At 59.5% G+C, this 57,671-nt stretch carries 51 protein-coding genes and 3 pseudogenes (2 of these 54 cut by a window edge); 29 read left to right on the top strand and 25 right to left on the bottom strand.

Annotated features, from left to right (window positions below):
- From BW921_RS04890 to BW921_RS04920, 7 genes are all read left to right on the top strand, one after another.
- Positions 1-183, top strand: the 3' portion of a protein-coding gene (locus BW921_RS04890) for a DUF2124 family protein (RefSeq protein ID WP_168168763.1). The gene continues 276 nt to the left of window position 1, outside the view; 183 of the gene's 459 nt are visible here — the last part of the coding sequence; its start codon lies beyond the left edge, outside the window; it ends in the stop codon at positions 181-183.
- Entirely contained in the window at positions 180-857 is a 678-nt protein-coding gene (locus BW921_RS04895; RefSeq protein WP_168168764.1) for an FkbM family methyltransferase, read from the top strand. Before BW921_RS04890 ends, BW921_RS04895 begins: the two co-directional genes overlap by 4 nt.
- Complete coding sequence (locus BW921_RS04900; protein WP_236953803.1) at positions 857-1,363, top strand: DUF367 family protein; 507 nt, start codon at positions 857-859, stop codon at positions 1,361-1,363. Before BW921_RS04895 ends, BW921_RS04900 begins: the two co-directional genes overlap by 1 nt.
- A gap of 582 nt (positions 1,364-1,945) precedes the next feature.
- Positions 1,946-2,095: a 50S ribosomal protein L40e gene (locus BW921_RS04905; protein ID WP_011019011.1), complete on the top strand. Its 150-nt coding sequence runs from the start codon at positions 1,946-1,948 to the stop codon at positions 2,093-2,095.
- 3 nt (positions 2,096-2,098) lie between these two features.
- A complete protein-coding gene (locus tag BW921_RS04910; protein WP_148688807.1) occupies positions 2,099-2,821 on the top strand; it encodes a geranylgeranylglyceryl/heptaprenylglyceryl phosphate synthase in 723 nt (240 codons plus the stop codon).
- 1,443 nt (positions 2,822-4,264) lie between these two features.
- The gene (locus tag BW921_RS04915; RefSeq protein WP_168168765.1) at positions 4,265-4,942 is read left to right on the top strand and encodes a diphthine--ammonia ligase; all 678 of its coding nucleotides are present in this window, start codon (positions 4,265-4,267) and stop codon (positions 4,940-4,942) included.
- A gap of 173 nt (positions 4,943-5,115) precedes the next feature.
- Complete coding sequence (locus tag BW921_RS04920; protein WP_148688809.1) at positions 5,116-6,225, top strand: hypothetical protein; 1,110 nt, start codon at positions 5,116-5,118, stop codon at positions 6,223-6,225.
- A gap of 323 nt (positions 6,226-6,548) precedes the next feature.
- Here BW921_RS04920 and BW921_RS04925 read toward each other — a convergent pair whose 3' ends face one another.
- Complete coding sequence (locus tag BW921_RS04925) at positions 6,549-6,770, bottom strand: hypothetical protein (protein WP_088335794.1); 222 nt, start codon at positions 6,768-6,770, stop codon at positions 6,549-6,551.
- Positions 6,771-7,183: 413 nt separating this feature from the next.
- Here BW921_RS04925 and BW921_RS04930 point away from each other — a divergent pair, with 413 nt between their 5' ends.
- Positions 7,184-7,882: a DUF1678 family protein gene (locus BW921_RS04930; protein ID WP_148688810.1), complete on the top strand. Its 699-nt coding sequence runs from the start codon at positions 7,184-7,186 to the stop codon at positions 7,880-7,882.
- Positions 7,883-7,916: 34 nt separating this feature from the next.
- Here BW921_RS04930 and hypF read toward each other — a convergent pair whose 3' ends face one another.
- From hypF to mmp10, 3 genes and pseudogenes are all read right to left on the bottom strand, one after another.
- Positions 7,917-10,202: a carbamoyltransferase HypF gene (gene hypF, locus BW921_RS04935; RefSeq protein ID WP_148688811.1), complete on the bottom strand. Its 2,286-nt coding sequence runs from the start codon at positions 10,200-10,202 to the stop codon at positions 7,917-7,919.
- Positions 10,199-11,323, bottom strand: coding sequence for a hypothetical protein (locus BW921_RS04940; RefSeq protein WP_148688812.1), 1,125 nt, complete (start codon positions 11,321-11,323; stop codon positions 10,199-10,201). Before BW921_RS04940 ends, hypF begins: the two co-directional genes overlap by 4 nt.
- A gap of 3 nt (positions 11,324-11,326) precedes the next feature.
- A pseudogene (gene mmp10 / locus BW921_RS04945) lies at positions 11,327-12,532 on the bottom strand (methyl coenzyme M reductase-arginine methyltransferase Mmp10); the annotation flags it as partial.
- A gap of 185 nt (positions 12,533-12,717) precedes the next feature.
- Here mmp10 and mcrB point away from each other — a divergent pair.
- The 12 genes from mcrB to mtrH all read left to right on the top strand — a co-directional run bounded on the left by mcrB (position 12,718) and on the right by mtrH (position 22,958).
- The gene (mcrB, locus tag BW921_RS04950) at positions 12,718-14,052 is read left to right on the top strand and encodes a coenzyme-B sulfoethylthiotransferase subunit beta (protein ID WP_148688814.1); all 1,335 of its coding nucleotides are present in this window, start codon (positions 12,718-12,720) and stop codon (positions 14,050-14,052) included.
- Positions 14,053-14,122: 70 nt separating this feature from the next.
- Positions 14,123-14,668: a methyl-coenzyme M reductase operon protein D gene (mcrD, locus tag BW921_RS04955; protein WP_232452846.1), complete on the top strand. Its 546-nt coding sequence runs from the start codon at positions 14,123-14,125 to the stop codon at positions 14,666-14,668.
- A gap of 8 nt (positions 14,669-14,676) precedes the next feature.
- The gene (mcrC, locus tag BW921_RS04960) at positions 14,677-15,285 is read left to right on the top strand and encodes a methyl-coenzyme M reductase I operon protein C (protein WP_148688815.1); all 609 of its coding nucleotides are present in this window, start codon (positions 14,677-14,679) and stop codon (positions 15,283-15,285) included.
- A gap of 142 nt (positions 15,286-15,427) precedes the next feature.
- Complete coding sequence (mcrG, locus tag BW921_RS04965) at positions 15,428-16,201, top strand: coenzyme-B sulfoethylthiotransferase subunit gamma (RefSeq protein WP_148689316.1); 774 nt, start codon at positions 15,428-15,430, stop codon at positions 16,199-16,201.
- Positions 16,202-16,296: 95 nt separating this feature from the next.
- Positions 16,297-17,958 carry a coenzyme-B sulfoethylthiotransferase subunit alpha gene (gene mcrA, locus BW921_RS04970; protein WP_148688816.1) on the top strand — a complete coding sequence of 554 codons (1,662 nt, stop codon included), beginning with the start codon at positions 16,297-16,299 and terminating at the stop codon, positions 17,956-17,958.
- A 124-nt stretch (positions 17,959-18,082) separates the two neighbouring features.
- Positions 18,083-18,979, top strand: coding sequence for a tetrahydromethanopterin S-methyltransferase subunit E (gene mtrE, locus BW921_RS04975; RefSeq protein ID WP_148688817.1), 897 nt, complete (start codon positions 18,083-18,085; stop codon positions 18,977-18,979).
- Between the two features lie 115 nt (positions 18,980-19,094).
- Positions 19,095-19,772 (top strand): tetrahydromethanopterin S-methyltransferase subunit D, encoded by a 678-nt coding sequence (mtrD, locus tag BW921_RS04980; protein WP_198324676.1) that lies wholly within the window; start codon positions 19,095-19,097, stop codon positions 19,770-19,772.
- A 19-nt stretch (positions 19,773-19,791) separates the two neighbouring features.
- Positions 19,792-20,604 carry a tetrahydromethanopterin S-methyltransferase subunit MtrC gene (gene mtrC / locus BW921_RS04985; RefSeq protein ID WP_148688818.1) on the top strand — a complete coding sequence of 271 codons (813 nt, stop codon included), beginning with the start codon at positions 19,792-19,794 and terminating at the stop codon, positions 20,602-20,604.
- Positions 20,605-20,626: 22 nt separating this feature from the next.
- On the top strand, positions 20,627-20,956 hold the full coding sequence (locus BW921_RS04990; protein ID WP_236953805.1) for a tetrahydromethanopterin S-methyltransferase subunit B: 330 nt from the start codon (positions 20,627-20,629) through the stop codon (positions 20,954-20,956).
- A 23-nt stretch (positions 20,957-20,979) separates the two neighbouring features.
- The gene (gene mtrA / locus BW921_RS04995) at positions 20,980-21,729 is read left to right on the top strand and encodes a tetrahydromethanopterin S-methyltransferase subunit A (RefSeq protein ID WP_088335805.1); all 750 of its coding nucleotides are present in this window, start codon (positions 20,980-20,982) and stop codon (positions 21,727-21,729) included.
- 10 nt (positions 21,730-21,739) lie between these two features.
- On the top strand, positions 21,740-21,967 hold the full coding sequence (gene mtrG / locus BW921_RS05000) for a tetrahydromethanopterin S-methyltransferase subunit MtrG (RefSeq protein ID WP_236953723.1): 228 nt from the start codon (positions 21,740-21,742) through the stop codon (positions 21,965-21,967).
- A gap of 22 nt (positions 21,968-21,989) precedes the next feature.
- Positions 21,990-22,958, top strand: coding sequence for a tetrahydromethanopterin S-methyltransferase subunit H (gene mtrH / locus BW921_RS05005; RefSeq protein WP_148688821.1), 969 nt, complete (start codon positions 21,990-21,992; stop codon positions 22,956-22,958).
- Here the strand turns inward: mtrH and BW921_RS07945 are convergent.
- Positions 22,955-24,228, bottom strand: a pseudogene (locus tag BW921_RS07945) (cobaltochelatase subunit CobN). The gene mtrH and the pseudogene BW921_RS07945 sit on opposite strands and share 4 nt — an antisense overlap.
- Before the next feature lie 45 nt (positions 24,229-24,273).
- On the opposite strand from BW921_RS07945, the gene BW921_RS05020 reads away from it, so the two are divergent.
- The 5 genes from BW921_RS05020 to BW921_RS05040 all read left to right on the top strand — a co-directional run bounded on the left by BW921_RS05020 (position 24,274) and on the right by BW921_RS05040 (position 29,755).
- Complete coding sequence (locus BW921_RS05020) at positions 24,274-26,292, top strand: cobaltochelatase subunit CobN (RefSeq protein ID WP_148688824.1); 2,019 nt, start codon at positions 24,274-24,276, stop codon at positions 26,290-26,292.
- A gap of 97 nt (positions 26,293-26,389) precedes the next feature.
- Positions 26,390-27,817, top strand: coding sequence for a methanogenesis marker 14 protein (locus tag BW921_RS05025; protein WP_148688825.1), 1,428 nt, complete (start codon positions 26,390-26,392; stop codon positions 27,815-27,817).
- Positions 27,818-27,872: 55 nt separating this feature from the next.
- Positions 27,873-28,373, top strand: coding sequence for a DUF2115 family protein (locus BW921_RS05030; protein ID WP_168168767.1), 501 nt, complete (start codon positions 27,873-27,875; stop codon positions 28,371-28,373).
- On the top strand, positions 28,370-29,284 hold the full coding sequence (locus BW921_RS05035) for a methionine synthase (protein WP_168168768.1): 915 nt from the start codon (positions 28,370-28,372) through the stop codon (positions 29,282-29,284). Before BW921_RS05030 ends, BW921_RS05035 begins: the two co-directional genes overlap by 4 nt.
- Positions 29,285-29,359: 75 nt before the next feature.
- Positions 29,360-29,755, top strand: coding sequence for a hypothetical protein (locus tag BW921_RS05040; RefSeq protein WP_148688828.1), 396 nt, complete (start codon positions 29,360-29,362; stop codon positions 29,753-29,755).
- A gap of 55 nt (positions 29,756-29,810) precedes the next feature.
- Here the strand turns inward: BW921_RS05040 and BW921_RS05045 are convergent, their stop codons facing one another.
- From BW921_RS05045 to spcS, 4 genes are read right to left on the bottom strand one after another with little or no spacing between them, the layout of a single operon-like run.
- Complete coding sequence (locus BW921_RS05045) at positions 29,811-30,359, bottom strand: hypothetical protein (RefSeq protein ID WP_148688829.1); 549 nt, start codon at positions 30,357-30,359, stop codon at positions 29,811-29,813.
- A 34-nt stretch (positions 30,360-30,393) separates the two neighbouring features.
- Entirely contained in the window at positions 30,394-30,807 is a 414-nt protein-coding gene (locus BW921_RS05050; protein WP_148688830.1) for an EamA family transporter, read from the bottom strand.
- On the bottom strand, positions 30,804-31,049 hold the full coding sequence (locus BW921_RS05055; protein WP_148688831.1) for a hypothetical protein: 246 nt from the start codon (positions 31,047-31,049) through the stop codon (positions 30,804-30,806). The genes BW921_RS05050 and BW921_RS05055 overlap by 4 nt, the downstream gene beginning before the upstream one ends.
- Entirely contained in the window at positions 31,050-32,345 is a 1,296-nt protein-coding gene (gene spcS, locus BW921_RS05060) for an O-phosphoseryl-tRNA(Sec) selenium transferase (protein WP_148689317.1), read from the bottom strand.
- Positions 32,346-33,627: 1,282 nt separating this feature from the next.
- On the opposite strand from spcS, the gene BW921_RS05065 reads away from it, so the two are divergent.
- From BW921_RS05065 to truD, 3 genes are read left to right on the top strand one after another with little or no spacing between them, the layout of a single operon-like run.
- On the top strand, positions 33,628-34,734 hold the full coding sequence (locus tag BW921_RS05065; protein WP_148688832.1) for a serine/threonine-protein kinase RIO2: 1,107 nt from the start codon (positions 33,628-33,630) through the stop codon (positions 34,732-34,734).
- Positions 34,661-35,359 (top strand): nickel pincer cofactor biosynthesis protein LarB, encoded by a 699-nt coding sequence (larB, locus tag BW921_RS05070; RefSeq protein ID WP_148688833.1) that lies wholly within the window; start codon positions 34,661-34,663, stop codon positions 35,357-35,359. The genes BW921_RS05065 and larB overlap by 74 nt, the downstream gene beginning before the upstream one ends.
- Positions 35,317-36,663, top strand: coding sequence for a tRNA pseudouridine(13) synthase TruD (truD, locus tag BW921_RS05075; RefSeq protein ID WP_148688834.1), 1,347 nt, complete (start codon positions 35,317-35,319; stop codon positions 36,661-36,663). The genes larB and truD overlap by 43 nt, the downstream gene beginning before the upstream one ends.
- Here the strand turns inward: truD and BW921_RS07790 are convergent.
- A complete protein-coding gene (locus BW921_RS07790; protein WP_011019047.1) occupies positions 36,660-36,824 on the bottom strand; it encodes a hypothetical protein in 165 nt (54 codons plus the stop codon). The genes truD and BW921_RS07790 overlap by 4 nt on opposite strands.
- Positions 36,825-36,916: 92 nt before the next feature.
- Between BW921_RS07790 and trpD the strand changes: the two genes are divergently transcribed.
- A complete protein-coding gene (trpD, locus tag BW921_RS05080; RefSeq protein ID WP_168168769.1) occupies positions 36,917-37,936 on the top strand; it encodes an anthranilate phosphoribosyltransferase in 1,020 nt (339 codons plus the stop codon).
- 61 nt (positions 37,937-37,997) lie between these two features.
- On the opposite strand, the gene BW921_RS05085 is transcribed toward trpD, so the two are convergent.
- The 15 genes and pseudogenes from BW921_RS05085 to BW921_RS05150 form a co-directional block, all read right to left on the bottom strand.
- On the bottom strand, positions 37,998-40,205 hold the full coding sequence (locus BW921_RS05085) for an elongation factor EF-2 (protein WP_148688836.1): 2,208 nt from the start codon (positions 40,203-40,205) through the stop codon (positions 37,998-38,000).
- Positions 40,206-40,219: 14 nt separating this feature from the next.
- Positions 40,220-40,777, bottom strand: a complete 558-nt coding sequence (locus tag BW921_RS05090) for a 30S ribosomal protein S7 (protein WP_088336495.1) — start codon at positions 40,775-40,777, stop codon at positions 40,220-40,222.
- A 136-nt stretch (positions 40,778-40,913) separates the two neighbouring features.
- Positions 40,914-41,357 carry a 30S ribosomal protein S12 gene (locus BW921_RS05095; protein ID WP_088335824.1) on the bottom strand — a complete coding sequence of 148 codons (444 nt, stop codon included), beginning with the start codon at positions 41,355-41,357 and terminating at the stop codon, positions 40,914-40,916.
- 18 nt (positions 41,358-41,375) lie between these two features.
- Positions 41,376-41,804: a NusA-like transcription termination signal-binding factor gene (locus tag BW921_RS05100; RefSeq protein ID WP_088335825.1), complete on the bottom strand. Its 429-nt coding sequence runs from the start codon at positions 41,802-41,804 to the stop codon at positions 41,376-41,378.
- A gap of 15 nt (positions 41,805-41,819) precedes the next feature.
- Entirely contained in the window at positions 41,820-42,149 is a 330-nt protein-coding gene (locus BW921_RS05105) for a 50S ribosomal protein L30e (RefSeq protein ID WP_148689318.1), read from the bottom strand.
- Positions 42,150-42,642: 493 nt separating this feature from the next.
- Positions 42,643-43,929 carry a hypothetical protein gene (locus BW921_RS05110; RefSeq protein ID WP_148688837.1) on the bottom strand — a complete coding sequence of 429 codons (1,287 nt, stop codon included), beginning with the start codon at positions 43,927-43,929 and terminating at the stop codon, positions 42,643-42,645.
- Positions 43,930-43,941: 12 nt separating this feature from the next.
- A complete protein-coding gene (locus tag BW921_RS05115) occupies positions 43,942-46,788 on the bottom strand; it encodes a DNA-directed RNA polymerase subunit A' (protein WP_148688838.1) in 2,847 nt (948 codons plus the stop codon).
- Positions 46,785-48,644, bottom strand: a complete 1,860-nt coding sequence (gene rpoB, locus BW921_RS05120; RefSeq protein ID WP_148689319.1) for a DNA-directed RNA polymerase subunit B — start codon at positions 48,642-48,644, stop codon at positions 46,785-46,787. The genes BW921_RS05115 and rpoB overlap by 4 nt, the downstream gene beginning before the upstream one ends.
- Before the next feature lie 112 nt (positions 48,645-48,756).
- On the bottom strand, positions 48,757-50,355 hold the full coding sequence (locus BW921_RS05125) for a DNA-directed RNA polymerase subunit B'' (RefSeq protein ID WP_148688839.1): 1,599 nt from the start codon (positions 50,353-50,355) through the stop codon (positions 48,757-48,759).
- 10 nt (positions 50,356-50,365) lie between these two features.
- The gene (locus BW921_RS07950) at positions 50,366-50,644 is read right to left on the bottom strand and encodes a DNA-directed RNA polymerase subunit H (protein ID WP_088335829.1); all 279 of its coding nucleotides are present in this window, start codon (positions 50,642-50,644) and stop codon (positions 50,366-50,368) included.
- A 13-nt stretch (positions 50,645-50,657) separates the two neighbouring features.
- Positions 50,658-51,077 (bottom strand): annotated as a pseudogene (locus BW921_RS08060) (4Fe-4S binding protein); the annotation flags it as partial.
- Between the two features lie 82 nt (positions 51,078-51,159).
- Positions 51,160-53,802 (bottom strand): AAA family ATPase, encoded by a 2,643-nt coding sequence (locus tag BW921_RS05135; RefSeq protein ID WP_168168770.1) that lies wholly within the window; start codon positions 53,800-53,802, stop codon positions 51,160-51,162.
- Positions 53,803-53,810: 8 nt separating this feature from the next.
- A complete protein-coding gene (locus BW921_RS05140; RefSeq protein ID WP_236953807.1) occupies positions 53,811-55,166 on the bottom strand; it encodes a DNA repair exonuclease in 1,356 nt (451 codons plus the stop codon).
- Between the two features lie 8 nt (positions 55,167-55,174).
- On the bottom strand, positions 55,175-56,752 hold the full coding sequence (locus tag BW921_RS05145; protein ID WP_148688843.1) for an ATP-binding protein: 1,578 nt from the start codon (positions 56,750-56,752) through the stop codon (positions 55,175-55,177).
- On the bottom strand, positions 56,739-57,671 hold the 3' portion of the coding sequence (locus BW921_RS05150) for a DNA double-strand break repair nuclease NurA (protein ID WP_148688844.1). Its footprint extends 237 nt past the window's final position; only the last 933 of its 1,170 coding nucleotides appear in the window; its start codon lies off the right edge, out of view; the stop codon is at positions 56,739-56,741. The genes BW921_RS05145 and BW921_RS05150 overlap by 14 nt, the downstream gene beginning before the upstream one ends.

The raw sequence follows: 57,671 nt of genomic DNA on the forward strand, positions 1-57,671 counted from the left end.
GGCGGCCTCGCTATGCCGATATCCGATGCCACACCTAACGACGCTCGGGAGTTCATCGAGGAGCTCGGGAACCCCCCCGTCGTCGGCGTGTGCTTCATGAACATGTTCGAGCGCGCCGGCTGGACCGACGAGCTCGACTTCCACACGATCATCGACGGATACCTGGAGGTCGCGGTCAAGTGATCGGGAAGGAACCGGTACCCCTTGGGGTAGGCGACTACCTCCTGTACTTCCGCCCCTGGGCCCTCGGCGATGCGGACGCCGTCTCGGACGTATTGTACAGGGAACTGTATCCCCACGAGTGGCTCGAGGGATCCCGCGAGGTAGTCGACGTGGGCGCTCACGTTGGTGCTTTCACGGTCCTCGCGGCCGCTCACGGTGCCAGTGAGATCCTCGCGATCGAACCCCACCCCGACAACGCAGAGCTCCTCCGACGTAACGTAGAGGAGAACGACCTCAACGTCGAAGTCGTCGAGGCCGCCGCTTACGACCGTGAGGACGTCGTCAAGATGTACCTCAGCCCCTCTACCGTCGCCTACTCCGTCGAGCTCGTCCGCTCCCGGGAGACAATCGACGTCGAGACAGTCGTCATCGACGACTTGGGGGTTTCTCCCGATCTGATCAAGATCGACGCCGAAGGGGCCGAAGAACGCGTCCTCCGCGGGTCCGAGCGGACACTCGAGGAACACGCCCCCGTCCTCCTGATCTCCGCCTACCACTATCCGGGGCAGGAGGAGGACGTCCGACGATGGCTCGAGGACAGGAACTACAGGGTCGAGGTGATCGTCCGGGAGACGAGCCCGTACAGGAGCCCCGCCCTACGCGTACCGGTGATAGTGGGCGAGCCCCGCGCCTGATCGTCCTCCACACCCGCGACTGCGACCCGAAAGCCTGCACGGCCCTACGGGCCCATCGTATGGGTCTCGTCGAGCTCGTGAGACGTCCATCGGACGTGCCCACCGGTGCCGTCGTCCTGGATCCTACCGTGGGGAAGGCCCTCTCCCGCGAGGATCGCGACGCCGTCCTAGGGAGCGGACTCGTTGCCGTGGACTGCTCCTGGGAACACGTCCACAGGTACTTCGGACCGCTCAGACGACGCTGCCGGCGCAGGATCCTCCCCTACCTGATCGCGGCCAACCCCGTCAATTACGGTAAACCCTGCAAGCTGAGCACCGTGGAGGCGCTTGCCGCCGCCCTGTACATCCTAGGGTTCAGGCGGGAGGCCGAGAGGTTCATTTCGCGGTTCAAGTGGGGTCCCGCCTTCCTGGAGCTCAACCGTGAGCGGCTCGAAGCGTACCGACAGGCCGAGACGAGCGCCGAGATCGTGCGCGCTCAGGAAGAGTTTCTTCCGGACGGCCCGTGACGATCTCCCGCGAATCGTTACGTAATCAGTGACGATACGGTGCTGGTATCCCGGAGGTTCTCGAGATCTCGCTGCCCGGTGACCACTTGCGAGGACTTCGGTTCATAGCACTACCGTGCGCGAACTCTGATAGCGAACGATAGTTCCAACGAGCCACCGGCCCCCCGGGCCGCCAGTTACGGCCCCGTACCGGATTGCGAGTGATCGCGTCACTACCCTGGTTGATGGCCGACACTTTAACCCGGATACAATCTCCCGGTGCTCGCTCGGGACGAGTTCCCCCAGACCTCGTACGGTACCTCCTAGGACCCGACAAGTCTCAGCCACGTCGTGATTGGAAGTAAGGTACGGCCGCTTACCCGAAGGATCTCACGTCGGTGGATGCCACGCCAGCCGCGCCGTCGAGTGCTCGCTTTCCGGTACATCCTTCGGATGAAGCAAACCCTCCTCCCCATCACCGACGTTGACGGTCACCTGTGATAACTAAGCACAGTCTTCAAACACGTGAATCGGAGGCGTTCACTCGAGCCAGCGGCGTCACTCAATTAGCCTATGAGTGCAAGGTCGTACGGGGGTGTTCGGATGGCGAAGTTCCCGGAGGCGGAGGCTCGGATCTTCAACAAACTGATCTGTATGAAGTGTAACGCGAGGAACCCACCGGACGCCACGAAGTGCAGGAAGTGCGGGTACAAGGGACTACGACCAAAGGCCAGGGAGCCGAGAGGCGGTTAGACCATGGGCGTGTTCGGATACCTGCGGGAGCGCGCCCCCTGTCACCTTACACTACTCGATCCCGTGGACGTTGGTCCGGAGGATGTCCCAGAGGTTCTGGAGCCGCTGGTGGAGGCGGGCACGGATGCGGTGATGGTCGGCGGTTCGACCGCGCACACATCACAGGTAGAGGCGGTGGTGGAGGCGATCCGGAAGGTCGCGGACGTCCCGGTGATACTGTTTCCGAACGGTCCGGAAGGTCTCGCGCCGAACGCGGACGCGGTGCTGTTCATGAGCCTCCTCAACTCGCGGAGCACGTACTACCTGATCGAGGCGCAGGTGAAGGGCGCGCCGTTGGTGGAACGGTTCGGGCTGGAATCGATCCCGACTGGCTACCTGATCGTGGGCGAGTGGGGAACGACCGTCTCAGTGGTCGGTGACGCTCGAGTGATCCCGTTCGACCGGACCGAAATCATCGTCGCGCACGCACTGGCGGCGAAGCACTTGGGCATGAAGGCGGTGTACCTGGAGGCGGGAAGCGGCGCGCCGGAACCAGTGCCCCCCGAAGTGGTACGGAGAGTCTCGGGAACCGGGGTGTTCACGATCGTGGGCGGTGGTATCCGGAATCCCGAGACTGCCTTAGAGATCGTCGAGGCGGGTGCGGATGCTGTCGTCACCGGGACCGCCGTAGAACGTGACCCGGATCTGGCCTCTGAGATCGTCGAGGCGGTTAAACGAGGTGCCTGAACGTCGAGGATCCCGATTCCCATTTTAGCTTTTAGTCTTGCATAAAATATAACATGCATTGAGCCGCGATCATCGCATTGGGGGTCATCCGGACGTCGGTCCGGTCAAATGGCCCGTCCTGGCCTGCGTAGCCTTTCTCGCTGCTGTAACAGTGCACGTTCCACTTCTCAGCCTACCACCAGGTGATGCAGTTCATGTTTACCTTCGGTCTTCAGGTATCGACCCTCTAGTTTATAACACTCCTGAAGGGCTGATTCCTATTTATTACCAGCACTACAACGGTATCGTACCGTACTGTGATTACATATTCGAATACCCACCGATACCGGCCGCCACTTTCACTCTCTCAATGATCGCAGCTCTTATTCTCAAATCCGTACATCCTGTAAACCAGAAAGCTCTTGTCATACTGCTATTACCGTTGCTCGGAGCAATCTACTTATCCTTCCTATATTGGATCATTTTACGGAACAAAAATCTATCGATCCTAACGCTAGTGACAACTTCGATTTACATAATTTTAATAATAGTATTTGGATTACCATTATACAAATTCTATTTTACTTTTGTTCTGTTCTGCGCCATCGCTCACGCTACGTTAATGTATCAATTTTGGAGATTAGTTCGCACTTTAGGCAAAGAAGAGTCTCTCCTTTTAATGTTATCATCACCAACTGTAATAACATATTCAACAGCGAATTGGGACTTACTCTCTGCAGCTTTTATGACCAAAGGCGTCAGAGAGATACTCTCTGGAAGGGTTAAAGGATTACACTGGTTCGCGCTAGCCGTTCCAGTAAAGTTAATACCGATATTCCCAACCGTAGCATTAACAGTTACATTACTTAAAAGGAAAGAGTTGATAACAGAAGGTCCGAAAGTCATCACCTTAGCCATCCTACCATATATGTTAATCCCGATAATTTCATGGAAAGGATTCTTGAGGTTCATTAAGTTTCATTCCAACTGGTACTGTGAATATGGAATTTGGACACTCCTCTTCAAGGACCTTGACCTAATCAAGATATCCTACTTAGCGTCCGTAGCTGTAACTTATTTAGTCATTGTTATTATACTAAAGAAACGCCACTTCGTGTACGATAGTCTAGATTGTTTACTCAAAGTTACGTACATAATGGTCGCAGCACCTTTCGTATTTTCTTACATTTTTACACCTCAAATGTTAATAAATATACTTCCATTTATAATCCCTCTCTACCCCCGACTTGCACCCCTAGTTGACACACTTAATTTCCCTATTGCTTTCACACTTAAGTTCGATTATTTACATAATTTGAATCCGTTTTCGGCACCGTCCCTAACGTATTTCCTGGCTCAATCGCGAAACGTCCTCCTCATGGTCACCCTGCTTTTGTCCTTTCATCGGCTTAAGGGCTGCCGCTCGTCAAAAGGGTCCATCAGGACCCCCCGGGGGACGGGTGGTTGAGGGCGGTAGCGCTGCTCAGCGGTGGTAAGGACTCTACGCTGGCCGCACACCTGGCGGTTGAGGACGGTTACGAACTGGTATACGGGCTCACCGTTATACCGTCTGACTCAGAGAGCATGATGTTCCACGTGCCGAACGCGGGCCTCGGTACGCTGGTGGCGCGGGCGTTAGGACTCGAGCCTTTGGAAGTACGGTCTGGACGGGACGATGAGGCCGATATCGAGGAGATGGCCCTCGTCCTCGATGAGCTCGACGTGGACGCGCTGGTCTCCGGGGCCATCGCGTCCAGGTATCAGAAGGAACGGCTCGATAGGTTGTGCGAGGAACTCGAGATCGAACACGTGCATCCGTTGTGGGGTATGGACCCGTTCGAGGAGCTCGAGATCCTGGTGGAATGCGGTTTCGAGGTGGTCGTGATCGGAGTATCGGCGGCCGGTATGGACGAGTCCTGGTTAGGCCGTAGGATCGATCGGAACTTCATCGAGGACGTCCGACGGTTGTACGAGGATTACCGGGTCCATCCGGCTGGTGAAGGGGGTGAATACGAGACTCTAGTCTTGGATGCCCCCCTTTTCGAACGTAGGATAGTCCTAGAACGCGTTGAAAAGCAATGGGATGGTTTCTCGGGCGAGTTAATCGTGAAAGAGGCCAGGCTAGTGCCTAAGCGGCGATGATCGGACTGAGCTATGGCAGAGCGCCGTCGGGGCGCGATGAGCGGGGACACGGGGGTGAGCGCGCCTCGAACCGAGGACGAGCGGGACCGGAAACAGTTACATTTATTTTTCTTGAGGTTATACCACTGTCGGGGGCGATCGACTCCGACGTGCCGTATGTTGGGGGTCTCCCGTTGGGTGGCGACGACGGTGGCAAATTCCACGACGTGAACGACGACGGTAAAGGCGATGATCTTTTCGACCTGTCCGAAATAGACGACGGATCGGATGATGGGCTCGAAGTACCCGACATCGAACTTGACGGAGAGTCGGACGGTTCCGATCAGCACTCCGGAGGATCCGATCCTGACCATCAGACTGACCATGCTGACCATGAGAATGGTATTGAGAACATCCTGTCCTACGACGATACAGACGTCGACGTGTCCAACACGAACGTTAGTACGGCTAAGTCCGGCTTGGACGCCGATCTGGATTCGAACAGTGAATCGTTCAGCGAGTCGAGTAGTGAATCGAACGCGACACAGTACAACGATCAACACCAGGATCTCGACTTCGATCAGAGCACAGAGCAGGTCCAGGATTCGACGTCTGAGTCGGTTTCTGATGTGGAGAACGTCTCGGAATCCAACCCTGACGTCGACATGAACGTTGTTGATGACGACCCGAGTGGTAACGTGAATATCGAAGATATAGACGTCAGCGAAGAAAACGAAGTCATAAACGAGATCGTGAACGATAACGACAGTTACTACTACGTGGATGAGGATCACTACCTGGACGACCCTTCCTCGGGTTCCCCAACGTCGGACGCCTGGAACTTCGGGTCAGTCGATCCGCCGTCGGATCCGAGCGCTTCTGACCTTACAACTCTGGTATTAGGTCCGGAAGACGATCCGTACATGGTCGTGGACACTCAGGAAGGTCAGGTGGACCTTCTCGTTGGTGATGATCCGACGACTATCGACATGGATCAATCGGAACTCTCACAGCTACTGGACCTCGTGAACTGGCTCGACGGGAACGTACCGTCCGATATACTGGACCTACTGTATCAGATCCTAGCGTACCTGCTGGAGATATTCTACGGGATCCTTCCGTTAGACCAGATCTTGGGTTGGGTCCAACAGATCTCGGAGTACGCGCTCAGCGGCGAGCTCGACTCCGACGCGCTGGGCCAGATGTTGGACGTACTAGAGACCGCCACCAGCCCGTTACAAGCGGTCACCGGTCTCACGAGTTTCCTAGGGGACCTCGGCTCGTCCCTACTGGATATTTTCTGAGTATTCTCTAACCTCATCTCTCGACACTCTCGTTCGATGTCTCGTTAATTTGGAAACATAATCGTATTTTCATGATCATACGATTTACGTATCATCCGTGCATGAAAATTGCAATATAGTACATAGATAACACGATATTAGTGCGTAAGTCACATGAATATTATCGCATGATCTACGCAAATACAGCGTATTATCGTCAAAAATTTATAATATCGTCTATGCATGGCTCTCCGACGATCATGCATAAACCGTAATATCCAACATCGAGTTAACGTCCGTGGGAAGTTCAAAAGCTCGATTTACTTGCGGGAAAAACAATTCGGTCACGTGATGGCGCTGGCGTATTTCTCGGCCATCTCAATACCTTTTTGTCGTGCCATCTCAGCAGCCATCCTGGCGGCCTCCTGAGCCGCACGACCCGCGTCTTTGGCCATTACCCACCAGAGGACTGATATCTCCAAGAAGGCCCACACACAGATAGCGGCGGCCAGTAATAAGTACTCGACTACTCCTTGGCCTCGGTCCCGAAGCACGTTTTTCGACAACTAAGATCCGCCCCACCGATTTATGGAAACCCGACCCGCGACGCCGAGCGTGTCGGGTATCCCACCAACTCGCACGTCAAAAGGTTGACGGAACTAGCTTAGGCGCCGGGAAGGTGGGTGGAAGCCAGATAAGGTTGGGTTTCCTGAGACGAATCTTAGTACGTGGGTGGGTAAATATCCCGTAAAACCTGGGATGAGGAGCGCTCCCGATACGGTTTCCCGCAGATCGGTGACGAGTGCGGGACCCAACCGACCGCTTCCGTTCTGTTTCCTTCCTAGACTATCTGTTTAGATCTGGAGATGAGCGGTCGCACAACTCTGTGGCAGAGCCGGTCGCACTCCCACTGTTTGTGCGTCTGTAACGCAAAGAATTTAACCGACCGCGCGTGGAGCGGCACGTGGGGGAACGGCCGATGGCCGGATCACCCACAGCCCGTCCCGACGCCACGCCCGTCCGGGCGCCGGAACGTATCCGAGTCCCCAAGCCGCCTCGGGATCCCGTCGAACAAGCCCGGGTCTTACGCGTGCTCCTCGAAACCGTGAGACGCGGAGTGCTCCCGTTCTTGGGTGCGTCGTACCGGTCGGTGAACGGGAAGGTGTATGGGCCGTACTACGAGGCCAGGTGGAAGCCGCGGAAGGGCGAGCGTGGCCGCACCATCTACCTGGGCAAGTCCGAGAACGAGAGTGTTCGGTTCCTTGAAGCGTGGCTGTGGGAGGTACGCAGGGCCGCCCCACGGCTGGCCGAACACCGGAAGGCCAAATGGTTCGTCGCGCGTGCCGTTCGGAGGGCGCTCGCGGCGCTCCTGACCCGGTTCGAGGGCGACCTCGAGGAAGCCCTCGAACTAGCGGGTGAGATCCTCCGCAAGGTTGGTAGGATACTGACGGGAACGCCGTTCGACCCACTGCGGACGTACTCCAGGCCGAGGGGTGGTAGAAAGCTCCTCAGGATGCTTCTCGGGCGGTCCACCGGCGAGTTCCGCGACGTTCTCCTGGAGATGCTCAGCCCGTGGCCACCATGGTACTGTTTGACACTGCTCGAACGTCTTCAGGGGAGAACAGCGGCGTGCGAATACCATCGGGCGAGGGTTCCTCGGCCTGGACCGGCGGTGTAATTCGGGAGGGGTGCCGGGTGAAACCGTCGAGGAATCATCGGAGTTCCAGGACCGCGGCCACGACCTGTCCCAGGGAAACGCCCCCGTCACCCGAGGGAACCTCGTGGTGTTCCAGGAGGTCCGCCCCGTAAAGCTCCCGGAACCCTCTGGTGATCAATTCGTTGTTGAATACTCCTCCCGTGATCGTGATGGGTTCCCGGTCCCGGTGCTCACTTATCACTTCGGCGAATCCCTTGACCAGAGCGCGGTGTGCGGTGAGGGCGTATCGTCGGTCCCCGGTTTCCGCGGCCCGGGCCACGACGCTCGAGACGCGCACAATCCCGTCTCGGATGTCGACGTCCGGTTCGGGCGCGTGATCGACATGAACCGCGACGGCCTCGAGCTTCATCGCGGGCTCTCCCTCGTAGGTCCGTTCGTGACAGATCCCTAGAGCCGCGCTGACGGCGTCGAGGAACCGACCGGCGCTCGTCGTCTCGATCGTCGGGTACTCTATCTGGTGCAGGATCACTTCGACCTCCCGCTCGCCGTGTTTCAGGGCTTGAGGCCATTCCTCGAGCTTCCGGAGTAGGAACTCGTGGATATCTTCCTCCGACCACCCTGCCGCTCGTAAGTGCGCGACCGTCATTCTGAGAGGCCGGTACGTGGAGGCGTCCCCTCCAGGCATGGGCACGGGTTCCAAGTGCCCTATCCGCTCGTACCCGTTCCCGTCCACGTACAGGATCTCGCCGCCCCATGCACTTCCGTCGTCTCCGTACCCGTACCCGTCCATCACGGCGGCGATCGCGGGTTCCTCGGTCGGGTCGAACCCGTGCTCCGCGAGGCATGCGAGGGCGTGCGCGTGGTGATGCTGTACGCGGACCAGTTCCAGGTCGTGCTCCTCGGACCATCGTTTTGCGAGTCCCGTGGTGGCGAACGACGGATGCAGATCGCACGCAACCGCGTCGACGTCGTTCCAGTCCAATCGGAGCAGTCGCAGGAACCGTTCGACCGTCTCCTGGAGGAAATCGATCGTCTGTGCCTTAGACGTGTTCCCGATGTGCTGGGTTAGGTATGCCTTCCCTCGATGCAACACGCAGGCAGTCACGTCGAGCTCGGGCCCGACCGCTACGACGGTGAGGTCGTCCGGCGCCCAGTCGATCTCGATCGGCTCTGGTACGTACCCACGGGAGCGTCGCAGGGGTCGTGGTCCGTCTAGGACGCGCACCACGGAGTCGTCGCATCGTGCGGCGATACGTCGGTCGTGGATCAGGTAGTAATCTGCGATCCCGCGGAGGCGCTTCAGGGCGTCGGAGTTGCGGATCGCCATGGGTTCGCCCGGTGGGTTAGCTGAGGTCATGATGATCGCCGGCTCGTCCAGGAACCGTTCGAACATGATGTGGTGTAGACCCGTGTAAGGGAGCATGACACCGACCGTGTGCAGGCCGGGTGCCACCAGTTCGGAGAGGGGGAAAGGTTCCCTCTTATGTAGGACGACGATGGGCCGGGACGGTCCGGTCAGGAGGTCCTCCGCGGTCCCGTCCACTTCGGCGAAGGTGCGGACGTCGTCTAAGGATCCGGACATGACGGCGAAAGGCTGTTGAGGACGTCCTAATCTCTCACGTAGCTCGGCGACGGGTTCGTCTTCGGTGGTCTTGCAGGCGAGATGGAACCCACCGATCCCCTTGATGGCGACTATCTTCCCCTCTTCGATGAGCCTACAAGCCTCGCGGATCGCCTCGAGCTCCTCCCACTCGACGACTTCACCGTCCGAGTTGAGGAGTCGGTACCTAGGACCGCAGCGAGGGCAGCAGACCACCTGAGCGTGGTACCGTCGGTCCTCCGGGTCTTCGAACTCGCGGCGGCACTTCTCGCAGAGCGGGAAATCCACCATCGTCGTGTTCTCGCGGTCGTACGGGATTCCTTCAATGATAGTGAACCGGGGGCCGCAGTTGGTGCATCCAGTGAACGGGTAGAGGTACCTGCGGCTTTTCGGGTCGAAAATTTCCTCCAGGCATTCCTCGCACACCGGCGCGTCCGGGGGGATCTGCAGCTCGACGTCCTCGGATTCTTCGCTCTCGACGATTCGGAAGCCCGGACCTACGTTCTCTTCCGTTTCCTCCGCGTGTATCTCGCGTACCCGGGCGAGCGGTGGGTGTTCCTCCTTAAGCCTGTGGATCAGTTCCTCGAGTTCGCTGCGCGTCGCCCTGACCACGATCTCCACCTCGGATCCCAAGTTGCGCACGTGGCCGTCGAGCTCCATCTCCGTGCAGAGACGGTACACGAAGGGGCGGAAGCCGACGCCCTGAACGATACCGCGGACTCGGATCTTCCAGGTTCTCATAGCCCGAACCGCTCTCCTTCCCAGTCCTGATCCGGGAAATGCTCGTAGAGCACCTCCGCCGCGACTCCGGTCGAGACCCCGGCCCTGGCCGCCAGATGGACCGTCGAGAGTTCCTTGGCGTGTATGGCTAGGACCATAGGGAGCTCGGCTTCAGCCCGATCGACGTCGGACGCGGCGTCCACAAGGAGACTAATGTCGACTTCGTCCTTCCATTTCATCTTCCGATTCACGACGCTCCGCTTGGCCAGCTTCTCGGCCACGGAGCCACCGTTCGGGTGCTTGCTGAGAATCGCCCAGAAACCACGCTTCAACACTATCTCCGCTAGCACCTCCTCGTCGTCCAACGCCCGCTCGCCTAGTTCGGTCGGCTCGCAGATCTCGTGATCGGGATGTACCAACAGGTACCGGACCAGCGTCTTGTAGTAACGTAGGAACGTGTTCTCCGAGACGTCCAGTTCGGACATCACGAGCTCCGGGTCACGTAACTCGTCCACGAGCTCCAACATGCGCATCAGCGAGGGAGGGGACAACGGGTTCGTCACGTAAGGTTCGAGGGAGAGCCTCACGCGCCACTGATGGGATGGGAGTAACCTCGCGTACGCGAACGCGTGGACGGAGTTCTCCACGAACTCGGCGTAGTCTCGCGGCGTGGTGTTCAGGGTGTAGCCGACCGTGCGGCCTAGCAGGTGGTTGGAGATCGCCCCGTCCGTGGCCCGGAGGTACGACATGTCCGGACCGGGTTGGCGCCGCACTTCACCTTCACCTACTAGGCACTCGTCCAGCTTCTTCAAGGCCTCGTCGAACGAGCCCACTCCGTCCACGACTAGTTCGGCTGGTTCTACGGTATGCTTTCCCAGGATCTCGTCCAGCAAGCTGGCCTCCCGCAGGGCGGCCATGGTGAGCATCGCACCTTCCCGCGGGTTCTTCAGACCCGAAAGCACCTCCCGAGCCTTCTCGTACTTGTCGTGCACCAATAGCGCAGCTGCCGTCGAGATGATGTATTCGTAATCGTTCGTGAGGCCCGCCTGCCGAATGATCCTGGCGAGTCGCTGGTACAGCGCCTTTACTTCCTTTAGATCAGCCCGCACTTCCATAAGCATCGCTACTGCGTCGTGGTCCAAGTTTCACTCCCCCAGAATGTTAACAGTGTTGATGAGGTCGCGGAACGCGTTCAACTCGAACTCCAGCACCTCCTCCCTATCCACCTCACAGCTCGCTTCGCCGTCGAGCGTGAGACGGTCGGGACCCCGCAACACGACCCTCCCGAAACCGTCACGTTTTAACAATTCCTCCGCCCGTGCGTCGTGAACGAGCGCCCTTCCGGGAAGTACTACGGTTCGCTTTAACGAGGAGACGTCCAACCGTTCCAGGTCCTTCTCCGTGATTAGGCACGCCACGTCCTTCTCGACCGGGACTACGTCTACCCTCTCCCCACCCTCCACGTGTCGGAATACCTCGCGGATCAGGGGGGCCGCAATCCTTCCGGTAATCAACGAACACTCGACTTCGACAGGTGGGAGCAGCTCCCGGAGCTCCTCTCCCAGCGTCCTGAGCGCGAACGGGGCGCCCGTTTCTGGATCCCACAACGGCGTCCCCGTGACCCGGAACGGGAACTCCTCGTGTATTTCCGTCACGATCCGCTTGAACTCGTCCAAGGAGTGAGGTTCTACGTTCAGTACTGGGGAGTTTCCCAGAATGATTCCGTGTTCCTCCCTCGTTCCTAACCGCATCAGGAGGAGCGCGTCGATCCCGAGCTCTTCCAGTCGCTCACACGTCTCCCACAGGACGTCCCCGTCGTTCACACCCGGGATCAGGACGGCCGCCACCATCACCTCCTCGCACCGATCCGCGAACACCTCAAGGCACGCGAGCGAGGCCTCGGGAGACCGATCTCCCATCCACTCCCGCCGGAGCTCCGGATCCCACGCGAATACGGTGTACGAGACGGACCGCACCCCTAGACCGCACAGCTCTTCAACTTCCTCCGGGTCCTTGAACCCTTTCCCGCTCGTATACCCGAGCTGCACGCTCCGAATCCCGAGGTCCCTCAAGCTCGCCACGAGCTCCCGCAGCCACGGATAGTTGCTGATGTCTCCACCGCCGCTCACGGTCACCTCCCGCTCCCGGCGGAACCCGAGGGTCATTCCCACCTCCTGTAGCACGATCCCGGGAGGGCGGAAGGGTCCGTTGTCCTCCCACACGCTTCGACCGCAGTAGTCACACCCGGGGGATCCGGGTGGACAGTTCTTGCAGCCGAAAGGGCGTCTCTCCTCCCAGTTCACCCCACGGAAGTAACAGTACCGGCAGAACCCACCACAGTCCACCCCAGGTCGTCCACCAACGTCCGCGAGGGCGGGCGAGGTCTCACCCCCGGTCGTGACCGACCTACCTGAGGGTTAATTAGGTGGCCCCGGGTGCGCGCCCCCGCGCTCCCACTTGATAACACGGTCGGCGGTCCGGTGAATAAGGAAACCCTTTAAAGCTGCAGTCCTGCAAAGTTAGGGGGGGCCTGCTTATGGCGCTCGAGAATAGGGACACGGTCGATTTGTACGACGATCGAGGTAACTGCGTAGCCGAAGAAGTTCCCATTGAGGTTCTATCCCCGATGCGCAACGAGGCCATTCAGAGTATCGTGAACGATATCAAGCGTACCGTCGCGATCGACCTCGAGGGTGTCGAGAACGCCCTACAGAACGCGACCGTCGGCGGCAAGGGGATGAAGATCCCGGGCCGCGAGATGGACGTTGACGTCGTGGACAACGCCGAGGCGATCGCGGACGAAGTCGAAAAGATGATCCGCGTGTACGAGGACGACGACACGAACGTGGAGCCCATGTACGACGGTAAGCGTCTCCTCGTGCAGCTCCCGTCCGAGCGTGTGAAGGTCATGGCCGACCCGTACTCCGGTACCCTGCAGGCTGGTATGGCGGTCGTGCACGCGATCATCGACGTCTGCGAGGTCGACATGTGGGACGCTAACATGGTCAAGGCGGCCGTCTTCGGTCGCTACCCGCAGACGATCGACTACTTCGGCGGCAACGTCGCCTCGATGCTGGACGTGCCGATGAAGCAGGAGGGTGTCGGCTACGCCCTACGTAACATCATGGTGAACCACGTCGTGGCCGCGACCAGGAAGAACGCCATGCAGGCCGTGTGTCTGGCCGCGACGCTCGAGCAGACCGCGATGTTCGAGATGGGTGACGCCCTCGGTCCGTTCGAGCGCCTGCACCTGCTAGGTTACGCTTACCAGGGTCTGAACGCGGACAACATGGTGTACGACATCGTGAAGAAGCACGGTAAGGAGGGTACGGTGGGTACCGTCGTCCGCGAAGTCGTCGAGCGCGCACTCGAGGACGGCGTGATCGAGGTTAAGGAGGAGCTCCCGTCCGGGTTCAAGGTGTACAAGGCCAACGACATGGATCTCTGGAACGCCTACGCCGCCGCCGGACTCGTGGCTGCGACCATGGTCAACCAGGGTGCCGCCCGAGCGGCTCAGGGTGTCAGCGCGACGATCTTGTACTACAACGACCTGCTCGAGTACGAGACCGGATTACCCGGTGTCGACTTCGGACGAGCCGAGGGTACCGCGGTTGGATTCAGCTTCTTCAGCCACTCGATCTACGGGGGAGGTGGTCCGGGTATCTTCCACGGTAACCACATCGTGACCAGGCACTCCAAGGGCTTCGCGATTCCGCCCGTGGCGGCGGCGATGGCCCTGGACGCCGGTACTCAAATGTTCAGTCCGGAGGTCACCAGCAAGCTGATCGGTGACGTGTTCGGTGAGATCGACGAGTTCCGGGAACCGATGAAGTACATCATTGAGGCCGCCGCGGAGGAGGCGAAGCGTTAAGCTCCTCCCTTCAGAACAACGCCCCGCCCGCGATATCGTTTCGTAACCCATAACGAAAGGGGGAACGGCCTTGTCGGAGAAGGAGCGTCCACGCATGTTGGAGCGCAAGATCCCTGAAGGAGCAAAGCCCGAGGTGCAGATATTCCCGCAACGCCTGCTCAGCGCGGCTACCACGGAGAAGCTCCTGAACGGACTGCTGGAGAGTGTCGAGGGTATCGGACGCATCGTGATCCACGGTCCGGGACTCCCCAAGGCGGTCCCCTTCGGACCCGCTCGCGGTAAACCGGTCAAGCACCCGGAAAGACGCCCGATCGAAGTTCACGGCGAGAAGGTCCCAATGAAGATCCAGACGGGACAGATCATCGTCGAGATCGAGGACGAAGACCGACTCGATGACATCGTCGAAGAGATTGAGGAGATCTGTCGTGAGATCCTGCCCTGCGACTTCGAGGTTCAGGTTGGGAGGTTCACCCGACACAGACCCACCGTCACCGACTACCTGAAGTTCGGCGAGGAGGGTGTCAAGAAGCTCGACAAACGTCTCCTGGGACTCGTCGAGCCTCGAGCCCGGCTGGCCGACAGGGTCTCCGTCCTCAAGAAGAAGGGGGAGGACTAACCTCGCGAGTGGGCCGCGAGACCTACGCCGTCGACTGCCGAGCCGCTATGGGGATGGGCAAAGGTGGTAGTCTGGCGCAGCGGGGCACCATCGCCGAGACAGAGATCACCGAGGTCGTCGCCGTCGCGATGTCGCCCGGCTCCCGACACATCACCAAACCCGTGTGCGAGATCACCTACGCCCTCCGAGAGGCCGGGATTCATACGAGCGTCCTGGTACTCAACGCTGGATCCGGCGTCCCGGCCGAAGCTCCCGTTCGGACGGGTGCCACGATGGGGATAGAACCTGAGGAGATCGAGCGCATTAACCGGCACGAGGTCGCCGTGATTCACCTCGGTAACGTCAAACAACACATCGTGTGGAAAGCCCGGCTAATCCTCAAACACTGCGACATCCCCGCGGTCATAGTGTGTCAGACCCCCGTGGACTTTGAGGACTTCGCCGAGGTAGGGTGCCGTACCCGCATCGTGGAACCACCGGAGCCCGAAACGGTAGGGGAGGTGGTCGAGATCGTCACCGGTGTGATCCGCGGAGAGACCGTCCCCTCGGACAAGATCAACGAGATCGTCCGCAAGGTCAGACGCGCCTTACGTTACGCCCGTCGGAAGTCTCGGTGACACTATTACTTCTTACGGTCATCGTGTTATTGCGTCCTCTCCTGAGTACCGCTCGTGGATAACCCAGCCTCGGTCGAAATTCCTTTAAAATGACCCGGTACTCACACCCCGGGGGACCGACATCATGGGTTTGAAGGAGGAGATGGCTGAGAAGGCTCAGTTCTACCCAGGTGAGACCGACGTGGCCGAAAACCGTCGCAAGTACATGAACCCGAATTATGAATTGAAGAAGCTCCGTGAGATCCCGGACGAGGACATCGTCCGGCTGATGGGTCACCGCGAGCCAGGTGAAGAGTATCCGAGTGTGCACCCGCCGCTGGAGGAGATGGAGGAGCCCGAGTGTCCGATCCGCGAGCTCGTCGAGCCGACGGAGGGCGCCAAGGCCGGCGACCGAATCCGATACATCCAGTTCGCAGACTCCGTCTACTTCGCACCTATCCACCCGTACATCCGCGCCCGTATGTACATGTGGCGCTACCGCGGAGTCGACACCGGAACCCTGTCCGGTCGACAGATCATCGAGGTCCGTGAGCGCGACCTTGAGAAGATCGCCAAGGAGCTCCTCGAGACCGAGATCTTCGACCCGGCCAGGTCCGGCATTCGAGGAGCGACCGTGCACGGACACTCCCTCCGACTGGACGAGAACGGCCTCATGTTCGACGCCCTACGTCGTTACCGCTTGAACGAGGAGACGGGCGAGGTCGAGTACGTCAAGGATCAAGTTGGTATCGAGCTCGACGAGCCGATTCCCGTAGGTGCGCCGGCCGATGAGGACGACCTGAAGGAGCGCACGACGATCTACCGTATCGACGGTACCCCGTACAGGGAAGACGAAGAACTCTTACAGGTCGTCCAGCGGATCCACGAGCTGCGCACACTGGCAGGTTATCGGCCAGAAGAGGCAGAAGGTAAGTAATTCCCACTCACACATGCTCATACGGAACAACCATGAAGTATTTTGGAAACGCTTATAACGTTCTCGACCTACCATCCGGTCGGGGGAGGATCACGATGTCCTCGGCTGAGGAGAAGCTCTTCATGAAGGCGCTCAAGGAGAAGTTCGAGGAGAGTCCCGAGGAGAAGTACACTAAGTTCTACATCTTCGGCGGTTGGGAGCAGTCCGAACGTAAGAAGGAGTTCAAGGAGTGGGCCGACAAGATCGCCGAGGAGCGTGGAGTTCCGCACTACAACCCGGACATCGGTGTTCCACTCGGCCAGCGCAAGCTCATGTCGTACCAGGTCTCCGGCACGGACGTGTTCGTTGAGGGTGATGACCTGCACTTCGTGAACAATGCCGCAATGCAGCAGATGTGGGACGACATCCGCCGTACCATCATCGTCGGAATGGACACCGCTCACCGCGTGCTGGAGCGCCGACTGGGTAAGGAGGTAACCCCGGAGACCATCAACGAGTATATGGAGACCCTTAACCACGCGCTACCTGGTGGCGCGGTCGTTCAAGAGCACATGGTGGAGATCCACCCGGGCTTGACCTGGGACTGTTACGCTAAGATCATCACGGGTGACCTCGAGCTCGCCGACGAGATCGACGACAAGTTCCTGATCGACATCGAGAAGCTGTTCCCGGAGGAGCAGGCCGAACAGTTGATCAAGGCGATCGGCAACCGGACGTACCAGGTCTGCCGCATGCCGACGATCGTGGGTCACATCTGTGACGGAGCGACAATGTACCGATGGGCCGCGATGCAGATCGCGATGTCGTTCATCTGTGCGTACAAGATCGCGGCCGGAGAAGCTGCCGTGTCGGACTTCGCGTTCGCGAGCAAGCACGCTGAAGTGATCAACATGGGTGAGATGTTGCCTGCGCGGCGGGCTCGTGGTGAGAACGAGCCTGGTGGCATCCCGTTCGGCGTGCTGGCTGATTGTGTACAGACTATGAGGAAGTACCCGGATGATCCCGCCAAGGTCGCTCTCGAGGTGATTGCCGCCGGAGCGATGCTTTATGACCAGATCTGGCTAGGATCCTACATGTCGGGAGGAGTCGGCTTCACACAGTATGCGACGGCCGTGTACACGGATAATATCCTTGACGATTACGTGTACTACGGTCTCGAGTACGTCGAGGACAAGTACGGGCTCGCCGAGGCTGACCCGAGTATGGACGTGGTGAAGGACGTCGCGACCGAGGTGACTTTGTACGGTTTGGAGCAGTACGAGAGGTACCCGGCGGCTATGGAGACGCACTTCGGTGGTTCACAGCGGGCTGCGGTCTGTGCTGCGGCCGCGGGTTGTAGTGTATCGTTCGCGACAGGTCACGCGCAGGCTGGCCTCAACGGTTGGTACCTATCGCAGATCATGCACAAGGAGGGTCATGGTCGTCTAGGGTTCTACGGGTACGACTTGCAGGACCAGTGCGGTGCCGCCAACACCCTGAGCGTGAGGAGCGACGAGGGACTGCCGCTCGAACTGCGTGGTCCGAACTACCCGAACTACGCTATGAACGTGGGTCACCTGGGCGAGTACACCGGTATCGTGCAAGCAGCGCACGCGGCACGAGGCGACGCGTTCTGCGCCCATCCGGTGATCAAGGTAGCGTTCGCCGACGAGAACCTAGTCTTCGACTTCACAGAACCGAGAAAAGAGTTCGCGAAGGGCGCACTACGGGAATTCGAACCCGCAGGCGAGCGAGACCTCATCATACCAGCGGAGTAACGCCCACACCCCCGTCCTATTTCACAACACTTTTTTAGACCGAGAACCCATGCGAAATCGTTTCGGCACCCTTAACGTGAGTTCATTTCCGTGGCTCTCAACTCGAGTTTAGGGGGTTACGTCCTTGGTAGGGTTCACCGAGATCGGTTTAGCGGCCGCGATGGGCGCGCTGGCCACCGTAGCCGGAGCGTTCGAGGACGCCGAGTCGGACGTGGGGTCCCAGTCCAACCCGAACTCGCAGGTCCAGCTAGCTCCGCAGATGATGAACTTCCACAGATACTTCAACAAGGCGATCTCGGGAGAACCTGTTTCCTACATGCTGTACGGAGCGATCGCCGGTACGGTGACCTGGGTAATGATGACAAAGTTCGGTCTTCCGTTCCTGGCCGCCGCGGCGGTAGGTGTTGGTGTGAACGCGCTAATTCACATGGTGTTCGCGACTACGTCCCACTTGGGTAGAATGGCGAGCGCGGCCGAGTTCGGACACCCAATCTACCTGGACGTCGTACTCTCACACCTCGGGCCAATCGCGGGTTTCGGAGGTATCGCGACCTTCGCGATAGTATCGCTGGCTTACATCCAATGGGTGCTCCTAAAACATCCGTTCCCACTTCCACTACTGGCCGCACTGTGGGGTGTAACGGTCGGCGCGATCGGGTCTTCTACGGGAGACGTCCACTACGGTGCCGAGCGCTTATACCAGCACTACCCGTTCGGAGGCGGAGTCCCCGTAGCCGCTCACGGTAACATCACACGGAAGGCCGAGACCGGGATCCGGAACTCGATGGACAGCGTCTACTTCTGCGCCAAGTTCGGTAACCCGCTCACCGGCCTGTGTTTCGGTCTGGTGGTATTCTTCAGCACCTGGGCTGGCCTATTCGGACAGTGGGGCGCCGTGATCGCTATGGGTCTAGTCACGCTCAGCTGCCTGATCGTGAGTAACCGCGTGGAGAAGAAGGCCCGCGAGAGCTACGGTACCTACGAGGATGTCGAGATGGACGAAATCTGCGACCCAGTGTAAGGGGGACCCCGCGTTGGGTGAGTCCGCCAAGCTGAACGCTCGAGGGTTCGGGATCGCCCTATCCCTGATCGCCGTGGCGACGATACTGGCGGCCTTCGGACACTTCTGGACGTCCGTGAACAAGTTGTTCGCGGTGCTGGTCCTGATCACGTTGGGTAGTATCATGGTGAACGTCGGTGTACACTACGTGCCGGTGGGAGGCGCTCCGGCCGCGATGGCGACGGCGACTGGAGTTGGTACGGGTACCACCCAGCTGGCGGCGGGATCCGGACTGACCGGACTCATCACGGCGGCGGCTATGAGCCAGAAGCCGTTCCTAGTGATCCTGTGGAACGGTGCCCTCGGAGCCGCCACGATGATGGCCATCACTATGATGGTGGGTAACTTCATCTACGTCTACGGCGTCGGCTGTCCACCGTGCTCCGCCAAGGTCGACAAGGACCCGATCACCGGCTGGGACCAGGAGGCGTACGTCACGCCAGGTACGGAGGGTCATGGAATCCCGACGGTCAGCTTCGTGAGCGGGATCTTCGGAGGACTGCTCGGAGGTTCCGGCGGTGCGATGGTGTACTACGCACTCTACAAGGTGCTCGGGATGAGCGCGGCGCTGGCCGGAGTACTGGCTATGGGCTTCTTCTACGCGAACGCGGTGCTGGCGTCGTACAACATCGGAGGTACGATCGAGGGTTACCATGACCCGAAGTTCACTAGGCTTCCGAAGGCGGTCGTATGTTCCTTAGTGTTCGGTATAGTGGCGTCCTTGATCGCGTATTACCTCTCGACTGTTATGTAATGGGGGAGTGTGAGGGACCTTGATCCTGCGCACACTCCTGATCTCCGCCGTAGCACCGGGCGGTGAGGAGGAAGAGGCCGAGGTCGCCGTGGCAATCTCGCCCTTGAAACTGATGACGGCCGGTCTGATCTGCGGAATACTCGGTGCCGCTTTCGCTTGGGTCCACCCGTTGATTCCGGCGTTGGCAGTGATTCCGGTGGTGGCCTGGGGTGCCGACGCGGTTAGGAGGGTCGCGGGCTACGGACTGGGTACCGGAGTGCCTTCTATCGGTTTCATGGGACTCGGTGGCGGATCCGTCGCCGCGATCCTGGCGGCGGCGCTATCCGGTAACATCGTGCCCGCATGGGCGGCGGCCATAATCGGAACCGTCATCGGTGCCGGTGTTGGAGCGCTGCTCGGCATCCTGGACCGCCGCGTGATCAAGATGAAGATCCCGGTGATGGAGCGCTGTAGCACCGAGATCGTAGCGTCCGGAACGCTGGCGCTGATCTGTCTCATGGCAGCCGTCGCCGGTGACTTCACGTGGTCCGCGGTGTACTCCAAGGTGATCACGACAGGTCTTATCGCCGTCCTCTGGGTGATCTGCGCTATCTCGCTGTTGCACCCGTTCAACGCGTGTCTCGGACCCAGCGAGACGCAGGATCGAACGCTGTGGTTGGGCGCGGAGTGCGGATCTCTCTGCACGGTCGTGGCGGGACTAGCGACGGCCAACCCGGTGGTATTACTGGCAGGTGCGGCCGCTTGGTTGATCACCTTCTGGAAGTTCTGGGAACTGACGAAGCGTGACGCTGCGGACGTAGTGTGGACCGGAATCGTACCCAAGGGTGAGTAAGGGGTGAGGTACCTTGGCGATCGTGCTCATCGACCCAGAGAGCCAGATCGCGATGGATGCCGTGACCGGGGCCGTAGCGGAGTGGAGCGAGGACGTGGTGACGCTGGACGTCATGCCGCTGTACGAGAAGGTTGAGGAGCTCGATCAATACGTTAACGACATGATGCGTGCCATGGACCCATCCACCACGACTTGGGGCACGCTGCCCGGTCGCGAGGGTACACATGAGACGGCCAGCTTCCTTACCAACTTCACCCACGGTTTCGTCATAGGTACGATGATAGTGGCGCTCGTAGCTTTCACCCTCGCGGCCGTGTACAAGCTCCACGCCCTGCGCCTTCTCGGCCTTTAACCCCTTCGTAGGGGGTGCTTGAGGTGCCCGAGAAAGCCGAACCGGCCGAGGGTTGGCCCGTAGTCGAGGGAGACTACGTCGTAGGTGATCCTGAAGCTCCTGTCCATGTAGTCACGCTCGGATCCCACATCGAGGAAGACATCCTGAAGGCTGCCGGTGAGGACAAGGTAGCCATCGCCGGTCCCTGCAAGACCGAGAACATCGGAATTGAGAAGGTCGTAGCCAACGTCATCTCCAACCCGAACATCAGGTTTTGCGTGCTCTGTGGTGCTGAGGTAACCGGCCACCTCACGGGTCAGTGCTTCAAGGCTATGTACGAGAACGGTGTCGATCCGAATTCCGGAGAGATCATCGGGGCAGAGGGTGCCATCCCGTACCTGGAGAACCTCCCGGAGGAGGCCGTTGAGCGTTACCGGGACCAGATCGTGGAGCTCGTCGACCTCATCGACGTTGAGGACGTTGACGAGATCGTCAAGGCGATCGAGGAGTGCGTGGAGAAGGATCCAGGAGCATACGAGGAGGGTCCGATGACAATCTCACTCGAGGAGGAGGAAGAGGAGGAACTCGCGGAAGTCGTCGGGATGCCTGTATCCGCGGAGACCGTGACCGTGGAGTACCGCATCAACGACGTGCGAGTCGGAGTGAAGAGTATCGGCGCCATGCAGCGGTACATGGCAGGCTACCTGTCGGGACGCACGATGGGATTGTTGATAGGTATCATCTCAGGTACGATCTTCCTGTTCCTGCCGATGGTCGTCCTGGGAGGCGTCTGAGGGGGCAGTCATGTTGGCGGAAGAGGAATCCGTCCCCAAAATGGTCGCACCGGAAGACGACATCCGCGAGATCCACTCACGCTTGGACGAGATCGAGCGTCGCCTGGACTTCGTGTGGGGTGAAGTTTACCAGCGCTTCGGCAAGAGGATCGGTCGAGACGTGGGGATCCTTTACGGTCTGGTGATCGGGCTGTACCTGTGTATGCTTTACATCCTGCTGGGAGTAGCGTTCAGGTGATAACCTTGGGGGTGTTGGACCGTTGTTCTACTACCCTGGTAAGGAGCAGAAAGTGTGCGACATTTGCGGTGTGAAGGTCGGTGGCCAGCCCGGTGAGTACCCGACTGTGCTGGCCGGAACCATCTTCTACGCCGGACACAAGATCGTGAAGGACGAGGACAAGGGGATCTTCGACGAGGAGGCTGCCGAGGATCTCATCAAGATGGAGGAGGAGCTCGCCGATGAGACCGGTAACCCGATGATGGCCCACATCATGGGTGAGTCGGAAGAGGCCATTATCCGATACCTAGATTGGGTAGCCGACGTCACCGACGCACCCATTATCGTGGACTCCACCGAAGCCGATGTTAAGGTCGCGGCGGTAAAGCACGCTCAGGAAGTCGGTCTCGCCGAGCGGGTCATCTACAACTCGATCAACGCCTCCGTTGAGGACGAAGAGATCCAGGCCATCAAGGAGTCCGACTGCAACTCTGCGATCGTCCTGGCCTTCAACCCGATGGACGCTTCCGTCGAGGGTCGTATGAAGATCCTCACCGAGGGCGAGGAAGGAGTGTCCGAGAAGGGCATGATGGAGATCTCCGATGAGTGCGGCATCGAGAACCCGCTGATCGACACAGCCTACACACCGTTCGGTTCCGGTGCGGGTACCGCTTACAAGGTGACGCTTGCGGTGAAGGCCAAACTGGGACTGCCGGTGGGTGGTGCGCCCCACAACGTACCGTCAGCTTGGGACTGGCTACGTGACTTCTTGAAGAAGCTCAAGGAGGAAGGCAAGGAAGAGTGGGCCAAACTGGCTCACGAGTCATCCGACTGGGGCTCCAACGTAGTAGCGGCGACGCTGTGCTGTGATTACCTGCTGTTCGGTCCGATCGAGAACGCACCGGCGATCTGGCCGGTCGTCGCCATGGTCGACGCGCTGATCGTCGAGGCCAACGAGGATGTCGGAGTCGAGCCGCAGGTGGAAGAGCACCCCGCCAACATCGTCCGCTAACGCCATAGATCCCGTTTTTTCGCTTCCAACAACCTCTCCCGGGCGTACTCGACTGCGTACGGATTCTCGTCCGAGAATCTCGGACCATACCGCTCCAGAACCTCACTGATCTTCTCGTAGCACTCGTTCGGGACGCGACCCGTGGTCGCATCCCAGCCGAACAGATTTTCCACACGCTTAAGCCACTCGCCCACGCCCCTAGCTCCGTGCTCCAGCATGGATTCGACCCACTCGTCGTTCGCCAGCTTCTGCTCCACGAGTCGTACCAGTTCCTCTTCGATTGATCTCGTTATCACCCTGTGCGGATCGGTCGTATCGTGATGATAGCACTCCACACGTTTACCCGAGTGGCGCTCGGCGGCCACCACCATTCCCCCGTGAAACGCGAAATGGCAGCAGCAGCTCAACACGTCCCACTCGTGTGAGGACTGGTTGACGGAGACCGCTCTCACGGTCGAGAGAGCCCGTCGGAACTCGGAGCTTCCTCACCGTTCACGTCGCTGCCGTAGGCGTAACCTCCCCACCGCACGTACACGTCCGCGAGATAGGATCTGTCGTCCCACGCGGAGGCGTGTACGGCGTAGTTCACACCGGCCCCGTACGCTCCCGGTGGATCCCCAAAGATGTGGTGGTCGAAGGCGTGCTTCCTGACGAAGTTCCGCCCTTCCGGTTCGTCCAACTCCTTCACGGTTTCGAACACATCGTTGAGGAACTTCACCAGGTTCGGAAACGCATCACGAAACATTCCGCTTATCCTCACCACCACGTCGATTCGAGGCCGTCCCAGCTCCTCCAATGGCACCACCTCGAAGCCGCTCACGATACCGGATTCGTCCCACTCGGGTCTCACGCCAAGGAGCCACATCACTTGAGATAGAACCTCTCCGCCGGTCCGCATCACGTCCGACGCCCACAGCACGATGCCGACGGACTCAGGATAGTGACCGTGCTCTTCCAGGTACCTCTCTATGGTGTTCTCGGCCAGCTTCTTCCCGACCTTCCACGCCCTGCGGGTCGGGACCTTCCGCGGGTCTACTGAGTAGAAGTTCTTGCCCGTAGGAAGGACGTCGACGTCCCCGCGGGTCGGGTTACCGGACGGTCCAGGCTCGACGTAGCACCCGTCCAGGACCTTCATTGTACGGTCGATCTCCCGTTCGCACGCGAGCAACCGATTCAACACGCTTCGCACGAACTCCTTCGCCTCGTCTGGGACGTGTTTCCGGAGTTCCTCTTCGAGCTCCAACCTCGGCACCCCGGGCGCTGGTAGCACGAAAACGATTCAAGGTAATACCGAATAAGTGTTTGGGGATCACCGTTGCGAGTCCTGTGCGTGTGTCCCGGCACGATGTTGAGAGCCGCACGAGACGTCGCGGAGCGGTTCTCCGAGCTGGAAATCGACGTAGCCTACCAGGACGATCCGATCGACCCGAACCGGTACGATCTCATCGTGCTACTGAAGGCGACTAACGTGAACCTCCCGACGGATCACGACGCCGAGGTCGTCGCCGTACCACTCGACGGTTCCACCGGGATACAGCGTTTGAACACCGTTCCGTCGAGCGTCGTCGAGCGGGCCGCGGAGTACCTTGAGAAGGGCGGGAAGGAAAACCTCGAGAACATGCTCCGCCTCTTGGCAAGTGAAGTGTTGGGGATTCAGACCAGTTACGACCCGCCGGAGGAGAAACCGTGGGACGGCGTTTACCACCCGGATCTCGGTTACGCCGAACACGCCTCCGAGCTCCTGGGTGAGATGGACGGTGAGCCCGTGATCGGTGTCTACACAAGCCGCGAGTCCTGGATCTGGGAAAACACGGAGATCCCGAATGCGATCCGTGCGGTCGAGGACGAGGGTGCGGCCGCGATCGGGGTCTTCACGAAGCCCGGTCGTGGTCGTCCGATCCACGAGCTGCTGTCCGAGGACGGTGATGCGATCGTGGACGCCCTACTGGTCACGAAGAAACCCTCCCTGAAGCGCGGTTACGAGCGCGGGTTCGAGTCGTTCGAGAAGCTCGGTGTACCCGTCCTGAACGCCGTGGTGTCGTGGTACACCGACCGGAAGAGTTGGCGGGAGTCAGAGCGAGGACTCTCGCCGGCCGACGTTGCGTACGGAGTATCCCTATCGGAGCTCCAGGGTAGGATCGATCCGGTGCTAGTCGGGACCAAGCGCGATCGTGGAGGGTTCGAACCCTTACCCGAGCGGTGCCGGCTCGCCGCACGACGTGCTATTCGGTGGGCTCAACTCAGACGCAAGGACCCCTCCGAGCGTCGCGTCGCCGTGGTGCTCAACAACGGAATATGTTCCGGAGGGGAGGCGAAGATAGGTGCGGCCATGGGGTTGGACACGTTCGAGAGTCTCGCTCAACTGCTGCAGCGCATGGCTGAGGAGGGGTACCGACTCGATTGGGTACCCAAGGACGGTCGGGAGCTGGAGCGTGAATTCTTTCGAAGGAAGGCCTTTAACGAGTTCAAGCGCACGCACGTGGAGGATATCGTCGCGTCCGGCGGAGTCGTTGACCTCGTTCCCCTCGATAAGTACCTAGAGTGGTTCGAAGAGCTCCCGGAGGAGCTCCAGGAGCGTATGGTCGAAACCTGGGGTGAACCTCCGGGCGACTCCATGGTGCTCGACGACCACCTCATTATCGCCGGGATCCGAACGGGAAACGTGTTCCTGGCCGTTCAACCGAAGCGCGGCTGCGCCGGCACCGAGTGCAACGGACGCGTTTGCAAGATCCTTCACGATCCACACTGCCCGCCGACTCACCATTATTACGCATTCTACCGGTGGATCAGGGACGAGTTCCGGGCCGACGTGTTACTCCACTCCGGCACTCACGGAACCCTTGAATGGTTACCTGGGAAGTCCGTGGGACTGTCCTGGGAGTGTTGGCCCGAGGTGTGTTTGGGTGACCTACCGGTGGTATACTGGTACATCGTCAGCAACCCCTCGGAGGGCGTCCAGGCCAAACGCCGCGGGTACTCGACGCTCGTGGATCACTGCCCTCCCCCGATGGGGACCACTGAGGCCGGCATCGAGGAGTTCGAGGAGCGGCTCGAAGAGACGCTGCGCGACCCGAACTGCAAGGACCGGAGGCTCTTTGAGGAATGGGAGGTCCGCTCCGGAGCCTTCATCGAAAAGGGTTTACACGTGATAGGCGAACCCGCGTACGACCCGGAGCGTCTCTCGGAGTTCCTGTTCGCCCTCTGTAGAAACAGACTCCGAGAGATGATCGCGGGGTCGGTTGGTCTGGATCTGGAGGAGCTGACCGAACGTCCAGAGGCTGAGAACGATCTGTTCGGCGCCACGAACGCCGAGGTGCTGCTCTCGACGCGGTAATCCGAGAACTGTGTGAGGCCGCCGTCTCGGAGGTACACCACGGATCTGACCGAAAAGGATAACCTCTCCGGATCTCGGAACCCGCATGGGCTAACCCATGGGATTACTCTCCAAGCTCTTCCGACGCGGACCCAAGCCTCAGATCGCCGAGAGCGAGCGGATCACGGGTCCCATGGCCGTCAGCCGAAACTACTACATCGTGGCCTCCGTCGAGCTGGGCAATACGACCACTAAATGCATTCTCACAGCTACCGACTTGAAGGAAGGTGTCACGTACCTGGTTCATAAGGAGGTACGAATGACCAGGGACGTGCGCCCACCTAGGTCCGGAGAGGAAGTGTTCGGGAAGACCGTGTGGGGTGTAGAGCTCACGCGGAACTCCGTAGCCGAGATGGTGGCTGACACGCTCAAGTCGGCGGTCAGGAACGCCAACATCCGGGTTGAGGACGTCCACTTTGTCGTACGCTCTACGGGTGTGACAGCAGGGTTCGCGTCCCCGGAGGAGGTCGGCGAGATGATCAAGGCGCTCGCTGATGGATGCTTGAAGGCCGGAGTGCCTCCCAACAGGATGACGGCGGCCATGAGTAAGGAGCAGATCCCAGAGCCCTTCAGGGAGTACTCTCTCATCGACAAGGTGTACTTCGACGGTGCTGTCACCGGCGTGAAGCCGCCGGCCGGGAAGGAGGTCGTGGCCAACGAGATGGAAGGAGAGCTGGTGATGGCCGGCATCAAGGTCGGCGCCAAGTCCACGAAGGTGGATTTCCGTAACCCTTGCGTGGCCATAGATTACGGGACCACCCTAGCAGGCAGGATCACCAACGACGAGCTCCCCTACGCGGATACGATCGGGAACCTTTGCGGTCTCGCCGGTGCGATCATGGACGCGATCGCCAGAGGATGCGGGGAGATCGACGAGGAGACAGGATGCGCCCTAGACTTACCCTCTGACGTCGAGCCCGACGTAGGTGAGAAGGCCCGCGAGCTGGCGGAGGAGGCGCACGAGTACATCGACATCCGTGAGGTACCTTCTAATCGGGAGCGTTTCGGTACGGTTCCGGTGAACCCTAGGGCCGCGAAGAAGGCGGGTCTCAAACTCCTCGGCTGTGACGTCGGCGAGAACGGTAGCGACCTACCCCGGCTCACCGAGATCGGTCGTGAGGCGTACGAGGAGGGGGGTTACGAGCTACTCTTCGGCGTCCTAGACTGGACCGCGACGCTGATCGCCAAACGTCTGATCGAGACGGCCCTCGACCTCGATTTGATCGACGAAAACACAGCGATCGGGATCACCGGACGCGCCGGCACTACCGGAAAGAAGCCGGAGCTGATCTGTCGGATGATCGCTGAGGATTTCGGGGATTACTGGGACCCTGAGAAAGACCTCGTCTTCGTCGATGACGGACTCGCCCGAGGCGCTGCCACGATGGCACGATGCATGAACTGTCTCGGGACCCCGGAGAACCCGTTGGGAGGGAACCGGGGCGGGGGTTGTATCCTCGGTCTCAGGATCAAACACCAGCAGTAGGGTTCCTGACGTACCGCCCTCTGGCTTCCAGGAAGTCCTCGAGAGTTTGGAGTCGGTGGAAACGTATCGAGATCTCGCCCACTTATGTCGCGAGGTCGCCCGCCGTGCCGATCCCAGGGTCCTAGCTTTGCTCCGAAGAGACGCGTGGCGGCAGGCCCGGTTCGTCCATCCTAAGAGCTACCGTGATGGGATCCTACGTTCCCTATTTCTCGCATTGACCTCGAGGATCAACCAGATGCGGCGACTAGACCTCGAGGAATATCCGAGGGGGCCCATCGAGGGTTACGGTAGATTCTTGGAGATCGTACGCGAGTACGCCGAAGACCCGGACTACGACTCTCCCTCACTCCTCCTGTACGAGTCCCTCTCGGCCGCCTACGCAATCTTCCTACGCGGCGAGCCGGTCCACCCGCCCGGTACGGAGTTCCCAGGAGTAGGGAAAGTCCGTCGGACGGACGACCGTTACTACTGTCCTATCAAGGAGCGACGTGGGGATCAGCCGGGATCGTTCTGCACCCTATGCCCGGCAGAACAGGATCCGGAGGTGGTATCGTGAGGCCTGTGGTGACGGTCGTGGGCAGCCACCCGGTCGACCACGAGCCCACGCTTAAAGATCGTCTCCTCGAGAAACTCAGAAGGAGGTCCGCCTACGCCCCCGCCATACACAAAGCCGTCCGCGACCAGACGGAGGCTGGTGTGGAGCTGATCTCTGATGGCCAGGTTCGTGGGGACATGATCGAGATCTTCGTCTCTCACATTCCCGGGATGACCGTCGAAGACGGTCCCGCGGTGATAGGTCGAGTGGAGCCACCCAGGTTCTCGCCCCTAGTGCTCGATTACCGCGAGGCTATTCGGGTCGCGGGGGAGGTCGAAGTCAAGGCGGTCCTCACCGGCCCGGTCACGCTGTGTTACTCCCTCGAGGTGCGTACGGATCTTTATCCTTCCAACGACCATCCCAGTCTCTTGAAGGACGTGGCGCGGGTCCTGGCGGCGGAGGCTCGGTTACTCCGGCGCGAAGGAGCGAGCGTACTGCAGGTGGATGAGCCGATACTGTCGGCCGGTGTGACCTCCGTCGAGAAGGTGGCTCGATACGTGAACACCGTCCTGAGGGCGTTTAAGGGTGGTACTAGAGTCCTACACGTGTGTGGAGACGTTACCGAAGTATACTACGATCTCGAGGAGAACATCGACGCCGACGTGTTCGACCACGAATTCGCCGGTCACCCCGAGAACCTCGAGGTCGTCGCCGAAGGAGACAGCCCAGTTGGTGTCGGAGTGGTGCGCTCAGATACCGATCGCGTCGAGAGTTTGGACGAGGCGGTAAGGATTCTGGAGGAGGTGCGGGAGGCGATGGGGGACCGTATCGAGTTCGTGGACCCCGACTGTGGTCTCCGGAAGCTACCCCGTGAGGTAGCCAAGAAGAAGCTCGAAGTGGTCCGTAAGGCTAGGGACCGTGTATTCCGTTAAATCTTGTGAGGTCATGCCGACGAAAGACAATATTAATAATATCTAGCCTCGCGGTAGTAATATGGGGTGCCAATAGTGACGAACATTGTTGAGAAAATAGCAGAAATCCTGAAGCGTGGTGACGGTAGGTATCTGATCATGGGGATGGTTCAGGCTCACGGGTTAGGTCTGCGCTCCCTTGCTGACTCGGTAGACGTCCCGGTCGAGGCACTGGCCACGATCGAGATCGATGGGTTCGGGAAGGTCCCTCACAAATCGCTCGTCCGCAAGCTCGCGGAGTGGATCGAAGAGAGGAACCTGGACCCGGAGGATCTAGTCAAGGCCGGTCGGGCCCGCTTCGAGCTAGAGTATTTCGAGTCGGAAGCTCTTGAGAAGATAGAAGACGACGAACTCCGAGCGGAAATCGAGCGTAAATCCCCAACTGGGCTGGATCTGAGCACCCTCCTTCGGGTCGCGGAAGCCCTTTCGTAAGTAACCCCCTCAGACCGTATGCCCCTCTTCACACTCTCCGCCACTCTACGGTTCCTCATCGGGGGATTAAGGTACTCATCAGCACGTACGTTAGTAACGCCCCGCCCGTGACACCAACCGCCACTTGATAACCCGTGTGGGCGTTCAACTTCAGCCTCGCCCAACAGATGACCGCCGTCACGATCGACCAAGGTATCCCCGCCCACCATTCTCCCAACCATGCGATAGCGCCCATGACGGTGCCCATCGAAGCCGCGTGAATGCTGATTTTCCAGAACTTGGTCACTCCGGCCACTGTCAGCGCAGCTATCGCGTAAGTTAACATCAGACGAACCATGGGGCTCGTGACTCCTGCCTTGCACATCACTAGGGCGCCGATGGCGTGGTAGACAGCACTAGCCGTCAGGAGTGGTAGCCGGTCCCTCCTCCTAGAGACGAACACGTCGGTGCCCTTCACCCGTATGTAAACCGCCGCCGTGAGTATCACCAACACTACTCCGAAGAACAGTCCCAGCGCCGTACCCGCCACGTCCCCGTACCTCTTGCCTACGAGGATGACGGCGGCCGCCTCAGCGGTCGACGGGTTCACGACCAGAGAGACCATCCTGGCGACCCGCTCGATCGCGCCAGCACCCCCGTCACTCCCTGCTGACCAGGACCGCTCCAACCACTATCAGTACGCATCCGATCACCGTCTCGACACTAGGCCGCTCCCTCAGGACCAGCATGGAAAACAATGTTGCGAACAGCGGATACGTGCTCGACAACGGTACGATTCTGGAGGCCTGCCCGGAGCTGAGGGCCATATAATAAAGGTACAGTCCCAACCCTCCGGCCAATATCCCGCCGACGATCATGTAGCCGACGTACTTCATGCCATCCATCTGCGACCTACCGACGGCCGGACACACTACCGCGAGGAACGCTACCGCCGCCAGGCTCCGGATCAGGGTGGCTGTCATGGGGTCCATTCCACGTAGTCCAACCTTCTCGATCACCGGCGCTAGGCCCCACAGTAACGCCGCCAACAGTGCGTACGTCTCTGCCTTCATCCCACGAACTCCACCCTTTTCACCCGTAGTACCTTCAGCCGCTCGGTCGGGACACCTTCTTCTGGCTCCTCGTAACCCGCCAGCACCTCGACCTCTTCATGCGGCTCCAGCTCTCGACGATCCTCGAGCACGAGGTCGCCTTCCCGGATCAGCATTGCGAGCTTTCGCTTCACATCCGCGCTCCCTGTCCTGATCTCCAGCTCCTCACGCTCCACCTCCAGCCTGACTCGGTTGAACTGCAATCATCCACCCTCCAGCTCCCGCTCAAGCCTTTCGACGGCCGTTTCGACGTCCTCCTCTCGAACACCGATGGCAGCGTTGATTGTGATGTAGTTCGAATGGTACCCTCGGAGCCGGCTGGTTCCGAACGGATCGTCCGCGCGAACACCCCTCGGTCCCGTGACCCTTCTCACGTACAGCCTGGCTGCGAGGTCCACGGGATCGTGCCCTTCTACGGCGACCGCCGAGGCTATCGGATTATCCACGTCGAGCACGCGGACGTCGTCTCGACGAGCCTCAAGATCCTCCAACAGCTCATCCAAAAGCGCTTTGCACTCCTTCTGCCTCCGCATCAGGCGCCGGTATCCCTTCATCCCCAAGGAGAGCATCGAGATTAACGCGTGGACCACCGGTGCCGCGCTGGCGCGGCCCGGATAAGCCCTGGAAACCTTCTGGAGTGTCTCCTCGTCCGGCGCGTACACGATCCCCCCACCCACAGGTGTCAGGAGGTTCTTGTCCGTCGAGCTCACGACCACGTCCACGCGCCCCCGCTTGATCGCTCGGTTCAATAGATCCCGGTACTGCTCGTGCTGGATCCCGTAAGCGGAATTCACGACGTGAGGGACCCCGTACTCCTCGCAGAGTTCTGCGATCTCGGGTAGCGGATCGCTGCTTCGCGGTGGGAAGAACGTCAGCGTGCTCAGTACGGCAGCCGGGGACTCCGAGCGCTCCAATGCTTTCTCCACGTCCCCTGGATTCACCACGATCCTGTCGCCCTCGATCTCCGTGTCCACCACCCTCATCCCGAAGCCAGCCAGTCGCACGGCTTTAATGGGGCTCTTGTGAGCAGCGTACGGGTAAATCACCTCTTCACCTTCGCCCAACGCCGACAGACACAGAGCTATCGACAACCCCGTAGCACCGGGTACCACGAATGCGCCTTCAATACGGAACCCGAGCTTTCGGAGGAAGTCTGTGACCAGTCTGTTCGTCAGCGCGTACATAACGGAAGCGCCAGGAGCCTTCGGCTGTGGATCCACGAGCGTCCCACTCCTACCCACACCGTGGCAGAACCCGAACACGGACTCCTCAGCGAGCTTTGAGGCTACCCGGGCTTCCCTCTCCCCGATGCGTGCCGCCTTAGGGTCTTTATCGGTATCCATCCTCGACAGCTCCCACAGGAACGCCGCGATTACGTCGTCCGGCCAGCCCTCCTCCGGCATCCTACGCTCACTGAGGAGTTGTTCTACGGGCTCCCTGTAAGAGTCGAGCACGATACGCCCACGCTCCAGCATATGGTCTGGGATGAGCCCTCGCATGTCCTCCGGGTCTAGCAAGGTCGACACCCCGGTCGCCGAGCTACGTGGAAGGTCGAGACACGTCTCCTGTGAGATGCTTCTGGCGCTCTAGGAACTTGAAGAACTGAACGTTAAAGTCGTGAGCGCCGGGATCGACCTCGGCGAGGAAGACCGACCCGTTCTACGCGCTCGATTCCTGGACCCGCCGAGTTCGAGGTCGACCGGAGAACTGCCGTCCGGTTGCCCATGGAGGAAATCCCTGTGGACTCGAAGCCGTGTCATTGTCGAGTGGTCGTCTGAAACGTGATCCTGGGTATGGGAAAGTCGGTCATAAAGGAAAACTCTGATGCCGTGCACCGAGGAAGTACGCGAGATTCAAGTTGCGGTGAGCGATGGAAGCGCATGGAAGTTCCGCGAGCGTTTGAAGTTAGTCTCCTGCGACCGTACCGAGGACGTGACCCGTTAGAGGATAGTCTACCGACTTGCGTCCGGATGAACACACTGAAGGCGGACGTCGAGGAGGTGGTGGAAAAACCTCGAAACGGCGGGAGTCGAACTCACCGAGACTCCACTACCGTACGACTTCCGTGTCATAAGCAGTCCCGTGCCACTTGGTTCCTCGCTGAAACACGTGGTCGGCTGCCTTTACCTTCAGGACCTGACGATCGTCCCCTCGGAGCTCTTCGATCCAACCTTCGAGCTCCGTGATAAGCCTGTGCGCGGTCTACGGAGCTCAGTTAGCGCGGCTGCTCGGCGGTGAGGGCGCTGTACTGGCCGTCGATGCCGACTCTCGGCGTGTCCGTGTCCTGGTTCACGGTGTGAACAGGCCGAGTTGCGTCACCGTAGCACTACGGCGTGTCTGAGAATCAGCACCCCTTTCCTCCCGATGGATTCCTAAGTGCTCGGGTGGGGGCGCCGTAGCCCACCACGCCCTACGTACCTAAGAAACCCGGAAAGGTTCGTTCGGACGCAGCCGCACCTCTTGAAGACTGTTGAAGATACTCGGTCGTCTGGTCTCAGTACGTTCTCCGTCGAGGAGAACGAGTTGGTGATCCACGAAGCTCTAGGGAACGACGACAGGCGCCGGCTAATACCCATTCCCTTGAACACCGTACCCGGATTGGAAGGGAGGGAACTCCGAGATGACGATTGAGATAAACCCGCAGGATCGATCCGGCCAGCCTGGAATCCGACGGTTTTTCGTCGAGGTCATCGAGCATCGCAACTGACGTTAAGTGTGTACAACCGTCGCCCTCCGAGTGGGACTTAATCACGTCTACCTCCACTCTCTTCGGGTGGTCACGTGACGGGTGACAACGAAGCGACCGAAGTCGACAAGCGCGATATCGCCTTACTCCGTGCCTTAGAGGGCCTGAGTAGGGCCTTCGAGTGGGTTCCCGAGGACAAGCTGCTGGAACGGTTGCCGATGGATTACTCGGAGCTGGCAACCCGGCTGGAGAAGCTGGATTCCCTTGGGCTAATCGATTACCGGTACATACCGACGTACCAGACCTACGCCGCCAGGATGAAGGAGCGGGCCTACGACACCCTCGCTCTGTGGGACATGAAGAAACACCACGTCTACGAGCGGCTTGGAACGATCATAGGTGAGGGCAAAGAGGCGACAATCGTGAACGCGAAGGACCATGAGGACGAGTGGGTGGCTATCAAACTGCACAGATACCACGCTCCGGAGTTCAGGAGGATCAAGAAGACGCTCGCGTACGCCGCTGTGAAAGTTCGTGGGGAAGAACTCCGAGTGGACGACCACCGCATCGACGTACCGCGCGCCAAGGCCCAGGTTGAGATGAAGGTACTCCAGCACCTTCACTCCAAGGGGTTCCCCGTACCGGAACCCCGGGCCATCAACCGTCACGCGGTCGCCATGGACATGATCGAGGGGCACGCCCCTGGTATACCTGCCCCACTGCTCGCAAAGATCAAGGTTAAGAACCCTGAAGAGGCCCTCGAAGTCATCCTGGAAGACTACCGGGAGATCGTCTTGGATGGTCACTACGTTCACGGCGACTTCAGCGAGCATAACATTTTGGTCACACCTGATGGTGAACTGTACTACGTCGACTGGCCTCAGGCCGTGCCGATCGAGCACCCCTCAGCACCGAAGCTCTGCTACCGCGACCTCAAGAACGTAATCGAGCATTTCAGACGTAAGTACAGGATACGCGTTCCCGACCCGAAAGAGGTGTACGACGAGATAGCGGATGATCTCCAGTCGCTGATGGAGGAGAAGAAAGAGGAGTACGAACGGCACAAGAAAGCCGCCGAGAGAACACTCGAGAGGTTCGAGGAGAGCGTCGAGCGGGTGGAGAGTAAGCGTGAAGGTCGTAAGATCAGACAGGAGGAGGATGAAGAGGACAGGGTTCCCAGAGATAGTGATGGCGGAGGGTAAGACCCCCGAGCAGATCTCGGAAGCCCTGGAGGCGCTACTCAGGATCGATGGGATCGCGATAGCGTCTCGCGTCGATTCGGAGCTCCTCGACGACCTGAAGATACCAGAGGACGCGGACGTGGAGTACGACGAGATCGGTCGCGTCCTAGTGCTTAAGGATCCGAAGTACGAACCACCGTACCGGGGCGGACGAGTGGGGGCCGTCGCAGCGGGAACTTCCGACCTGCCCTACCTCTCCGAGTGCGTCACAGTGCTGGAAGCACTGGGAATCGATGTGCACACGGAGATCGACGTAGGAGTGGCCGGTCCTCACCGACTCCTGGCCGCGGTTCGGAGGTTGCGGGAGTTCAAACCGCACGCGGTCGTGGCGGCGGCCGGAATGGACGGGACGATGCCGGTCGCCCTCAACGCGATGTTAGACGTCCCCGTCATCGGCTTACCCACCCCGATCGGTTACGGGCTCGGGGGCTCCGGAAAAGCGGCGCTGCTCGGTATGCTACAGTCCTGCTCTCCCGGACTCGCCGTCGTGAACGTAGCCAACGGAGTCGGAGCGGCGGCTGCCGCGGTTAAAATCGTCAGGGTATGTCTGGAGGGGGAGAGACCATCGAAGAAACCCAGAAACTAACGACGCTGAGGGACGTCGAGGAATACGTCGGTATACGGGAGCAGATGATCGATCGAGGTGTCGGAGGGTCGTGCAGGAGGAAGGTGGAGGATTTCCTGGTTATGGAAAAGCCCTCGAGGAACACCTACATTCCCATAACCATCGTCGGTGAATGCCCCGAGTGCCGCGAATACCACCGAGGGATGGAGTGTCCCGAGTGCGGACAGGATCTACGCCGACCGCGGGTTCGACCTCAGTTCGGAGGTCGTGGTCCACACACGCTGTTCTATTTAGAGAAGTACGACTGGGACACCATGAAGGCAGTACGTAGGATCGCACGGGCTTTGAAGAAACACCATCGTCACTTCGGGATCGCCGGAATGAAGGACAAGCGGGCCGTAACCTCCCAGAGAGTAACCGTGCGGGGAGTACCTCCAGCGGTCTTGACCCGGCTCAGGATCCGCGACCTCAAGATAATACCTATGGGTCGTGCTCGGCGCAAGTTACGTCCCGGGGATCTCTGGGGGAACAGGTTCGTAATCACTGTGCGGGGCGCGAAGATACGTAGACTATCCGAAGCTCTGGAGACCGTTCGGGAGCTCGGAGGCGTACCTAACTACTACGGTCTCCAGCGGTTCGGCAGTCGACGTCCCGTCACCCACGTCGTCGGAAAGTACGTGGTACTCAATGACTGGGAGAAAGCCGTCAAGACATTTTTGACCCTCGAATACCCCCGCGAATCGCCTGAAGCCCTCGAGGCTCGACGGTGGTTGAAGGAACATTGGGGTGAGTTCAAGGAAGCATTACGGAGGTTCCCCAAGTTTCTCGATTACGAGCGTCATATCCTCGAGCATTTGGCCAGACATCCGCACGACTACATCAACGCTTTCCGACGCCTACCGATGTGGATACGTAGAATGTTCGTGCACGCTTACCAGTCGTACCTGTTCAACCGCATCCTCTCGGAGAGGATAGCCCAGGGTCTCCCGGTCCACCGGCCCGTCGAAGGGGACGTGACCCAGGACGGCCTTCCCACAATTCCCCTTCCCGGGTTCCGCACGGAGTTCAGCGACGGTCCACAGGGCGAAATAGAGCGTGAGGTGTTGGAGGAGGAAGGCGTGAGGTTGGAGGATTTCGAAATAAAGAGCATGCCGGAACTCTCGGCCGGCGGAGACCGAAAGCCGGCGTTGCTCCGAGTGTACGGACTGCATGCCGAGGCGATCGGTGACGATACCGTACGGTTCACGTTCTCGCTGCCTCGTGGTGGTTACGCGACCACCGTACTACGGGAGCTCCTAGGGCCGGAAGGAGTGTACGCCGACTAGTACTCGTAGAAGGCGGCGCTACCGCACTCCTCGCACAACCCCGCGAATCGGAGCTTTCCACGCTCCCGCTTGGCTCTCTTGTACTCCTCCTTCGTGCAGTTCGGACAGACCACAGCGGGGTCGTTGGGCGACACGATCGGTACGTGAGAGCTCTTCACCATCCGGTATCACCCCCTACGTCGCCGTACCGTCCCACAACGCCGCAGGTAAGGTAAAAAGAAAACCGCCGCAGCCTGCGGTGGGGCGGCGCGGCTTGAGCGTCCTCGAGAAGATCATCCGCGGGTCGGATTTGGATCGGGAAGAAGCCCGCGATCTGATGTGCCAAATCGTCGGCGGTGAGCTTTCCGACGTCGAAATAGCCGGCATCTTGGTGGCACTGCGCTGTAAGGGGTACACTCCGGAGGAACTCGCCGGTTTCGTCGACGGGATGATGGAGCATGCGATGAAGGTGGATCCGGACGTCGAGAGACTCGTGGATACTGCCGGCACCGGTGGGGACGAATTGGATACCTTCAACGCCAGTACGCTGGCGGGGCTCACCGCGGCTGCGGCCGGTGTACCCGTCGCGAAGCACGGGAACCGCAGCGTCACCAGCGAGTGCGGCAGTGCCGACATTCTGGAGGCCCTCGGTGTGAACATCGAGGCGGGCCCAGATACGGTCAAGCGTTGCATCGAAGAAGCCGGATTCGGGTTCATGTTCGCTCCGAAGTTTCATCCCGCTATGAAAAACGTCATGCCGATACGCCGTAGGCTGGGGATCAGGACGGTCTTCAACGTCCTTGGTCCGCTCACCAACCCCGCCCGGGAACGCATTACCGGGCAGGTTATCGGTGTGTACTCAGAAAACCTGCTGGACCTCGTGGCCGGTGCCCTTGCGGAACTCGGGGTTCGAAGGGGACTCGTGGTCTACGGTTTAGACGGCGTCGACGAGCTGAGCGTCACCTGCGAGAACGAGGTAGTGTACGTGGACGACGGGGAGGTAACGGATAGGGATACGGTAGCTCCCGAGGACGTCGGACTGGACCGAGTCGATCCTGTGGATGTCGTGGGTGCGGATCCTGAGACCTCGGCCGAAGAGGCCCGGAAGATCCTGGGTGGCGAGTTATCCGTCGACCACCCGAAGGTTCAGATGACGGCGTTCAACGCGGGTGCGGCTCTATACGTCGGGGAAGCAGTCGGTTCGTTGGAAGATGGAGTTCAGCGCGCACTGGACGTCCTAGAGGAGGGGAGGGCCCTAGAAGTCCTGGAGAAGGTAGTCGACCTCTCTTCCTGACACCCCATATCCCGGACGGTACGTTTCGGACTCTATAACGATTGGTACGAGCGGGGGGCGCTTATCCGCCGTAGTCCTCGATGTAGTCCTCCGGCTTCGGGGGCTCCGGCTTCATACCCTTCCTCTCACGAATCTCCCGAATGATCTGCTCCTCCAACTCCTCGGGCACGCGCTCGTAGCCGGCGTGCTCGGTGGTCCAGATCGCGCGACCTTCCGTGGCCGATCGGATGTCGTTCGCGAATCCGAACATCTCGGCTACGGGTGCCTTACCCTTGACGATGACAGTGTCTCCCTCCTGCTGTATCTCCTCGATGGTGCCTCTACGCCCCTGTATCTCTTTGGTTACGGATCCCATGTAGTCCTGCGGTACGGTCACGTAAATGTACTGCATAGGCTCTAGCAGGTGCGTGTCTGCCAGCAGCATACCGCCGTAGATCGCACGCTTAATAGCCGGGATCACCTGAGCCGGACCTCGATGTACGGGATCCTCGTGGATCTCGGCGTCTACGAGGCTAACCTTCACTCCTCGGCACGGCTCCTTCGCCAGCGGACCCTCCTCCATGGCCTCCTCGAAGCCTTCGATCAGTAGCTCCATCACCTCGTTCAGGTACTGCAGACCAACGGTCTTGTCCAGGAAGAAGTTCGTACCCTTGACGGCTTCGACGGCCTTCGCGTCGTCACGGTCCATGCCGTACTCCATCAGAGTCTCCTCGAGCTCTTTCTTGCTCATATCCTCCGGGTTGAACTTGCCCTCTTCGATAGCCTCCACGATCTCCTTCTCTACGGGCTCCACGGTCACGTAGAACTTGTTGTGCTTGTTCGGGGACTTGCCCTCGACCTCGTCGTCACAGACGCCGAACACGCCTTCCCGGTACACCACGATCGGCTCCGAGACTTTGATGTCCACACCGCGCTCCTTGATCCTGTGGGCGATAATCTCCAGGTGAAGCTCACCCATACCGGAGACCAGGTGCTGTCCGGTTTCCTCGTTGATCTCGACCTTGACTGTCGGATCCTCCTTCGCGATCTGGTGCAGGATCTCGATCAGCTTGGGTAGATCCTGCGTGTTCTTAGCCTCGACGGCCACGGTGACCACGGGCTCGGCGAAGTGCTGCAACTCCTCGAACGGCTCGATCGGGTCCTCCGGGTCGGTCATGGTCTCACCGGCCCACACGTCGCGCAGGCCGGTCACTGCCGCTATGTTACCCGCAGGTACCTCGTCCGTGCGGATACGATCCGGTCCCATGTAGATACCCACCTGCTGCACCCGGGTCTCCTTCTTGGAGCTCGCCAAGTACACCTTCTGACCCTCGCGAATCGTGCCGGAGTACACCCGGCCCGTCGCCACCTCGCCCGCGTGCTCGTCGATCCGGACGTCCGTCACAACCATTGCCAACTTTCCGTTCGGGTCGCACTTCCTCAGCATCTCACCGTCTTCGCTCTCCGGATCGCCCGGCCAGATCTGCTCGATACGGTATTTCTGCGCCGTAATCGGGTCCGGAAGGTGCTTTACTACCATATCCAGCACTACTTGGTACACGGGAGCCTCCTGAGCTAGCTCCTTCTGTTTGTCCTGCTGACAATACTCGATGATGTCCTTGAACGTGATTCCGGTCTTCTCCATGAACGGGAAGCTGATACCCCAACCATAGTACGCGCTTCCGAACGCCACGGAACCGTCCTCGACACTCACCTTCCACTCGTCCTTGAACTCCTCGGGCGCCATCTGCTCGATCATCTTGTTAACTTCGGATATGATCTCCAGGAACCGGTTCTGCATATCTTCAGGGCTCAACTTCAGCTCGTTGATCAACCTGTCCACCTTGTTAATATACAATACTGGCTTCACACGCTCTCGGAGAGCCTGCCGGAGCACGGTTTCCGTTTGTGGCATCACACCTTCGACCGCGCATACGACCACAATCGCGCCGTCCACAGCTCGCATGGCCCGGGTTACGTCACCTGAGAAGTCCACGTGACCTGGGGTATCGATGAGGTTGATCAGGTATTCCTCTCCCTCGTACTCGTGCACCATGCTGACGTTCGCGGCGTCGATCGTGATACCTCGCTCCTGCTCCATCTCGTCGAAGTCCAGCACGAGTTGATCTCCGGCCAGATCCTCCGAGATCATTCCGGCACCGGCTAACAACTGATCGGAGAGCGTGGTTTTTCCGTGGTCGATATGGGCGATGATGCCGATGTTGCGGATCCTCTCCGGCTCGGTCATTAGCTCACGGCACTTCTCGGCCATCTTCTCCTTACGTCCCAAAACCCACGACCCCCTTATCGGGCTGCCTCAGCGATGCGCTCGATCTCCTCTTTACGACGGATGGAGTAACACTCCGTATCGTATCTCGCGGCCGCGATGATTTCCTCAGCCAAGCACTCCTCTATCGGCTTCGGATTGCGGAACGCCCGCTGCTGAGCGCCCTCCGTAATTAGCCGGAGGGCGATGTCCAGCCGCCGCTGCGGCGAGGAGTCGACGGCTTCGTGGTAAGAAATACCCCCGTAAATGATCGTGGTGGTTTCCTCCCTCGGAGCGGCGTTCTCCAGGGCCTGCACCAGAACCTGGATCGGGTTCTCACCGGTCCGCTCGTGGATAATGTCGAACGCCTTCTTGACTATGTTGTATGCGAGGTGCTTCTTGCCGGTGTTCTTTTCAGTCCTCATCACACGGTTGATCAGCCTCTCTACAATCGGCACGTCAGCCTTCCCGAACCGCTTCTTGGCGTGACGACCGCCGGTGTGTGGTAGGTACATCGGTTTCAGACAGATGTAGTCCTTCAGACCTGGGTCCCGAACCTCGACCTCCGTGGGGTCCCACTTGCCGAACACTTTCATCTCGTAGAGTCTGTCCAGGTACGGGTTGCCTTCCAGCTCGGAATACACCACTCGGCGCTCTTTGGTTTCCGCTACTCCTTCTGTCACATCTTCCCTCTCCATCTCTTCGACTTCCTCGGCCAACTCGAACGTCCCCTTAACGCATCGGCTTCTCGATTTTACCTTTCAGTAGCTCGGACAGAGCTACGTCGTTCACCTTCACAACCTTGTATCGGACGCCCGGGATATCTCCCTTAGCTCGACCCTTGGGACCTCCGATACCCTCGATAACTACCTCATCGTGCTCGTCGATGTAGTCGATCGCACCGTCGCCGGGACAGAACGCGGTGACCTGCTTACCGTTCTTGATCAACTGGACGCGCACGCACTTACGGATCGCGGAGTTGGGCTGCTTCGCCTCGACCCCGACCTTCTCTAGCACGATTCCACGCGCCTGAGGTGCGCCCTCCAGCGGGTCCGCCTTCTCGTCGAGCTTCAACATCCTACGTTTGTACTTCTCGTCCTTCCACCTGAACTTCTTACGCTTCTCCCTGAGCTTACGGGCCGCGAACTCCCCAGCTGGACTCTTCTTGCCCGGCATGAGCGTGAACCCCCAGGATCACGTGACGACGATATCGTGGATTCCATGGTGTCTCCTCGCGAGGATCCGTGCCTTCTTTATGTTCCTTCCCCCTTTACCGATAACCCGGCCTCTCTCGGACTCCGGCACGTCCACTATCGCTACTTTCTTGTTCCCGCGCTCCGTCACCCGAACGCTCTTCACGCGCGCCGGAAACAGGGCGTTTCGGATGAACTTCTCCGGATCCTCGGAGTGCTCCACGACTTCTACATCCATCCCGAGCTGTTCCTGAACTCGACGTACGTTCTGACCCTTCTTACCGATCGCCAATCCTATCTGTCCTTCCTTTACCACGAAGATCGCTCTGTTGTGCTCGTCGTCGATCACGCAGTCCAACACGTGCGCCCCGGTTAGGCTCTCGAAGAGCGCAATCATACGGATCTGTTCGGTTTCCAGTTTAACCGCCAAGGTTTTTCACCCCTTTTAACTCGGTGCGGCTCCCTCTTCCATAGCCTTACGGACCGTAGCGATAAGGTCCGACTCACCGTCGTCCAGGACAGCCATTGAAGCTACCACGTGTGGCCTACCGCATACGTCACCCAGATCTATGCTCGTGCCCGGGTACACGAACACCGGTACGTCGGCTAGCTCCGCATAATACTCGATGTCTTCACGGATTTCGGCCGGACAGTTCGCCGCTACGATCACTAGCTTGGGCTTTCCTAGCTTCAGCAGCTTGATGGTCTGGTTGGATCCTAACACGACGTCTCCAGTCTCGACAGCCATTCGGATCTGACGCTCAATCTCCTGCAGCTCCACCAAGTTACAACACCCCGGAATGAGAACTAGCTCTTACTCTCGATGGTGTACAACGAGTCATTCCTCCCCGCTCACGTTTCACCCCGCGCGGCACGGTTTCCCCATAAAAGCCTTACTCCTTGACCTGGTCTACTCAAGAGCTCATTTCGAGAAACAGGAAACGCTCCTCAAACATCTGTATACGAAGATACGCGGGCTAACAGCTATGAAGCACTACCGAACTCCTCGTGTCGAAGTACCTGGACTGATCCTTCGAAACGCCCCTGTCCCTACGCGTGCTCACTGTCACGACGGTTCAGCGGCGGAGCTGTGGCCACGTTCACTTACCGGGGCGAAAACACCGCGAACATGTACTGTGAAACCGGGACGGTGGCGGACTTCGGACGGGCTCGGGTACCGGGGTCCTCCACGAGCACTTACCGGCGTCCAATGCAGATAGCGGGTGTGATGAGTTCCGTGAGGTTATGGTGAGGAAAGGGGGTTATGTTCAACTCTCTTCTTCCTCTCCTTCCCTGAACTTGGAATAATCCACTGTGAGTTCCACCGTACCGGTACCCACAGGTACCGGTTTACCCACGATGATGTTCTCGAGCACTCCGCGTAGCTCCTCGACGTCGCCCGACGTCGCCGTCTCGGTGAGGACCCTCGATACGTACTCGAAGGCGGCTTTCGTGATCGGGCTACCCTTCAGCTCCATCACCGAGTAACCGCCGACGGACCGTACGCTACGCAGCTCGCCCCAGAATGACATCATGTCGCTGATGAGCATGAAGTGGCGTAGGTCTACGGAGATCCCCTGGCTTTCATACACCTCTTCGAGCTGTTCTATGATCGCGTTCCTCCCGGCTTCCACCCCGAGAATCACGTCCACGATCTTCGGGTCGTTGGTGTTCACCCGCGTAGCGTCTACTTCGTCTAGCTGCATCAGCTGCAGCATCAGGTAGGCGCGCTTCGCCACCTTGCTATTCCTAGCGCGCTGGGAGATCCACCTAGGAGGCCGTTCCGGGGCTCCCTCCGGACTACCTCTGACCAGTATGTAGTACTCATCCTCGTCCTCGTCGTACTGAACTGAGGCATGGAGTACTCCTTCGATCCCCTTAACTACGGCCTCGCGTAGGTCGTTCGCGATCTCGGCCAACTCCGATGTCGACTCCACATCCGCGAGCGTCACCTTGAGGACATCTCCATCGAGGTGACACGCCCCGCCTGTGTGCTCACGGACAAAGGCGACGAGTTGGTCCTCGTCGATCCCGTGTTCTTCAATCCGCTCCTCATCCAGACCGATCTCGATGGCGCACTCGTCCGGGTTCACCTCTATGTACTCCGTAAGCTCCTCGAACCGCGTCTCCTCGATCTTCCGTGCCACTCCTTCGGCTTTCTCCCGATCGCTACGGTACGGTTCCTTGAGCCTTAGCTCGATGACCCACGTCGGGGGACCGTGATAGGGAAGAGAAAGGACACGCTCCAACGCCGGCATACCGGTGGTGATATCGATCTCCGCCACACCGGCCAAGTGGAACGTACGCATGGTCATCTGCGTTGCCGGCTCACACATCGACTGAGCCGCCAGGACGCCCACTGCGTCTCCTCGTTCGATCTGCCGGCACTTGTAGTTGCGTACGAGTGCCCGGAGGATCTTCCGCACGGTTTCTTCGTCCGCATCCTTGAGCCCTTCGTCCTCCGACACCTTCTCGACTATCTCTCGGTGTACCGAGTCCGGGAGCTCCACGTCCTCCTCCTTACAGACCTCTTCGAGCAGCTCTTCCACGTTCATCCTCGCCTCACCCTACTCTTCTTCCTCTTCTTCCAGTACCACTTCCTTCACTACCTCCAGCGCCTTCCCGACGTCTAGATTCAAGCCCCACTTCTTGGCGGGATCGATGCCGTCTTCACCGTACGTCAGCTGGATGACGTTGTTGGCGCTGTCGCGCACGCGCCCTTCTGAGTCCACGATCAGGTCCAGAGCGGTAGTCACATAGCGTCGGTGTAGATAGCCCGAGTCCGCCGTTCTGAAGCCCTTGTCTATGAGTCCCTCCCGACCGCTCATCGCGTGTAGGAAATATTCGACCATGTCAAGACCTTCGAAGAAGCCGGAACGGACGAATCCTCCCTCCTTCACACCCGGGATGAGGCTCTTCTCGAAGTGCGGTGTAACGCGATCCGTGTACGAGTAGTTCACGATCTTCTCCATGATGTGCTCCGTGTTGTGCTTCGCCCGATGTGGACGCTCACCCATCACGGCCTGCTGACCGCCGATCAGGGCCATCCTCGCGATGTTAGTGATACTTCCACGCGCACCTGACTCCGGCATGATGTACGCCGGGTTGAACAGGTCACGGTGCTTCTCCAGTAGTCTCTCGGTTTCCACTCGCGGCTGGTTTAGGATGGCCATGACTTCACTCTCGACATTTCTCTCTAACATCTCGCCGCGCTCGATCCGGCTCCGGTTGCAGGTCTCGTACTCCTCGAGCTCCCGGAGTCTCCGCTCGCCCCGCTCGATGATCTCCTTCGCCTCCTTAGCAGCTTCGTCGCACAGCCGCTCCACCTTGTCCCGGAACCTCTCGTAGATATCCTCGAACTCGTCTATACCTAGCGTGAACCCGTATCTCGTCACGAACCGGAGACCGAGTCGACCGATCTTATCCATTATCCTCAGTGTGATCTCAGCGGCCTCGAACCACGGGTACGACTCACCCTTCGCTATCTTCCTAGTCGCGTAACGGTGGACGATCTCGGTCATGATACCGTGGACGGTCTTCTCGTCCAGGAACCCACGCACGATGCGCCCCTTCTCAATCACTACTTTACCGTGCTCCTCGTCGTCCGGACAGACAGCATTCTCCAGCTCCACTCCGTCCATCCAGTCCGGCAGGAAAACACTCAGCAGCTGTCGTCCGGTTACGAGCGGCTCACCTTTCCTGGGCTGCCCGCAAACGAACTCTAGCTCGTGTATCTCCTCCTCAAACCCGCGCCGGTACTTCGCCTCTGGCTTTAGCTTCACCTCCGTGGGCTTGAACCAGTCACCCTCCTTCTTCACCTCTTCCAGGAGCTGGTAGGCCTCCCTTAGCGGTATCCACGCCCTCGACAGCAGGTGGATACCGACGATCGCCTCGTGGATGGGACTGTTACGGACGTCCTCGTGCCCGTTCTTAGGTGGCCATAGGTGGTACACGTAGCAACCCATCAACTCTCTGACCTCGGCTCGGGCCTCCTCGGACTGTGGCACGTGCAGGTTCATCTCGTCGCCGTCGAAATCCGCGTTGAACCCCACCCCCATATAACACGCCGCTGGAAGTCTGAACGTCCTGCCGGGCATCACCTTCACGCGGAAGCCGAGCTCCGACTGGATGTGCAGCGTCGGTTGTCGGTTGAACATCACTGGATCTCCGTCCATTAGGTGGCGCTCGACGACGTCTCCAGGCTCTAACTCTTCCGCGAGCTTCTCCTTGTTTTCATCAGTAACTCTGATCCGGCTCCCATCCCGCTTGACCACATAGTTGGCTCCCGGGTGCTTGTTCGGACCGTTGAGTACCAACTTCCGGAGTCTGTCGATGTTCCACTCGGTGACCCGCTCCGGGACTGTGAGCTCCTTGGCGATGGCTTCGGGAACACCCAGTGTAAACGGATCGAGCTCAGGATCTGGTGTGATGACGGATCTAGCCGAGAAGTTGACACGTTTACCTGCCAGATTCTGCCTGAACCGACCTTCCTTACCCTTCAATCGCTGCACAATACCCTTCAGCGGCTTGCCGCCGGTCCGGTGCCTGGCGACTGGTACTCCTCCGATCTCGTTATCGATGTACGTGGTAACGTGATACTGTAGCAGATCCCATTGGTCCTCGATAATCGGCTCGGGGGCACCCGCCTCGAGTGACTCCTTCAGCCTAAGGTTTACCCGGACGATATCCACGAGCTTATGCGTCAGGTCGTCCTCGGCACGTTCGCCAGTTTCCAGGATGATCGAAGGCCTCATGGTCACAGGCGGTACCGGCAGGACAGTCAGGACTGCCCACTCCGGTCTAGCCCGTTCCGGATGGAAACCGAGGATTTCGACGTCCCCATCCGGGATCTTCTCTAGCCACGCTCGTATGTCTACGGGCCACAGCCGTTCGTCGTCCATCATGATCGTCGTGGGTTTCTGATACGTGATCTTCCTGGACTCGGCGCCGCAGTGCGGGCACGATTCACGCTTTTCGGCCCGGTCTACCACCTCCGCCGCAACCGACTTGACGGGCCTGATCCCCTCCCTGACCTCCCGGAGGTAACTTTCGATCTCGTCCTCCGGTAGCTTAACCCTCCCACACTCCGGGCATGTGGCCCGCAGTACGTCCTTAATCCTCTCCGCGTACCTGGGGTGCAGGACCGGGCGGGCGAGTTCTATATGACCGAAATGACCTGGGCAGCGACCGGCCGGCTGACCGCACGTCCGACACCTGAGGCCGGGATCGATGACGCCCATCCTGGTGTCCATCACGCCTCCCTCGATCGGGTACCCGTCCTCGTCGTACGTCTCCGGGCTCGTTACCTCGACCTTGGACATCTTACGGATTTTGTCGGGCGGTAGAATTCCGAACAGGATGCGCTTCACGTACTTGGGTGGATCTTGAACTCGAGGTCCTTCCACATGGGTCATTCCTCCTCACCCTCCTCCCGTTCGGACAGCGAGCCGACCTCCAGCACGGCGTCCATGCAGAACGACTTCAGCTCGTCGAGTAGTATTTTGAACGCGTACGACATCTCGACGCGGTCGGCCCGCACCTCGCCGCATATTGGACAGATCGTCTTGCCCGTCGCGGCGTGCACGTAGCACAGCTCGCCGCAGTTTGGGCAGATATACGCCTCGTACTTGTCGGACTCGTCGAGCAGTCTCTCTTTCAGGAACAATGAGGTGCCCCAAGCCACGAGGTCATCGCGCTCCATCTCTCCGAATCTGAGACCACCCTCTCGGGCCCTTCCTTCCGTCGGCTGCCTAGTGAGTACCTGCACCGGACCGCGCGATCTCGCGTGGTACTTGTCCTTCACCATGTGATACAGCTTCCGGTACAGACACACCCCGATGAAGACCTCTGCCTCGAGCTTCTGTCCAGTACGACCGTCGTACATTACCTCCTTGCCGGTGGGCTCGAACCCCAACTCTCGGAGCATCTTCTTGATTTCCTCGTAAGCCTCCTTCGGGTTCGAGGTGAACGCGGAACCGTCGATCCTCTTCCCGCTCAGTGCAGCCGCCTTACCCGCGAGCGTCTCCAGGATATGTGCCATGGTCTCACGTGACGGTAGCGCGTGCGGGTTGAGTATCAGGTCCGGCGTGATTCCGTCCTCGGTGAACGGCATGTCCTCCTCCGGGACGATCATCCCGATGACTCCTTTCTGACCGTGCCGTGAGGAGAACTTGTCACCTAGTTCCGGTACCCGTTCGTCCCTGATCCTCACCTTTACCAGCTTGTGCCCGTCGCTGGTCTCGGTGATAATCACAGAGTCTACGATACCGGAGTCGGTGTGCCGGATGGCCGTGGAGGACTCACGCCGTTCCTCGGCTGGTAATTCCTCCGGTCGGAACTCCTCGAGGAAGCGCGGCGGGCTCGTCTTTCCGATGATCACGTCGCGACCCTCGACGCGCTCCCCTACCTCAGCTAATCCATCCTCTCCCAAGTGCTTGTACGCGTCCTCGGACCGGTATCCTCGCACTTCCTTCTCCGGGATGCAGAACTTGTCTTTCATCCCACCCGGATACGTCCGTGCTTCGTCCTCGAACGTCTTGAAGAAGAACGACCTCGCTAGACCGCGCTCGATCGCGGATTTGTTCATGATGATGGCGTCCTCCATGTTGTAACCCTCGTACGTAAGCACGGCGACAATCATGTTCTGACCGGCCGGCCGCTCGTCGTAGTCGAAAGCTTCCGTGCCCCTGGTCTTCACGAGCGGTCGGTGCGGGTAGTACAGCAGGTGACCTCGGGACTCCATCCGGAGTGGGTGGTTCGCGGCGTAGAAGCCCAGCGCCTGCCGTGTCATATTCGTACCCATCGTGTTACGCGGCGCCGAGTTAGACTCCGGCCATGGGATACAGCTGCAGCACGTCCCGAATATCGCGGCCGGATCCAATTCCACGTGCGTGTACTTCTTCCGCTCCTCCTTAGGCATCGAGTAGAACTCCTCCAGAGACTGAGCGATGAGCGCGTTCTCCTCCTCTTCGGCGTCCAAGAACTCGATGACGCCTTCCTCCTCTAGGTCCTTCCACGAGATTTCTCCTTCTCGGAGCTTCTCCAGGTGCTCCTCAGTGAGCTTGACCTCGCCGTCTTCCACCACCAGTAGCGGACGGACCACGCGTCCACGGTCACAGTTTACGTGCACCTCGTTCAGGTCCTCGTGGTAGGCGATGTTAACCCTCGGATGCAATACACCTTCCCGTCGCAACTCCCGGACTTTCTCCACGAACTCCTCCGGGTCCTCCACGTATCCGATCAGTCGTCCATTTAGGTACACCTGGGTCATCTCTTCCTCGCGTTCGGGGCCCTTGAGAACGTGCTCAACGGCCTTATCCACACGGGTCTCCACGTCGTCCCGCACGCCACCCTCCTCGTTCGACACGGGTTCGGGATCCCCCTTACTCGGTTTCGAGCCCGATTTCCTCCAAGATCTCGATCACCTCATCCTCATCCGCGTCTTCATGGACGACCTCGGCGTACAGGGCCAGGTTTTTGATCGCACCACAATTGGCTCCCTCTGGGGTCTCGTTCGGGCACAACCGACCCATGTGTGTCGGGTGCAGGTAACGGGCCTCCTTCGGGATCGACCACTTACCCACACCTAGCTCCGTAGCGGCTCTGATCCTCCGCAGGTGCGACATGGTGGACATCCAGGTATGTCGTTCGAGAATCTGTGAGACTCCGGTTCTTGGCCGGTAGTGGCCCGTCCTCCAGGTGCCGGTCGACATACAGCTGCGGATGTGGTCCGTGACCTTGTCCGGACGCACGATGTACCGGATGGTGGGCTCGCGACCCCGGGAGTACGCGCGTTCGAACTGGTACCTCATCTCGCGGGCCAGCTGCTGGAACGCGTATTCGTAAGCCTCGTACAGGAGGTCTCCCGCCAGCTTGATCCGTTTGTTCGCGTAGTGGTCGCGGTCGCGTACGCTCTTCACCTTGACCTTCCGGTACTTCAGCTCTAGCACCTCACGTACCATCTTGAGTACTTCGTCGGCTTTCTTCCGGAAGACCTCCTTCAGCTTCTCATCGTCGTCCAGGTCGTCGACCTCGGCGATGTGCGGTAGGAAGTATTTAGCCAGTACCTCCTTACCCCGCTGGATCCTCTCCTTACGACTCTCGTCCGGTCTCGACAACCTGCCGATGTACTCCAGTGCGTCCTCTTGACTGCCGATCTCCTCCTTCACGAGTACTCTCATCTGCTCCGCCATGATCGTGGCGAACTCGGGACCGACGCCCTCCATGATCTCCTCTTCGGTCAGCCCCAGCGCCCGCAGCAGGATCACCACTGGGAATTTCCGGTACACGGCCGGCATGTCAACGACCAAGTGACCTTTCCGGTCGATGACGTCTACGGGACCTCGGTACCGCTCACCCCGAGAGTATACCCGGGAGCGAACCTCATCCAGCACACCACGCTCCCTGATCTTCTCGTTCACCAACCGGTTCGGTGCGATATCTTCCAGGGACACCAACACGCGTTCCGACCCGTTGATGATGAAGTAACCGCCAGGGTCCTTCGGATCCTCGCCGACCTCGATCAGCTCCTCCTCCGACAGGTCGTAGGTGTTACATACCTTCGACCGGACCATTACAGGTAGCTCGCCGACGTAGACGCTGTCCCGCTCGACCTCCTCCCCGTCCTCGTACATCACGATCTCCGTGTACAGTGGCGCTGAGTAGAGCATGTTTCTCAGGCGAGCTTCCATGGGGTAGATCTTCCGGCGCGCGCCGTCTGGCTCTATCGAGGAGGGTTCTCCCACCTCAATCCTCTCGAACTCGATCCGATAGCTGGCTCCCTCCACCTCCGGTTCGATCGGTTCCATCTGCTCAATCAGCTGTTGTAGACCCTCGTCTATCAGCCAGTGATAAGACATGAAGTGATGGGCGATGAGAGGGTGTGTCTTTACATCACCAAGGAGTTCCTCGTTCCTACGTAAATAGCCTTCCAATAACGCCAGATAATCCTCCTCACTCAGAGACTTGACGGGCTCGGCCATCGGACTCCCCCTATTCGGGTGGGTTGATCACGACCCGGTACACCACGGTCTTACCGGCGGTCGGACTGTCCCGGACGATTTTGATCAGACTCCCAGGCTTGATCCGCTTGCCGAGTTTCTCGCTTAGCGCCACGACCACTGGGTCGTTCGTGTGGATCCTCGGCAAGTCGTCTTTCTCCACTCCGAGCTCCTCCAGTATCTTCTCGATCTCCTCCTCGTCGTCGATGACCTCGTGCTTCGGCACGAGCACGTGATTCAACACCACGTCCGGATCCAACCGCTCCGCCATGCTTCTTCCCCCACCCAAAGGGGCACGTTTCCACGCACAGACCGCAGTCCACACACGATGCCTCCGAGAACCCCAGGAAGATCTCCCGCACGGCGGCCACCGGCGGTATTATACAGTCCACCACGGGGCAGATCTCCCAGCAAGTTCCGCAGAGCTCGCAGTCCTCCCCCACGACCGCGCGTCCCTCTTCCAACCGCAGAGCCCCTTCCGGGCAGTGCTCTAAGCACAGACCGCACCCCGTACACCTGGACTCTCTGATCCACGGATATGGCATGAGGTGCTCCGCGACGCGCTGAACGAAGGCGATAGGACACAGCATCGAGGCCACATCGGAAGGCAACCGAGACACCTCGACGTCCTCACACAGCCTACAGGTCGCGCAGAAGGCCTCAACAGGCCCTTTCCGAATCTCCAGTGAACCAGCTGGACACATCGCGGCGCACTCACCGCAGGCTACGCATGCCCGGAACTTCAGGCCCGGCCGGAACTCACGGAAATCCCGATACAAAGTCAGATTACCCGGAGTACCGTTCTACTCGGGATTCACCGGCCCGGTTCTCTATCCTCCAAAGCTCGTCCGCGGCGTCCTCGAGCTCTTCGTCGTGGGTGACGACGATGGCCTGGCGTACGCGCCCCTCACCTAGCTCCAACTCTCTTAAGGCTTGCGCTAATCGCTCCCGGTGTTCCGCGTCCAAGTGCACCGTCGGTTCGTCTAACATTATGAATGGAGCGAAGCTCGATCCCACCATGGCGAGCGCCAGGCGCAGCGCCAGCCCGATTATAATTTTTTCCCCACCACTCATTCGGTCGGCCTCTATGAAATGACCACCTGGCACGGAGACACGTATCACGGCCCCGTCATCCTCGATCCTCAACGATCCATACCGGTCCGAGAGATCCTGCAAGATCTTCGAAGCCTCCCGCTCTACGGCGGGTAGCACCCTCTCTCTGGCGACGTCACGGGAATGTCTGAACACCTCCTTGCAGAGACTGAGCACCTCCACGACTCGCTCCAACCTCTCCTTGCGCTCCTTCGCCTCTCGGTACCTCCGCACCTGTTTCTCCAACTCTTTCTTACGTTTTTCCATCTCATTCAACCTTCCTCTGACCTCACTGAGTTCATCCCTGGCTCTTTCGTACTCCTTTTCCACCCTCTCGATCTCCTCTTCCAATCTATCCCGGGACCCGTATCGCCTCCGTAGCTCCTCCAGATCACGCTTCACTTTCTTCAACTTTTCCTCGGCGTCTTCGATCTCCTGTTCGATCCTCTCTAACCTCTTTCCGGCTTCTTTGGCCTTCTTCACCTTCTCTTCCAGATTACGGTAACGTTCGAGCTCCCTCTCCGCCTCTCGACGTCTCCGCTCCACGTCATCCTTCTTCTCTTCGAGGCTCCGTAACTCCCCTTCGACGTCTTCCAAATCGCTCGGCGTTCTTCCGATTACCTCTCTGAAACGGTCCAGTATACGTTCCAATTTACCTTCCAGTTGGAGAACCTTCTCGCGCCGACGCTCTCGGTCCTCCAGAAGACTTTCAGCTCTCACGGCCAGATCGCGCAACTCGGGTAGCAACTCGGGTAGTCGATCTCTTTTCACACCCAGATCGTGCGACAAGTTTGATAGTTCGCCTTTGATTTCCTCTGTCTTCTCCAACTCCCTTACTAGCTCCTCACGACGCTCCTCCCAACGACCCAGTTCCTCCTTTGTGCTCTCCAACTCCTTCTTCACCGATTCGAGCTTTTCCTCCAGTTTCCTCCGTTCCTTACGTAGATTTCCCTCACGTTCCCGAAGACGTTCGAGCTCCCTCTCCGCATCGTGCAGCAACTTCTCGGCCCGCTCTCGTGGCAGTTTCCTGAGGCAGACTGGACACTCGCCCTCGGCTTCCCTGAGACTCTCGATACGCTCCTGTAGTTCCTCTCTTTTCACCTCGATTTCCTTCAGCTCCTCTCGAATCTCGTCGAGACGCTCTTGGATTTTCTCATACTCGCTCCGCAGCGCTTCCTCCTGATCTTTCAACTCTTCCAACTCGTCGTGTATCTTCTCCAACTCCTCCCTGAGATCCTCCTCACTCTTAATGTCGCGTAACCGTTCCGAGACCTCCACGATCTCCTTTTTGAACTCCACCAGACTCTCCGGGTCGATCCCGGTCTCCTCCCTTAACTCCTTGAGCTCCCGTTCCACACTTTCCAGTTCCTTCTCGGCGGATTCCAACTTGTTCTTGACACTGCGGTAATCATCACTGAGGTTCCTCAGCTCCTCGATGCGTCTCCGTAGTTCCGCCTCCTCTTCCTCGAGCTCACGTATTTTGGACGGGATGTCACCCAGTCTCCGAAGCTCCCTTTCGGCTTCCCTCCCCTCTTCGACCTCCTTCCGTAGATCGTCACGTCTCTCCTCCAGGCTCCTGATCTTGTCTTCCAGTCGCCGTCGTTCGTGCTCCAGCTTTTCGAAATCATCCTTCGCCTCTCGCAGTTCGTCCAACCGCTCCTTCAGCTCCTCGACCTCGGGCTTCAACTCCTTCTCCTTCCGTTCCAGCTCTTCGAGCTCCCGCTTCACTTTCTCGAGCTCGTCCTCCGACCCTTTTAATTCCTGGACCCGCTCTCTGAAGTACTCGAGACTCCTCTCTGCCTCCCGGAGTAAGTCGTGTGCCCGATCACGGGCCTTCTTGAACTCCGCTAACCCGAGCGTCCTGTCGACGATCTTCTTCCTTTCCTCTCTCGTCGCTTCCACGAGCTTCGCGATCTCTCCCTGACCGATGTGCACTGCCTCCCGAAATACGTCCCGGTTCACTCCGCCCAACGCGTTCATGACCTCACGGTCGACGTCCTCAACACGCCCCGAGGCGATGACTTTCCACCCGTCGCCCTCATCCCTGTACAGTCTTGGGTTCCTCTGCCCACCGCCACGGTAGAACTCTCGTCGCACCCTGTACCGATACCCGTCCACTCCCCAGAACACGACCTCCACCACAGCCCTGCGCTCTCCTTCCCTTATTAGATGGTCGTAACTCCGGAACGTACGCGGGAAAAGCGCTAGAGTGATGGCCTCCAGTACAGTAGTCTTACCTGCGCCGTTCGGACCTACGAGTACGTTGATTCCTTCACGGAACTCGATCTCGGTGCTACTGTGGGACCTGAGGTTTTCTATCCTCACACGCTCGATCATTACGATCATCACCCGATCCAGCGGTCCAGTGAGGGCCGGCCGGAGGACCCGAGCTTAGATCCCGTAGTGCGACTCATCCCTTCGGACGACGTCCCACGTCCCCCGACGTTCACCTCCTCACTACCCACCTCGGAGCGCTCCTCTTCCCCTGATCCTTTCGGTTCCTCCGAGGACCCCTCCGAACCCTCCGACCCCGGTTCTCTCGCGACGATACTTTCGACGTCCTCCAGATCGGGAGGGTTGTCCTCCCGGACGCCCCTCAGTATCTCCAGCGCCACCTCGACCACGACGTCGTCCGGCACGTCCACGCGGTTCAGGGTCGCGGCCTTGGCCTTCTTAACACCCTCTCGGATTATGCCCTCGAGGTTAATCGGTCCTCGGGTCTCGTCTCCTCCCTCGACCTCGCGCCTCCGCTCATGTAGCTCCACCACGCATCGATCGGCCCCAGCTTCGATAGCGACCTTCTCGACATCTTCCGGGGATGCGTTCGTATCCTTGGCTATCACCTTAACGATCTGCCCACGCTTGATCTTCCTACGTAGTTCCTCTTCCCAGTGTTCTCCCCTGACTTCCACTACGGATAGTCCTCGACTCCACTCTACCTCAACGAACTCGTGTTCGGCGAGTCCGTCTCGGTCGAACTCCACGAGGAAGAAACCGCGACGCCCGTGCGTGCCCCTCTCGTCCCTGATCTCCCGGAACGTCAGCGGCTCGGGGCTCCCGGGGTAAGGGGCCGGATTCCCGTGGATCTTCTCCTCACGACTCGGGACGTGGACGTGGCCCATCGCGTAGTAATCGTGTCCCTCAGGGAAGTACGCGGGTTCCACGACCTCGGACTCGTCTGGGATAGTCCCAGGGAGGGCTTGGTGGAAGATCGCCACGTTGACGTCCGCCTCAGGGTCAGGTCTGTACTTGGATCTGATGACCTTAGCCTTCTCAACGAACGAGTTCTTCGGCAGGTACTGGAGCCCGTGGAACGTCACACGTACACCGTCGAAGGTGGCCGTATACCGATGTCTCTCAGGACGTCGCTCCGAGTAGTAGAGGTGCCGGACCAGTCCCATCCGCTCCAGCACGGAGATCGGAGAAACGGCACCTTTCCTCCGGCGGATCTCGTGGTTACCCGCTGTCGCGATGGTTTCGATACCGTCTTCCTTCAGCTTCGAGAGCTCCTCCACGGCCAAATACAGTGCCTCAGTCTTGGGCCGTGCGTGCTCGAAGAGATCACCCGCGATCACGAGTACATCCACGGAACACTCGCGGACCTCCTCCATCAGCCGCTCGAACGTCTCCATCACGGCCTCTTCTCGGGAACGTAAGTTCATTAGGGCGTGACCGAGGTGGACGTCTGCCACGTGGGCCATCCTCAAGGTCAGATCCCCAAGTCCAGGTCCTCTTCCGCATCGGTCTCCTCCCACCGCTCCACGATCTCGAGAACGTCCGGTGTCTCGCCGCCATGACGGGTCTTCCTCGGCCTGACGTCCACGAACGCCGGGATCCGGATCGCACTACCAGTCACGAACGCCGTGCCGGTGGGTAACCCCTTGATTCGCTCAAGAGCCTCCTTAGTGATCCCTTCACCGCTCTTCCGGATGTTCTCCAGATCGTCCGGGTTGGCCGTACGGAGGACGATCATGGTGTTGCATTGAGAGAGAACTGTCGTGTCCACGCGACCCGGTCGCTGGCTCACAACGCACAGTCCGGCCAAGAACTTCCTCCCCTCTCGCGCGAAGTCTCGAACGACGGATAACGCGGTCTTGGAAGAGGATCTCTCCTCACCCGCCGGAGCGAAGTTGTGGGCCTCCTCCAGGACAACGAACACCGGCGGGATCTCGTCCCTCTGTCTGAGCTCGAACAACCGCCTCAAGAAGTGCGTGACCACGATCTGCTGCGCCCTGTCCGGAACCCCACGCAGGTTCAGGACCAGCACGCGACCCGGACGCACGTGCCGCCTAAGATCCGGAGACTCGGACGTGTCAAAGATTCCGTACCTCAGCAGCGGGCGTAGGTCCCTCAAGACCGCCCTCGCCGCCTGGTATTGCACCACGTCTCCGCTGGCCCTCGCACGCTTCGCCTGAGCGTCGAGCTCCTCGACCACGTCCTCAAGGGAGTACTTCTCGCCTTTTTCCCTGTACCTACGCTGCAGCTCCTTCACTACTTCCTCCAGCACCTGTGGCGCCGCCTTACGCTTCGACAACTCCGGAGCCAGCACCTCGAAGTCGTCAACCTCGAGCTTTGTCGTGTCGATCGTGATAGGGTAGTCCTTCAAACCTTCCGAGTGCGGGGGGGCGAAGATCTCCACGTCGCTCAGTCCCTCGGGCTCCAGTCCCCATCGCTCCAGTCGCTCCCGATCATGCGAAGGCTCACGCAGGCTGGTGTACTCCCCGTGCGGATCGATCACCACGACCGGAACACCGTGCCGTACCGTCTCCTCGATCAACACACCTACGGTGTAGCTCTTACCGCTACCCGTCATTCCGAGCACGGCGCAGTGAAGCGTTATCAGCTCGTTCAGACCCAGGAAAACCCTCGCCCGGGAATCCTTTAGACGTCCCAGGAACACCTCACCCTTCGAGAACAACTCCTCCAGCTCCGATTCAGGCAGCCGGTAGACAGCGTCCGTGGGCCTCGCGGGCATCCTAGGATCACGGAGTCGCCCGTCCTCGAGCGCCCCCAGCACCTCGACCCTAGCCACGACCGTCCAGTCCAGATCGGGCACGGGCCGTCCGCTCACCATCGAAGCCTTGGCGATCTCACCCTTGATCCCCTCGTGCACGTCCCGGCGCACGTCTTCCACGCGGCCCAGGAGCTCTCGACCGTCCGAGTCCGGCTCCCGCACGACCACGTAATCTCCCACACCGACGTCCTCCGCGTCCCGGCTCACCACGAACGTAAACTCACGCACGGACGGGCTCTCATAGACGTACCCGACGACCTTACGATCCACCATCCTCACCCCCGTGCCTTACGTGAATCTCCCGCTCCGCCTCCGCGCTCGACCTGCGCCTGGGACGCGACTCCCGCCGAAGCTTTCGGAACACCGTGAAGATAACGTCGAACCGTCCGTCCAACGCCAGCTCTGTCAAGACTTCTTCCTCTATCCAGTCAACCAGAGACCTTCCAACCTTCGCGAACTCGTCGGCCATCACCAGTGGGAACGGTATCCCGTACCCACCGTACTCTATCGAAGTACCCAGAACGACGCCGGCCGCCTCATCTGGGTCCACGAACTCCGGGATCTCAACACGAACTGGCGGTGAATACTTAGTAGTCCGCACGTAGAACGTGAAGACGGAGTATCCGGTGGCCTCCTCGAACTCACGAACTACCTGGTAATCCCCGTCCGGAAGTTCGAACGCGTGAGTGCGCTCGCCGACCTCCAGAACAGGACCCCCGTCGAGTTCACGGGAGAGTGCCACTGGATCGTTCGGAAGAGCCTTCAGCGGGAGGTCCTCCCCCAACTCGTCCCGCACGTCCCTGAGCAGGTGCTTCGCCTTACAGTCCTCCACGACACCCATCACGACGGCGTCTTCCTCCTCGCAAACCTCCAACATCGCCCGGCGAGCATCCAGGATTCGACCCCAGTAATCCCGTCGGTTCGGACTGTCTTCGTTCGCACCTTTCAGATCGTGGTGTGGTACAATCGGTCCGTCCAGCATCACTACCTCTCCACCGCGCTCCACCGCCCGAGTGGCCACGTCGGACTCCAACTTCACGCGCCTCGCCGCCACCCTCATCTGCGGGGTCCTCGTCCTGGAGAGGACGCCGAAGTCCCACGAGGAGAACACGTCCGCCTCCGACCAGGCCGCCGCCCGCGTCACGTAGAGAACGACGCCCTGGTACTCCCTCATCCCCTCCCCGCCGTCCAC

Origin of the sequence: Methanopyrus sp. SNP6, assembly GCF_002201895.1 — an archaeon.
GTDB lineage: Archaea > JAADCQ01 > Methanopyri > Methanopyrales > Methanopyraceae > Methanopyrus.

Coding starts and splice junctions, on each gene's coding strand:
- BW921_RS04905 (WP_011019011.1), top strand. CDS start 1,946: ATGGCGAAGTTCCCGGAGGCGGAGGCTCGGATCTTCAACAAACTGATC.
- BW921_RS04910 (WP_148688807.1), top strand. CDS start 2,099: ATGGGCGTGTTCGGATACCTGCGGGAGCGCGCCCCCTGTCACCTTACA.
- BW921_RS04930 (WP_148688810.1), top strand. CDS start 7,184: ATGGCCGGATCACCCACAGCCCGTCCCGACGCCACGCCCGTCCGGGCG.
- hypF (WP_148688811.1), bottom strand. CDS start 10,202: ATGAGAACCTGGAAGATCCGAGTCCGCGGTATCGTTCAGGGCGTCGGC.
- mcrB (WP_148688814.1), top strand. CDS start 12,718: ATGGCGCTCGAGAATAGGGACACGGTCGATTTGTACGACGATCGAGGT.
- mcrG (WP_148689316.1), top strand. CDS start 15,428: ATGGCTGAGAAGGCTCAGTTCTACCCAGGTGAGACCGACGTGGCCGAA.
- mcrA (WP_148688816.1), top strand. CDS start 16,297: ATGTCCTCGGCTGAGGAGAAGCTCTTCATGAAGGCGCTCAAGGAGAAG.
- mtrG (WP_236953723.1), top strand. CDS start 21,740: ATGTTGGCGGAAGAGGAATCCGTCCCCAAAATGGTCGCACCGGAAGAC.
- BW921_RS05025 (WP_148688825.1), top strand. CDS start 26,390: ATGGGATTACTCTCCAAGCTCTTCCGACGCGGACCCAAGCCTCAGATC.
- BW921_RS05045 (WP_148688829.1), bottom strand. CDS start 30,359: ATGGTCTCTCTGGTCGTGAACCCGTCGACCGCTGAGGCGGCCGCCGTC.
- BW921_RS05050 (WP_148688830.1), bottom strand. CDS start 30,807: ATGAAGGCAGAGACGTACGCACTGTTGGCGGCGTTACTGTGGGGCCTA.
- spcS (WP_148689317.1), bottom strand. CDS start 32,345: ATGCGAGGGCTCATCCCAGACCATATGCTGGAGCGTGGGCGTATCGTG.
- truD (WP_148688834.1), top strand. CDS start 35,317: ATGTCTGGAGGGGGAGAGACCATCGAAGAAACCCAGAAACTAACGACG.
- BW921_RS07790 (WP_011019047.1), bottom strand. CDS start 36,824: ATGGTGAAGAGCTCTCACGTACCGATCGTGTCGCCCAACGACCCCGCT.
- BW921_RS05090 (WP_088336495.1), bottom strand. CDS start 40,777: ATGAAAGTGTTCGGCAAGTGGGACCCCACGGAGGTCGAGGTTCGGGAC.
- BW921_RS05095 (WP_088335824.1), bottom strand. CDS start 41,357: ATGCCGGGCAAGAAGAGTCCAGCTGGGGAGTTCGCGGCCCGTAAGCTC.
- BW921_RS05110 (WP_148688837.1), bottom strand. CDS start 43,929: ATGAACGTGGAAGAGCTGCTCGAAGAGGTCTGTAAGGAGGAGGACGTG.
- BW921_RS05115 (WP_148688838.1), bottom strand. CDS start 46,788: ATGACCCATGTGGAAGGACCTCGAGTTCAAGATCCACCCAAGTACGTG.
- rpoB (WP_148689319.1), bottom strand. CDS start 48,644: ATGACCCAGGTGTACCTAAATGGACGACTGATCGGATACGTGGAGGAC.
- BW921_RS05125 (WP_148688839.1), bottom strand. CDS start 50,355: ATGGCCGAGCCCGTCAAGTCTCTGAGTGAGGAGGATTATCTGGCGTTA.
- BW921_RS07950 (WP_088335829.1), bottom strand. CDS start 50,644: ATGGCGGAGCGGTTGGATCCGGACGTGGTGTTGAATCACGTGCTCGTG.
- BW921_RS05135 (WP_168168770.1), bottom strand. CDS start 53,802: ATGATCGAGCGTGTGAGGATAGAAAACCTCAGGTCCCACAGTAGCACC.
- BW921_RS05140 (WP_236953807.1), bottom strand. CDS start 55,166: ATGGCCCACGTGGCAGACGTCCACCTCGGTCACGCCCTAATGAACTTA.
- BW921_RS05145 (WP_148688843.1), bottom strand. CDS start 56,752: ATGGTGGATCGTAAGGTCGTCGGGTACGTCTATGAGAGCCCGTCCGTG.